The organism is Pseudomonas sp. PI1, from assembly GCF_000812405.1.
Taxonomy (GTDB): domain Bacteria; phylum Pseudomonadota; class Gammaproteobacteria; order Pseudomonadales; family Pseudomonadaceae; genus Pseudomonas; species Pseudomonas citronellolis.
On the sequence record NZ_JWMC01000013.1, the window covers coordinates 115,344 to 158,394 of the forward strand.

The 43,051-nt window shown below is 69.9% G+C and carries 43 protein-coding genes (1 of these 43 running past the window's edge); 28 read left to right on the forward strand and 15 right to left on the reverse strand.

What is annotated here, in order from left to right:
- The 15 genes from flhA to RN02_RS05915 all read left to right on the forward strand — a co-directional run.
- Positions 1-1,780: the 3' portion of a flagellar biosynthesis protein FlhA gene (flhA, locus tag RN02_RS05845; protein WP_009621090.1), read on the forward strand. Its footprint begins 344 nt before the window's first position; the window shows 1,780 of its 2,124 coding nt (coding positions 345-2,124); the start codon falls outside the window, past its left edge; its stop codon occupies positions 1,778-1,780.
- Between the two features lie 11 nt (positions 1,781-1,791).
- Positions 1,792-3,108 carry a flagellar biosynthesis protein FlhF gene (gene flhF / locus RN02_RS05850; RefSeq protein WP_043313561.1) on the forward strand — a complete coding sequence of 439 codons (1,317 nt, stop codon included), beginning with the start codon at positions 1,792-1,794 and terminating at the stop codon, positions 3,106-3,108.
- Between the two features lie 127 nt (positions 3,109-3,235).
- Complete coding sequence (fleN, locus tag RN02_RS05855; protein ID WP_370311049.1) at positions 3,236-4,087, forward strand: flagellar synthesis regulator FleN; 852 nt, start codon at positions 3,236-3,238, stop codon at positions 4,085-4,087.
- Positions 4,084-4,827 (forward strand): RNA polymerase sigma factor FliA, encoded by a 744-nt coding sequence (gene fliA, locus RN02_RS05860; RefSeq protein ID WP_043267440.1) that lies wholly within the window; start codon positions 4,084-4,086, stop codon positions 4,825-4,827. Before fleN ends, fliA begins: the two co-directional genes overlap by 4 nt.
- Before the next feature lie 225 nt (positions 4,828-5,052).
- Positions 5,053-5,427, forward strand: coding sequence for a chemotaxis response regulator CheY (locus RN02_RS05865; protein WP_009621098.1), 375 nt, complete (start codon positions 5,053-5,055; stop codon positions 5,425-5,427).
- Positions 5,428-5,446: 19 nt separating this feature from the next.
- The gene (locus RN02_RS05870) at positions 5,447-6,235 is read left to right on the forward strand and encodes a protein phosphatase CheZ (RefSeq protein ID WP_043313563.1); all 789 of its coding nucleotides are present in this window, start codon (positions 5,447-5,449) and stop codon (positions 6,233-6,235) included.
- A gap of 30 nt (positions 6,236-6,265) precedes the next feature.
- A complete protein-coding gene (locus RN02_RS05875; RefSeq protein WP_043313564.1) occupies positions 6,266-8,539 on the forward strand; it encodes a chemotaxis protein CheA in 2,274 nt (757 codons plus the stop codon).
- Positions 8,540-8,591: 52 nt separating this feature from the next.
- A complete protein-coding gene (locus tag RN02_RS05880) occupies positions 8,592-9,686 on the forward strand; it encodes a protein-glutamate methylesterase/protein-glutamine glutaminase (protein WP_043313566.1) in 1,095 nt (364 codons plus the stop codon).
- On the forward strand, positions 9,686-10,426 hold the full coding sequence (locus RN02_RS05885) for a flagellar motor protein (RefSeq protein ID WP_043313568.1): 741 nt from the start codon (positions 9,686-9,688) through the stop codon (positions 10,424-10,426). Before RN02_RS05880 ends, RN02_RS05885 begins: the two co-directional genes overlap by 1 nt.
- 13 nt (positions 10,427-10,439) lie before the next feature.
- A complete protein-coding gene (motD, locus tag RN02_RS05890) occupies positions 10,440-11,324 on the forward strand; it encodes a flagellar motor protein MotD (protein WP_043313572.1) in 885 nt (294 codons plus the stop codon).
- 46 nt (positions 11,325-11,370) lie between these two features.
- Positions 11,371-12,159 (forward strand): ParA family protein, encoded by a 789-nt coding sequence (locus RN02_RS05895; RefSeq protein WP_043313574.1) that lies wholly within the window; start codon positions 11,371-11,373, stop codon positions 12,157-12,159.
- An 83-nt stretch (positions 12,160-12,242) separates the two neighbouring features.
- Positions 12,243-13,106, forward strand: a complete 864-nt coding sequence (locus RN02_RS05900) for a CheW domain-containing protein (RefSeq protein WP_043313575.1) — start codon at positions 12,243-12,245, stop codon at positions 13,104-13,106.
- Between the two features lie 74 nt (positions 13,107-13,180).
- Positions 13,181-13,660, forward strand: coding sequence for a chemotaxis protein CheW (locus RN02_RS05905; RefSeq protein ID WP_009621111.1), 480 nt, complete (start codon positions 13,181-13,183; stop codon positions 13,658-13,660).
- Position 13,661: 1 nt separating this feature from the next.
- Entirely contained in the window at positions 13,662-14,072 is a 411-nt protein-coding gene (locus tag RN02_RS05910; protein ID WP_009621113.1) for a DUF2802 domain-containing protein, read from the forward strand.
- 77 nt (positions 14,073-14,149) lie between these two features.
- Positions 14,150-14,680, forward strand: a complete 531-nt coding sequence (locus RN02_RS05915) for a hypothetical protein (RefSeq protein WP_051878429.1) — start codon at positions 14,150-14,152, stop codon at positions 14,678-14,680.
- A gap of 69 nt (positions 14,681-14,749) precedes the next feature.
- Here RN02_RS05915 and RN02_RS05920 read toward each other — a convergent pair whose 3' ends face one another.
- Both RN02_RS05920 and fliK read right to left on the reverse strand, forming a co-directional pair.
- Positions 14,750-15,064 (reverse strand): EscU/YscU/HrcU family type III secretion system export apparatus switch protein, encoded by a 315-nt coding sequence (locus tag RN02_RS05920; RefSeq protein WP_009621117.1) that lies wholly within the window; start codon positions 15,062-15,064, stop codon positions 14,750-14,752.
- On the reverse strand, positions 15,061-16,641 hold the full coding sequence (gene fliK / locus RN02_RS05925; RefSeq protein WP_043313578.1) for a flagellar hook-length control protein FliK: 1,581 nt from the start codon (positions 16,639-16,641) through the stop codon (positions 15,061-15,063). The genes RN02_RS05920 and fliK overlap by 4 nt, the downstream gene beginning before the upstream one ends.
- 176 nt (positions 16,642-16,817) lie before the next feature.
- On the opposite strand from fliK, the gene ccmA reads away from it, so the two are divergent.
- From ccmA to RN02_RS05975, 10 genes are all read left to right on the forward strand, one after another.
- Positions 16,818-17,489 carry a cytochrome c biogenesis heme-transporting ATPase CcmA gene (gene ccmA, locus RN02_RS05930; protein ID WP_009621121.1) on the forward strand — a complete coding sequence of 224 codons (672 nt, stop codon included), beginning with the start codon at positions 16,818-16,820 and terminating at the stop codon, positions 17,487-17,489.
- Positions 17,486-18,157 carry a heme exporter protein CcmB gene (gene ccmB, locus RN02_RS05935; RefSeq protein WP_009621123.1) on the forward strand — a complete coding sequence of 224 codons (672 nt, stop codon included), beginning with the start codon at positions 17,486-17,488 and terminating at the stop codon, positions 18,155-18,157. Before ccmA ends, ccmB begins: the two co-directional genes overlap by 4 nt.
- Positions 18,158-18,221: 64 nt before the next feature.
- Positions 18,222-18,968, forward strand: a complete 747-nt coding sequence (locus RN02_RS05940; RefSeq protein ID WP_099049042.1) for a heme ABC transporter permease — start codon at positions 18,222-18,224, stop codon at positions 18,966-18,968.
- Positions 18,965-19,141 carry a heme exporter protein CcmD gene (ccmD, locus tag RN02_RS05945; protein WP_009621127.1) on the forward strand — a complete coding sequence of 59 codons (177 nt, stop codon included), beginning with the start codon at positions 18,965-18,967 and terminating at the stop codon, positions 19,139-19,141. The genes RN02_RS05940 and ccmD overlap by 4 nt, the downstream gene beginning before the upstream one ends.
- Positions 19,138-19,620: a cytochrome c maturation protein CcmE gene (gene ccmE, locus RN02_RS05950; protein WP_043313581.1), complete on the forward strand. Its 483-nt coding sequence runs from the start codon at positions 19,138-19,140 to the stop codon at positions 19,618-19,620. The genes ccmD and ccmE overlap by 4 nt, the downstream gene beginning before the upstream one ends.
- Before the next feature lie 2 nt (positions 19,621-19,622).
- The gene (locus RN02_RS05955; RefSeq protein WP_009621131.1) at positions 19,623-21,599 is read left to right on the forward strand and encodes a heme lyase CcmF/NrfE family subunit; all 1,977 of its coding nucleotides are present in this window, start codon (positions 19,623-19,625) and stop codon (positions 21,597-21,599) included.
- Between the two features lie 2 nt (positions 21,600-21,601).
- A complete protein-coding gene (dsbE, locus tag RN02_RS05960; RefSeq protein ID WP_009621133.1) occupies positions 21,602-22,144 on the forward strand; it encodes a thiol:disulfide interchange protein DsbE in 543 nt (180 codons plus the stop codon).
- Positions 22,141-22,608 (forward strand): cytochrome c-type biogenesis protein, encoded by a 468-nt coding sequence (locus tag RN02_RS05965; protein ID WP_043313582.1) that lies wholly within the window; start codon positions 22,141-22,143, stop codon positions 22,606-22,608. The genes dsbE and RN02_RS05965 overlap by 4 nt, the downstream gene beginning before the upstream one ends.
- Positions 22,605-23,813, forward strand: a complete 1,209-nt coding sequence (gene ccmI / locus RN02_RS05970) for a c-type cytochrome biogenesis protein CcmI (protein ID WP_043313583.1) — start codon at positions 22,605-22,607, stop codon at positions 23,811-23,813. Before RN02_RS05965 ends, ccmI begins: the two co-directional genes overlap by 4 nt.
- A gap of 25 nt (positions 23,814-23,838) precedes the next feature.
- A complete protein-coding gene (locus RN02_RS05975) occupies positions 23,839-24,261 on the forward strand; it encodes a hypothetical protein (RefSeq protein ID WP_043313584.1) in 423 nt (140 codons plus the stop codon).
- 538 nt (positions 24,262-24,799) lie between these two features.
- On the opposite strand, the gene RN02_RS05980 is transcribed toward RN02_RS05975, so the two are convergent.
- Positions 24,800-25,999: a GGDEF domain-containing protein gene (locus RN02_RS05980; RefSeq protein WP_043313585.1), complete on the reverse strand. Its 1,200-nt coding sequence runs from the start codon at positions 25,997-25,999 to the stop codon at positions 24,800-24,802.
- Positions 26,000-26,161: 162 nt separating this feature from the next.
- On the opposite strand from RN02_RS05980, the gene RN02_RS05985 reads away from it, so the two are divergent.
- Together RN02_RS05985 and RN02_RS05990 are read left to right on the forward strand one after the other, a co-directional pair.
- Positions 26,162-26,875 carry a lipoate--protein ligase family protein gene (locus tag RN02_RS05985; RefSeq protein ID WP_043313587.1) on the forward strand — a complete coding sequence of 238 codons (714 nt, stop codon included), beginning with the start codon at positions 26,162-26,164 and terminating at the stop codon, positions 26,873-26,875.
- A 68-nt stretch (positions 26,876-26,943) separates the two neighbouring features.
- Positions 26,944-28,758, forward strand: coding sequence for a monovalent cation:proton antiporter-2 (CPA2) family protein (locus RN02_RS05990; RefSeq protein WP_043313588.1), 1,815 nt, complete (start codon positions 26,944-26,946; stop codon positions 28,756-28,758).
- Between the two features lie 34 nt (positions 28,759-28,792).
- Here RN02_RS05990 and RN02_RS05995 read toward each other — a convergent pair whose 3' ends face one another.
- From RN02_RS05995 to RN02_RS06025, 7 genes are read right to left on the reverse strand one after another with little or no spacing between them, the layout of a single operon-like run.
- Complete coding sequence (locus RN02_RS05995) at positions 28,793-28,990, reverse strand: hypothetical protein (protein WP_043313589.1); 198 nt, start codon at positions 28,988-28,990, stop codon at positions 28,793-28,795.
- 47 nt (positions 28,991-29,037) lie between these two features.
- Positions 29,038-30,672, reverse strand: a complete 1,635-nt coding sequence (locus tag RN02_RS06000) for a BatD family protein (protein ID WP_043313591.1) — start codon at positions 30,670-30,672, stop codon at positions 29,038-29,040.
- On the reverse strand, positions 30,669-32,426 hold the full coding sequence (locus RN02_RS06005; RefSeq protein WP_442965423.1) for a VWA domain-containing protein: 1,758 nt from the start codon (positions 32,424-32,426) through the stop codon (positions 30,669-30,671). Before RN02_RS06005 ends, RN02_RS06000 begins: the two co-directional genes overlap by 4 nt.
- Positions 32,411-33,421, reverse strand: coding sequence for a vWA domain-containing protein (locus tag RN02_RS06010; protein ID WP_043313593.1), 1,011 nt, complete (start codon positions 33,419-33,421; stop codon positions 32,411-32,413). Before RN02_RS06010 ends, RN02_RS06005 begins: the two co-directional genes overlap by 16 nt.
- Positions 33,414-33,911 (reverse strand): DUF4381 domain-containing protein, encoded by a 498-nt coding sequence (locus RN02_RS06015; RefSeq protein WP_043313594.1) that lies wholly within the window; start codon positions 33,909-33,911, stop codon positions 33,414-33,416. Before RN02_RS06015 ends, RN02_RS06010 begins: the two co-directional genes overlap by 8 nt.
- Positions 33,908-34,867, reverse strand: a complete 960-nt coding sequence (locus RN02_RS06020) for a DUF58 domain-containing protein (RefSeq protein WP_009621154.1) — start codon at positions 34,865-34,867, stop codon at positions 33,908-33,910. Before RN02_RS06020 ends, RN02_RS06015 begins: the two co-directional genes overlap by 4 nt.
- Positions 34,867-35,826, reverse strand: a complete 960-nt coding sequence (locus tag RN02_RS06025; RefSeq protein WP_009621155.1) for an AAA family ATPase — start codon at positions 35,824-35,826, stop codon at positions 34,867-34,869. Before RN02_RS06025 ends, RN02_RS06020 begins: the two co-directional genes overlap by 1 nt.
- A gap of 215 nt (positions 35,827-36,041) precedes the next feature.
- On the opposite strand from RN02_RS06025, the gene RN02_RS06030 reads away from it, so the two are divergent.
- Positions 36,042-37,937 carry a filamentous hemagglutinin N-terminal domain-containing protein gene (locus RN02_RS06030; protein WP_082033723.1) on the forward strand — a complete coding sequence of 632 codons (1,896 nt, stop codon included), beginning with the start codon at positions 36,042-36,044 and terminating at the stop codon, positions 37,935-37,937.
- A 290-nt stretch (positions 37,938-38,227) separates the two neighbouring features.
- Here the strand turns inward: RN02_RS06030 and RN02_RS06035 are convergent, their stop codons facing one another.
- Genes RN02_RS06035 through RN02_RS06055 form a run of 5 tightly spaced genes read right to left on the reverse strand, consistent with a single transcriptional unit; the run spans position 38,228 to position 42,850 of the window.
- Positions 38,228-39,106: a DUF1353 domain-containing protein gene (locus tag RN02_RS06035; RefSeq protein ID WP_043313597.1), complete on the reverse strand. Its 879-nt coding sequence runs from the start codon at positions 39,104-39,106 to the stop codon at positions 38,228-38,230.
- Between the two features lie 52 nt (positions 39,107-39,158).
- Positions 39,159-40,085: a biotin-dependent carboxyltransferase family protein gene (locus RN02_RS06040; RefSeq protein ID WP_043313598.1), complete on the reverse strand. Its 927-nt coding sequence runs from the start codon at positions 40,083-40,085 to the stop codon at positions 39,159-39,161.
- Positions 40,082-40,795: a 5-oxoprolinase subunit B family protein gene (locus RN02_RS06045; RefSeq protein ID WP_043313600.1), complete on the reverse strand. Its 714-nt coding sequence runs from the start codon at positions 40,793-40,795 to the stop codon at positions 40,082-40,084. Before RN02_RS06045 ends, RN02_RS06040 begins: the two co-directional genes overlap by 4 nt.
- On the reverse strand, positions 40,792-41,544 hold the full coding sequence (locus RN02_RS06050; RefSeq protein WP_043267388.1) for a 5-oxoprolinase subunit PxpA: 753 nt from the start codon (positions 41,542-41,544) through the stop codon (positions 40,792-40,794). Before RN02_RS06050 ends, RN02_RS06045 begins: the two co-directional genes overlap by 4 nt.
- Positions 41,545-41,569: 25 nt before the next feature.
- Positions 41,570-42,850, reverse strand: a complete 1,281-nt coding sequence (locus RN02_RS06055) for an MFS transporter (RefSeq protein WP_052267652.1) — start codon at positions 42,848-42,850, stop codon at positions 41,570-41,572.
- Positions 42,851-43,051: the final 201 nt, after the last annotated feature.

The following is a 43,051-nucleotide window of genomic DNA, read 5'->3' on the forward strand; positions in this document are numbered from 1 at the left end:
CGAAGTGGTGATCGGCGGCAACTACGTGGTCGGCATCGTGGTCTTCGCCATCCTCATGATCATCAACTTCGTGGTGGTCACCAAGGGCGCCGGGCGGATCTCCGAGGTGAGCGCACGTTTCACCCTCGACGCCATGCCCGGCAAGCAGATGGCCATCGACGCCGACCTCAACGCCGGCCTCATCGAGCAGGCCGAGGCCAAGAAGCGCCGCGCCGAGGTGGCCCAGGAAGCCGACTTCTACGGCTCCATGGACGGTGCCTCGAAATTCGTCCGCGGCGACGCCGTCGCCGGCCTGCTGATCCTCTTCATCAACCTGATCGGCGGCGTCGCCATCGGCGTGATCCAGCACTCCATGTCGTTCGGCGACGCCGGCAAGGTCTACGCCCTGCTGACCATCGGCGACGGCCTGGTGGCGCAGCTGCCGTCGCTGCTGCTGTCCACCGCCGCGGCGATCATGGTGACCCGCGTGTCTTCCTCCGAGGACATGGGCCAGCAGGTCAACCGGCAGATGTTCGCCTCGCCCAAGGCGCTGGCCATCTCCGCCGCCATCCTCATCGCCATGGGCCTGGTCCCGGGCATGCCGCACGTGTCCTTCATCGGCCTCGGCGCCGTGGCCGCCGGCGGCGCCTGGATGATCGTCCAGCGCCAGCGCAAGGCGGCCCAGGCCGAGGTCCAGGAAGCCCAGCGCCAGCAGGAACTGCTGCCGGCCCAGCGCAGCCAGGAAACCAAGGAGCTGGGCTGGGACGACGTGACCCCGGTGGACATGGTCGGCCTGGAGGTCGGCTACCGGCTGATCCCGCTGGTGGACCGCAACCAGGGCGGCCAGCTGCTGGCGCGGATCAAGGGCGTGCGCAAGAAGCTGTCCCAGGACATGGGCTTCCTGATGCCTTCGGTGCATATCCGCGACAACCTCGACCTGCTGCCCAACGCCTATCGTTTGACGCTCATGGGCGTCAGCGTGGCGGAAGCGGAGATCTACCCGGACCGCGAGCTGGCGATCAACCCCGGCCAGGTGTTCGGCACCCTCAACGGCATCGCCGGCAAGGACCCGGCCTTCGGCCTGGAAGCGGTGTGGATCGAGCCCGGCCAGCGCGACCAGGCGCAGTCCCTGGGCTACACCGTGGTGGACGCCAGCACCGTGGTCGCCACCCACCTCAACCAGGTGCTGCACAAGCACGCCCACGAGCTGCTCGGCCACGAGGAAGTCCAGCAACTGCTGCAACTGCTGGCCAAGACCTCGCCGAAGCTGGCGGAAGAACTGGTTCCGGGGCTGATTTCCCTGTCCACCCTGCTCAAGGTCCTGCAGAACCTGCTGCAGGAGCAGGTGCCGGTGCGCGACATCCGCACCATTGCCGAGGCCATCGCCAACGTTGCCGCCAAGAGTCAAGATCCCGCCGCCATGGTGGCAGCGGTGCGGGTGGCGCTGAGCCGCGCAATCGTCCAAGGCATTGTGGGACTAGAGCCGGAGCTGCCCGTGATCACCCTGGAGCCCAGGTTGGAACAGATCTTGCTGAACAGTATGCAGAAGGCCGGGCAAGGTTCGGAAGACGGCATTCTGCTGGAGCCGGGCATGGCGGAAAAACTGCAACGCTCGCTGGTCGAGACCGCGCAGCGCCAGGAAATGCTCGGCAAGCCGGCGATCCTGCTGGTGGCCGGGCCGATCCGCGCGATGATGTCGCGTTTCGCGCGGATGGCGGTGCCGAGCATGAGCGTGCTGGCCTACCAGGAAATTCCGGATAACAAGCAAGTCACCATCGTCGCCACCGTTGGACAGAACTGAAGGACAGCGCCATGCAGGTTAAACGCTTCTTCGCCGCCGATATGCGTCAGGCCATGAAACTGGTCCGTGACGAGCTGGGCGCGGATGCCGCCATCATCGGCAACCGCCGGGTCGCCGGCGGTGTCGAGCTGACCGCGGCGCTGGACTATCAACCGCCGGCAGCGGCCAGCAAGCCGAACCCGGCGCTGGAGGCCGAGCTGCGCCAGACCCAGGCGCGCATCGCCCAGGCCCGCGCCGAGCTGGACAGTCCGGTGCGCGCCGCCGCCACCGCGCGCAAGGACCGTCAATTGTACGGCGCCGAGCCAGCCAAACGCCCAAGCCTGGCCGAGGCCATGGCCGCCCCGGCGCCCGCCGCCGCGCCCGCCGCCGCGCCGGCCGCCGTCAGCCAGCAGGCGCTGGACGCCATGCGCTTCGAACTCAACGGCCTGCGCGAACTGCTCGAAGTGCAGCTGGGCTCCATCGCCTGGAGCCAGCTGCAGCACCAGCGTCCGAAGCAGGCCGGCCTGTGGCGCCGCCTGCAGCGCATGGGCCTGCCGGCGGACCTGAGCCGCCAGCTGCTCGAACGCGTGGCCTCCATCGCCGAGCCCAAGCAGGCCTGGCGCATGCTCCTGGCCCACCTGGCGCGCGCCATCCGCACCCCCGACGAAGACCTGCTGGAGCAGGGCGGGGTGATCGCCCTGGTCGGCCCGGCCGGCATGGGCAAGACCACCACCCTGGCCAAGCTGGCGGCGCGCTACGTCCTCAAGTACGGTGCGCACAACCTGGCGCTGGTCAGCATGGACAGCTTCCGCCTGGGCGCCCAGGAGCAGATCAAGTCCCTGGGCCGCATCCTCAACGTGCCGGTGAGCCTGGTCGACCCCGGCCAGTCGCTGCTGCAGGCCATGGCGCCGCTGGCGGGCAAGCGCCTGGTGCTGATCGACACCGCCGGCCTGCCGGCCAGCGACCCGGCGCTGCGCATGCAGCTGGAAGCCCTGGCGGCGCAGAGCCTGAACGTGAAGAATTACCTGGTGCTGGCCGCGACCAGCCAGAGCCAGGTGCTCAAGGCTGCCTTGCACGCCTATCGCAGCTGCGGCCTGGCCGGCTGCATACTGACCAAGCTGGACGAGGCGGGCAGCCTGGGCGAGGCCCTGGCGCTGGCGATAGCACAACGCTTGCCGGTTGCCTATCTGGCGGACGGGCCGCGAATTCCGGATGATCTGCAGGTGGCGCGCGCGCACCAGTTGGTCAGCCGCGCGGTCAGCCTGCAGGCTCCGGAGGAGCCGTGCGAAGACACCATGGCCGGCATGTTCGCCGGCCTCTATCAGCAGCCGGCGCGACACGTCGGCTGACGGATTCCAGGGGCGCCCCCGCACGTGGGGGCGCCAGGCGGATACGGATGCTCGAGCAGATCCGTAAGCGCTGGTTGCGGGAGAGCACCGCGACCGGCAGACCCAGGCGCCAGCCGCGCCGGGGACGATGAAGAGACAAGGTAAGACTATGGGTATGCATCCCGTTCAGGTAATCGCGGTCACCGGTGGCAAGGGTGGCGTCGGCAAGACCAACGTCTCGGTGAACCTGGCGATGGCGCTGGCCGACCTCGGCCGCCGCGTCATGCTGCTGGACGCCGACCTCGGCCTGGCCAACGTCGACGTGCTGCTGGGGCTTTCGCCCAAGCGCACCCTGGCCGACGTCATCGAAGGCGAATGCGACCTGCGTGACGTGATCCTCCAGGGCCCCGGCGGCATCCGCATCGTCCCGGCGGCTTCGGGCACGCAGAGCATGGTGCAGCTCTCGCCCATGCAGCACGCCGGGCTGATCCAGGCCTTCAGCGACATCAGCGAGAACATCGACGTGCTGCTGGTGGACACTGCCGCCGGCATCGGCGATTCGGTGGTCAGCTTCGTCCGCGCGGCCCAGGAAGTGCTTCTGGTCGTCTGCGATGAACCGACCTCGATCACCGATGCCTATGCGCTGATCAAGCTGCTCAACCGCGACTACGGCATGACGCGCTTCCGCGTGCTGGCGAACATGGCGCACAGCCCGCAGGAAGGGCGCAACCTGTTCGCCAAGCTGACCAAGGTCACCGACCGCTTCCTCGACGTGGCGCTGCAGTACGTCGGCGCCATCCCCTACGACGAGTCGGTGCGCAAGGCCGTGCAGAAGCAGCGCTCGGTCTATGAAGCCTTCCCGCGCAGCAAGGCCTCGCTGGCCTTCCGCGCCATCGCCCAGAAAGTCGACAGCTGGCCGCTGCCGGCCAACCCGCGCGGGCACCTGGAGTTCTTCGTGGAGCGCCTGGTGCAGCATCCCACCACGGGTTCGACCGTATGATGAGCGGCTCCGGAGCGCTTATGTACAGCAAGACGCAGGCGCGCAATGCCCAGGAAGAACTGATCCAGCGCTATGCGCCGCTGGTCAAGCGGATCGCCTACCACCTGCTGGGCCGGCTGCCGGCCAGCGTGCAGGTGGAAGACCTGATGCAGGCCGGGATGATCGGCCTGCTCGAGGCGGCGAAGAAGTACGACCAGGGCAAGGGCGCCAGCTTCGAGACGTATGCCGGCATCCGCATCCGCGGGGCCATGCTCGACGAGGTGCGCAAGGGCGACTGGGCGCCGCGTTCGGTGCACCGCAACACCCGCATGGTCAGCGACGCCATCCGCACCATCGAGGCGCGGACCGGACGCGATGCTAAAGATCAGGAGGTCGCTGCCGAACTCAATATGAGTCTCGACGATTACTACGCGATCCTGAGCGACACCCAGGGCAGCCGCCTGTACAGCTTCGACGACCTGCTGCAGGAAGGCGCCCAGGGCCCGGCGGAAGACACCACGCACCTGGACAACGAGCCCTCCCACGGCCTGGAGGACGAGCGTTTCCAGCAGGCGCTGGCCGACGCCATCACCAAGCTGCCCGAACGCGAGCGCCTGGTGCTGGCGCTGTACTACGACGAGGAGCTGAACCTCAAGGAGATCGGCGAGGTGCTCGGGGTCAGCGAGTCGCGCGTCAGCCAGTTGCACAGCCAGTGCGCCGCGCGCCTGCGGGCCCGGCTTTCGGAGTGGCGGGCGCACTGAGCGACCGGTGGGCGCAAGGAAGTAACGGATTTCTCCGGCGGGGCGTATAGAATCCCGTCGGTTCGACACTGCTGGCCCTTTGCTATGAGGGCGGCGAAAAGGGCGGGGCACCCCGCCACCGACAAGCAACACGGCAGGCGCCGCCAAGGGCGCCCGCCCAAGGGTATTCAAGGCGCGCCCGCCACGGCGCGCCGGGACTGGACGGAGGCAGGTTTGGACAAGAACATGAAAATTCTCATCGTGGACGACTTTTCCACGATGAGGCGCATCATCAAGAACCTCCTGCGTGACCTGGGGTTCACCAACACCGCGGAAGCCGATGACGGCACCACCGCGCTGCCCATGCTGCACAGCGGCAACTTCGACTTCCTCGTCACCGACTGGAACATGCCCGGCATGACCGGCATCGACCTGTTGCGCGCGGTGCGCGCCGACGAGCGCCTGAAGCACCTGCCGGTGCTGATGGTCACCGCCGAGGCCAAGCGCGACCAGATCATCGAAGCGGCCCAGGCCGGGGTCAACGGCTACGTGGTCAAGCCTTTCACCGCCCAGGTGCTGAAAGAGAAGATCGAGAAGATATTCGAGCGGGTCGGCGGCTGAAGCCGACCAAGAGGGCGTCATGGATCTCGTCAACGAATCCAAGGGGGGCGACTTCGAGTCGACCCTGAAGAAACACGCGCGCGAATTGGTCGAGAGCCTGGAGCGCGGCGAAGTGCAGCAGGCCGTGCAGCTCATCCAGGAGCTCAACGAAGCCCGCGACCGCGGCCTCTACCAGGAGGTCGGCAAGCTCACCCGCGAGCTGCACAACGCCATCGTCAATTTCCAGATCGACCCGCGCTCGCGCCACGCCGAGGAAATGTCGCAGATCGCCGACGCCACCGACCGCCTGTCGTACGTGGTGCAGATGACCGAGAAAGCGGCCAACCGCACCATGGACCTGGTGGAAGAGTGCACGCCGCTGGTCGGCCACATCGAGGGCGAGGCCAAGGAGCTGCAGGAACAGTGGTCGCGCTTCATGCGCCGCGAGCTGGGCCCGGAGGCCTTCCGCGAGCTGGCCAAGCGCGTCGAGGCCTTCCTCTACAGCAGCGCCCAGGACAGCCGCAAGCTCTCCGCGCACCTGAACGACATCCTCCTGGCGCAGGACTTCCAGGACCTCACCGGGCAGGTGATCAAGCGCGTCACCAAGCTGGTCACCGAGGTGGAGAGCAACCTGGTCAAGCTGGTCTGGATGGCTGGGCAGGTGGATCGCTACGCCGGCATCGAGCACGACCACGAGGGCCTGCGCACGGCGGTGGAAAAAGAAAGATCGTCCAAGGGTGAAGGTCCGCAGGTTGCTGCCGATAAGAGAGTGGACGTCGTATCCGGTCAGGACGATGTCGATGACCTGTTGTCCAGCCTTGGTTTTTGAGGTGTGTGAACACACCGTGGGGAGCACCGAATGAGCTTCGACGCCGATGATGAGATCCTCCAGGACTTTCTGGTGGAGGCCGGCGAGATTCTCGAGCAACTGTCCGAGCAACTCGTCGAGCTGGAAAGCCGGCCCGACGACATGGACCTGCTCAATGCCATCTTCCGTGGTTTCCACACCGTCAAGGGCGGCGCCGGCTTCCTCCAGCTGAACGCCCTGGTGGAGTGCTGCCACATCGCGGAGAACGTCTTCGACATCCTGCGCAAGGGCGAACGCCGCGTCACTTCCGAGCTGATGGACGTGGTCCTGCAGGCGCTGGACACGGTCAACGTCATGTTCGCCCAGGTCCGCGACCAGGAAGAGCCGACCCCGGCCACCCCGGAGCTGCTCGCCGCGCTGGCGCGCCTGGCCGAGCCGGGCGACGACGACGCCGTCGAAGCCGCGCCCCAGGAACAGGAAGAAGCCGCCGCGCCGCAGCCCGCCGCCGAGCCGGCCGCCTATGGCGACATCACCGACGCCGAGTTCGAGCAGCTGCTCGACGCCCTGCAGCCGGGCAGCCAGGCTGCGCCGGCCGAACAGCCGCCGCAGGCTGAAGCGCCACAGGCCGAGGCTGCCGGCGCCAGCGACGAGATCACCGACGACGAATTCGAGGCCCTGCTCGACCAGTTGCATGGCAAGGGCCAGTTCAGCGGCGCCAGCAGCCAGCCGGAAGAGCCGGCCGCCGCCGCGCCCGCTCCAGCCGAAACGCCGGCCGCTGGCGACGAGATCACCGACGACGAATTCGAAGCGCTGCTCGACCAGCTGCACGGCAAGGGCAAGTTCGGCGGTGCGACGGAAGAACCCGCCGCGTCGGTCGCCTCCGCTGCGCCGGCCGAAGCCGAGGCGCCCGCCGCTGGCGGCGACAACATCACCGACGACGAATTCGAGGCGCTGCTCGACCAGTTGCACGGCAAAGGCAAGTTCAGTGCCGACGCCGCTGCCACGCCGGCCCCGCAAGCCGCCCCCGCGCCGGCCAAGGCCGTCGAGCCGGCTGCCGTGGCCAAGCCCAAGCCCGCGCCCAAGCCGGCCGCCAAGCCCGCGGAGACCCCGCGCCCGGCCGCGGCGCCCGCGCCGGCCCACGAAAAGAGCGCCAGCGAGGCGGAAACCACGGTGCGCGTGGACACCGCGCGCCTGGACGAGATCATGAACATGGTCGGCGAACTGGTGCTGGTGCGTAACCGCCTGGTGCGCCTGGGCAGCAACAGCGGCGACGAAGCCATGGCCAAGGCCGTGGCCAACCTCGACGTGGTCACCGCCGACCTGCAGATGTCGGTGATGAAGACGCGCATGCAGCCGATCAAGAAGGTCTTCGGACGCTTCCCGCGGCTGGTGCGCGACCTGGCGCGCAACCTGAAGAAAGAGATCAACCTGGAGCTGGTGGGCGAGGAGACCGACCTGGACAAGAACCTGGTCGAGGCCCTGGCCGACCCGCTGGTGCACCTGGTGCGCAACGCCGTGGACCACGGCATCGAGTCGCCCGAGGAGCGCGAGGCCGCCGGCAAGGCGCGTGGCGGCCGGGTGGTGCTGTCCGCCGAGCAGGAGGGCGACCACATCCTGCTGTCGATCTCCGACGACGGCAAGGGCATGGACCCGGACATCCTCCGCGCCAAGGCGGTGGAGAAGGGCCTGCTGGACAAGGACGCCGCCGAGCGCCTGAGCGAGTCCGACTGCTACAACCTGATCTTCGCCCCGGGCTTCTCGACCAAGACCGAGATTTCCGACGTGTCCGGCCGCGGCGTCGGCATGGACGTGGTGAAGACCAAGATTTCCCAGCTCAATGGCATCATCAACATCTACTCGGCCAAGGGCCAGGGCTCGAAGATCGTCATCAAGGTGCCGCTGACCCTGGCGATCATGCCGACGCTGATGGTGATGCTGGGCGACCAGGCCTTCGCCTTCCCGCTGGTCAACGTCAACGAGATCTTCCACCTCGACCTGTCGCGCACCAACGTGGTCGACGGCCAGGAGGTGGTGATCGTCCGCGACAAGGCCCTGCCGCTGTTCTACCTCAAGCGCTGGCTGGTGCCGGGCGCCGAGTGCGACGAATCCAGCGAGGGCCACGTGGTGATCATCTCGGTGGGCACCCAGCGCATCGGCTTCGTGGTCGACCAGTTGGTGGGCCAGGAAGAAGTGGTGATCAAGCCCCTGGGCAAGATGCTCCAGGGCACCCCCGGCATGGCCGGGGCGACCATCACCGGCGACGGGCGCATCGCGTTGATCCTCGATGTGCCGAGCATGCTCAAGCGCTACGCGCGGCGTATCTGATCCGGCGCGCGGGGACGCCCGCGCGCCCGCAAGGCTTTAATCAGGAGTGTTTATGGCTGTCAAAGTCCTGGTAGTGGACGATTCGGGATTCTTCCGCCGCCGCGTCTCGGAGATTCTTTCCGCCGACCCGCAGATCCAGGTGGTCGGCACGGCCACCAACGGCCGCGAGGCGATCGAGCAGGCGCTGGCGCTCAAGCCCGACGTCATCACCATGGACTACGAGATGCCGCTGATGGACGGCATCACCGCGGTGCGCAACATCATGCAGCGCTGCCCGACGCCGGTCCTGATGTTCTCCTCGCTGACCCACGAAGGCGCCCGCGTCACCCTAGACGCCCTGGACGCCGGCGCGGTGGACTACCTGCCGAAGAACTTCGAGGACATCTCGCGCACTCCCGAGAAGGTGCGCCAGCTGCTCTGCGAGAAGGTCCACAGCATCGCCCGCGCCAACCGCCGCTATGCCTCGGTCCTGAGCGCGCCGAGCAGCAGCGCCAGCGCCCCGGCGCCGGCCAGCAGCGCGCCGCGCGCCTCCACACAGCCGGCGCCTGCCTCGACCCCGGCGGCCTCCGCGGCGCCAAAGCGTAAGCCCTACCGGCTGGTCGCCATCGGTACTTCCACCGGTGGGCCGGTAGCCTTGCAGCGGGTGCTGACCCAGCTGCCGGCCAACTTCCCCGCGCCGCTGGTGCTCATCCAGCACATGCCGGCGGCCTTCACCAAGGCCTTCGCCGAGCGTCTGGACAAGCTCTGCAAGATCAGCGTCAAGGAAGCCGAGGACGGCGACCACCTGCGCCCCGGCCTGGCCCTGCTGGCGCCCGGCGGCAAGCAGATGATGATCGACTCGCGCGGAGTGGTGCGCATCCTCCCCGGCGACGAGCGCCTGAACTACAAGCCCTGCGTCGACGTCACCTTCGGCTCGGCGTCCAAGGCCTACGGCGACAAGGTCCTGGCGGTGGTGCTCACCGGCATGGGCGCCGACGGCCGCGAGGGCGCGCGCATGCTCAAGCAGAGCGGCAGCCAGGTGTGGGCCCAGGACGAGGCCAGCTGCGTGATCTACGGCATGCCCATGGCCATCGCCAAGGCCGGCCTGGCCGACGCCGTGTACAGCCTCGACGACATCGGCCGGCACCTCTCCGAGGCCTGTGGCTGATGGATGTGCTGAGCCTGGTCGGCCTGATCCTCGCGCTGGTCGCCATCATCGGCGGCAACTTCCTCGAGGGCGGGCACATCAGCGCCCTGGCCAACGGCCCGGCGGCGCTCATCGTGGTCGGCGGCACCCTGGCCGCGGCCCTGGTGCAGACCCCGGTGCTGGTGCTCAAGCGCGCCCTGAGCCTGCTGCGCTGGATAGTGCTGCCGCCGAAGGTCGACCTGCCCGGCGGCATCAACCGCGTGGTGGGCTGGAGCATGACCGCGCGCAAGGAAGGCCTGCTGGGCCTGGAGACCATCGCCGACGCCGAGCCCGACCCCTACGCCCGCAAGGGCCTGCAGCTGCTGGTGGACGGCGTGGAGCCGGAGGCCATCCGCAGCATCCTCGAAGTCGACCTGTTCAACCAGGAAGGCCGCGACCTGCAGGCCGCCAAGGTGTTCGAGGCCATGGGCGGCTATGCGCCGACCATCGGCATCATCGGCGCGGTCATGGGCCTGATCCACGTGATGGGCAACCTGGCCGACCCCAGCCAGCTGGGCAACGGCATCGCCGTGGCCTTCGTCGCCACCATCTACGGCGTGGGCATGGCCAACCTGCTGCTGCTGCCGGTGGGCAACAAGCTCAAGAGCCTGGTGCTGCGCCAGTCCAGCTACCGCGAGATGCTGATGGAAGGCCTGCTGTCCATCGCCGAAGGCGAGAACCCGCGCTCCATCGAACTGAAGCTGCAAGGCTTCGTCGGCTGAGGGGCGCTGCGCCATGGCCCGTCGACCGCCCCGCGAGGAGCACGAGAATCACGAGCGCTGGCTGGTGTCCTACGCGGACTTCATCACCCTGCTGTTCGCCTTCTTCGTGGTCATGTACTCCATCTCCTCGATCAACGAGGGCAAGTACAAGATCCTCTCCGAGACGCTGACCGGCGTGTTCAACCAGCCGGACCGTTCGATCAAGCCGATCCCGGTGGGCGACGACCGCCCGCGCACCACCCAGCAGCCCAACGACGCCATGCAGCAGGGCGGCGAGGACAACGTCGACGGCGACCCGCTGACGCAGATCGCCGACGCCGTGCGCGAGCAGTTCGGCGACCTGATCGGCAGCGACCAGCTGAGCGTGCGCGGCAACGAACTGTGGATCGAGATCACCCTCAACTCCAGCCTGCTGTTCCCCAGCGGCGACGCCATGCCGGCGGACGCCGCCTTCGGCATCGTCGAGAAGGTCGCCAGGATTCTGGCGCCCTACCAGAACCCCATCCACGTCGAGGGTTTCACCGACAACGTGCCCATTCACAACGCCCAGTATCCCACCAACTGGGAGTTGTCCACGGCGCGGGCAGCGAGCATAGTCCGCCTGCTGGCCCAGGACGGCGTCGCCCCCTCGCGCCTGGCCGCGGTGGGCTACGGCGAGTTCCAGCCGGTGGCGGACAACGCCAGCGCCGAGGGCCGCGCGCGCAACCGCCGGGTGGTGCTGGTGATCTCCCGCAACCTGGAAGTGCGCCGCAGCGTCAGCGGCGTGGGCAGCGCCAAGGCGCAGCCCGACGGCGCCCTGCGCCAGGCTGGCACGCAACCTGCACCGGTGGCTGCCAGTGGTGCGCCCGCGGCCGGCGGCGTCAATTCCCCGCCGCCGGCGCCGGCGCCTGGAAGCTGAGAAAGATGAAGTACATGAACCGAGCATACGGACCGGGGAGAGCAGCATGAAAGTCTGGGCGGTAGCCAACCAGAAGGGCGGCGTCGGCAAGACCACCTCGTCCATCGCCCTGGCCGGCCTGCTGGCCGACGCCGGCAAGCGCGTGGTGGTGGTCGACCTCGACCCCCACGGCTCCATGACCAGCTACTTCGGGCACGATCCGGACACCCTGGAGCACAGCGTCTTCGACCTGTTCCAGCACCAGGGCGCGGTGCCCGAGGGCCTGCCGCGGCAACTGCTGCTGCCCACCAGCCACGAGAAGATCGCCCTGCTGCCGTCGAGCACCGCCCTGGCCACCCTGGAACGCCAGTCGCCCGGGCAGAACGGCCTGGGCCTGGTGATCTCCAAGGCCCTGGCGCAGCTGTGGCAGGACTTCGACCACGCCATCATCGACAGCCCGCCGCTGCTGGGCGTGCTGATGGTCAACGCCATGGCCGCCAGCCAGCACCTGGTGATCCCGGTGCAGACCGAGTTCCTCGCCCTGAAGGGCCTGGAGCGCATGGTCAATACCCTCAACATGGTCAACCGCTCGCGGCGCCAGGCGCTGCCCTTCAGCATAGTGCCGACGCTGTTCGACCGCCGCACCCAGGCCTCCATCGGCGCCCTGCGCATGCTGCGCGACACCTACCCGCAGACCCTCTGGCCGGCGTTCATCCCGATCGACACCCGCCTGCGCGACGCCAGCCGCCACGGCGTGGTGCCGTCGCGCCACGACGCCAACAGCCGCGGGGTGATCGCCTACCGCGCGCTGCTCAAGCACCTGCTCGGCCAGGTGCCGGCGAGCCAGGTGGCCTGAGCGATGTTTTTCCGACGGCTGCCTTCAAGTCCGGGCCCGGTCCAGCCGATAGACTGGGTGAACCCTTTGCGCGGATTTTCTGCATGAGCCGCTCCGCTACCGCCACACGCCCCCAGCTCGCGCTGCAGTCCTACCTGGACGCGCTGCTGCAGGAGGCCACATTCGACGATTTCGAGGTCGAGGCGCCGGCCCCCGCGCCGGCCGCCCCGGTCCTGGCCGCCGTGCCGGCGCCGGTCGCCGAGCCCGTCAGCAGCGTCAGCCTCGACGAGTTCGAGGCCGCGGTGCTCGAGGAACAGGTGCGCGATGCCCACCGCGTCACCCGCGCCGCTGTCCCGCTGCCGCTGGCCGAGGCGCCGTTGCCCGTCGCGCCGGTGGTCGAAGCCGCGCCGCCGGTGGAGGCTGCCGACGAGGTGATCGACCTGCACCGCCCGGGCAGCGCGCAGATGCCCCCGGCGCCGCTGGCGCTGCTCGACGACGGCCGCCCGGAGTGGGCCGCCGAGCCCTTCGAGTGCCTGCTGTTCGACGTCGCCGGGCTGACCCTGGCGGTGCCGCTGGTGTGCCTGGGCTCGATCTACCCGCTGGCCGGCAAGGAACTGACGCCGCTGTTCGGCCAGCCGGACTGGTTCCTCGGCATCCTGCCCAGCCAGTCGGGCAACCTGAAGGTGCTGGACACCGCGCGCTGGGTGATGCCCGAGCGCTACCGCGACGACTACCGCGAGGGCCTGCAGTACGTGATCTCCGTGCAGGGCTACGAGTGGGGCCTGGCGGTGCACCAGGTCAGCCGCTCGGTGCGCCTGGACCCGTCCGAGGTGAAATGGCGCAGCCAGCGCCAGCAACGCCCGTGGCTGGCCGGCACGGTGATCGAACAGATGTGCGCGCTGCTCGACGTCTCGGCCCTGGCCGGGCTGATCGACAGCGGCGCGCTCCGCAGCCAGGCCCGTCACTGACGGGCCGGCAACGCAATTGAACGACAACCGCCGCGCTACCCTTCAAGCGTGGCCGAACACGAGAGGCTAGGGATATGAACAAGACGTCTGCGCAAGGTGCCGAGGATCCGATCCTGCAGTGGGTCACCTTCCGTCTGGACAACGAGACCTACGGCATCAACGTGATGCAGGTCCAGGAAGTGCTGCGCTACACCGAGATCGCCCCGGTGCCGGGCGCGCCCAGCTACGTGCTGGGGATCATCAACCTGCGCGGCAACGTGGTCACCGTCATCGACACCCGCCAGCGCTTCGGCCTGGCCCCGGCGCCGGTCTCGGACAACACCCGCATCGTCATCATCGAGGCGGACAAGCAGGTGGTGGGCATCCTGGTCGACAGCGTCGCCGAGGTGGTCTACCTGCGCCAGTCGGAGATCGAGACCGCGCCCAACGTCGGCAACGACGAGTCGGCCAAGTTCATCCAGGGCGTGTGCAACAAGAACGGCGAGCTGCTGATCCTGGTCGAGCTGGACAAGATGATGACCGAGGAAGAGTGGTCGGAGCTGGAGAGCATCTGAGGTGCTCGAGCTCGTCATCCTGCTCGCCGTCGCCTGCCTTGGGCTGGGCGGCTTCTGCGCCTGGCTGCTGCAGGGGCAGCGCCGCCAGGCCGCGCAACTGGCCGAGCAGGCTACGCGCCAGGCCGCCCTGGAACAGCGCCTGAAGGAGCTGGCCAAGCGCAGCGAGGCCTACCAGCGCGTCAACGTGCGCATGGGCGAGGAGCTGGGCGAGCTGCGCAAGCAACTGGCCAACCTGCCCGAGCGCCTGGCGCGCCTGGAGCAGCGCGACCCCACCAGCCTGTCCTTCAGCCAGGCCGCGCGCCTGGCCGGGATGGGCGCCTCGGCCGCCGACCTGGCCCAGGCCTGCGGGCTGTCCCAGGCCGAGGCGGAGCTGATCACCCGCCTGCACAGCGGCCACAAGCCCGAGGAATGATGCCGGGCGGCCGCTCGGTATACCCTTAGGTGCTTTTCGGATTTGTCCGATCTCTTTCCTCAGAAGCTGTCTTTACAGTGGCTGCTGTCGCCATCTTCGAGGAAATCGCCATGTTGCCGCTGTCGCGCCGCACCCTGGTGTTCTGCCCGCATCCCGGCTGTCTGCAGCAGTACGGCATCCTGCTGAACCGCCTGGAAGTCTTCCACCTGAGCCTGTGCGTGAGCCTGGCCGAGGTGGACCAGGCGCTGTCCGGCGGGCAGCACTACAACCTGTTCATCTACGACAAGTTCAGCCTTTGCGAGGACGACCTCGCGACCCTGCTGCACCTGAGCCGCAACCCGCAGATCCAGCAGTTCCTGCTGGTCGGCAGCTTCAGCGACACGCAGCGCCGCGAACTGCTGGACTGGGCCTGGAACCAGCACGTGCCGCTGCTGCAGGTGCTGGAACGGCCCTTCAGCCTCGGCCAGCTGCGCGCGGTGGTCGCCAGCCTCGTCGACTATTCCGAAGCCGACCAGGGAAGCTTCCCGGGTGCCCATCCGCTGGTTCCCAGCGAAGCCCCGTCGCTGAAGCCGGTCCACGGCATGCCGGAGTGGCCGGCGCGCGGATAGGGCTGGCGTTCGCCAAGCCATGCCATCGATAGCGAAGGCACTTCACCCCGAAGTGCCTTCGTTGTTTCTCTAGGGCCGCAACATCAAGGCCTTCGCGGCGTCCTGCGGCGCTCGCGGCGGCGGGCTCTTGCCCTTGAGGTACCAGGCGAAGGCGATGATCTCCGCCAGGGTGCGGTACAGCGGCTCGGGGATGGCGTCGCCCAGTTCCAGGCGGGCCAGCAGGCGCACCAGTTCTCCGTTCTCGTAGATCGGCACCTCGTGTTCGCGGGCGATGGCGAGGATGGCTTCGGCCAGTTCGGCGTCGCCCTTGGCGCTCAGCGTCGGGGTGTTCTGCCCGTCGTAGTTGAGGGCGATGGCCTGGCGCGGCGCAGTCTGTTTCTTCATGCCTTTTCGTCCACCCAGCGTTGTTCCAGTGCGGTGCGTGCGCCTTGTGGCGCGCGGCCTTTGTTGCAGCACAGTTCACGCACGGTGAAGCCGGCGTCCTGCAGGCGCTGGCGCAGGTAGCCGAGTTCGCTTTCCATCAGGCTCGCGGTGCTTTCGCGTTCGGCCCAGAACTGGCTGCTCAGGCCCAGCGGCGCCAGGGTGGCCTGGACCTGCAGCGGCCCCAGCGGGTCGAGGTCGAAGGCCAGGTCGATGCGCCACAGGCTTTCCCGCGGCTGTTCCGGGTCGTTGGATTCGCGCCGGTCCTCGTGCTGGATGCGCACCTGCAGCGGCACCAGCGAATCCTCGGTGCGCATGGGCACCTCCATCTGCCAGGTGTGCAGTTGGCCGCCGCCACGCAGCGGCTCGCTCTGCACCAGGCTGCTCAGCTGGTGCGTCTGCAGCCGCGCGACGGCGGCCGCGGCCAGTTTCAGCAGGGACTCCAGGTCGTTTTCGTCTTCCAGCTTCTGCAGCATGCGCGAGGGCAGCGGGAAATCCGCCTGCTGCAGGCGCGGGCTGCCGTTCTGGTTGAGCGCGCCCAGGGCGTTGCGCACGAACGCCGGCAGGCTGCTGGCCAGGTTGGCGGCGGCGTTGTTGGCGAGGTTCGCCAGCAGGCCCGGTGTGGCGTTGCCCTGTTCGGCGGGCAGGAGCTGGCCGAGCAGGCGCAGCAGGTTGGCCTTGAAGTCGCCCGGCAGCGGCGGCAGGCCCTGCAGCAGGCGCGCTTCGAGGAAGCCGCCGCTCTGTTGCAGGGCCTGGGCCAGGCCCTTGGCGTCGCTCAGCTGGCGCACGTCGGGCAGGCCGGCGAGCAGGCGCTCGACGGCGCCGCGCAGGGTCTCGGGCAACTGGTTGCCGGCCTTCAGCGCCAGCAGGTTGTCGAGCAGGCCCTCGGTCGAGGCCTGGCGGGCCTGCTGGGTGCCCAGCTGGCTGGTCAGTTCGAGGCGGTCGAGGCGCCCGGCCAGGGGCAGGAAGAGCAGGGCGCGGCTGTCCTGGACCTGGGCGCTGAGCAGGCTGCCGGCCTTCAGCGGGCGCGCCGAGTCGATGTCCAGCAGGCGGCCGGCCAGGGGGCCGCCGAGCAGGCTGAGCAGCACCCGGTAGCTGGCCGGCTGCGCAGGCGTGCCGCCCTGGGGCGTGCTGGACAGCACCTTGCCTTGCAGCAGGCTGCCCACCGGCAGTTGTTCCAGGTCGAGGCTGTCCAGCGGCGGCAGGTCGCCCAGCGCCTGCTGGGCGCTGGAGAGCAGGGTGGCGGCCAGGCTGGTGGCGCTCAGGGCGGAAATGTTCAGGGTGCTGCCCTGGGGCAGGGCCTGCGGGCTCTCGGCGGTGACCAGCGTCTGCTGGCCGCCGGCCAGGGTCAGGCGCAGCAGCAACTGGAAGTTGTAGGCCGCCTGCTTCACGCCCAGCACCTCGGCCTGGGCGCTCTGTCCGGGCGGCAGCAAGTCGCCCAGGCTGCGGGCGAGCGTGAGCGACAGCTGCGCGGCGTTCTGCACGGAGCGGCTGGCCGTGGCCATGGGGAGCGGGCGGGAAGCGCCAATCTCGCTCGGCATCTGCGTCCTTCAGGGCTTGCGGCGCATCGTCGCGGGGGCGGCGAATGCCTGAAAAGCCTTAACAAGCTGTCGAAATTGCCGGCGCCGGGGCCGGAAACAGGCGTGTATAATGCGCCGCCCGTGGCCACTATAGCGGCCTGCGCTGCACCGACTTTAGCCTGATTTCGATTTTCCCGATGGGTGCCGATGCCTTGACCAGCCCGCTTCTCGAAACCGTGGCGCTCGCCTGCGAGCGGGACTGGCGCATGCTCTTCGAGCGCCTGGACCTGCGCCTGGCCGCCGGCGAGATGCTGCAGGTGGTCGGCCCCAACGGCAGCGGCAAGACCAGCCTGCTGCGCCTGCTCTGCGGGCTGATGCAGCCCACCGCCGGGCAGGTGCGCCTGAACGGCCGGCCGCTGGAGGAACAGCGCGGCGAACTGGCGCGCAACCTGCTGTGGATCGGCCACGCCGCCGGCATCAAGGGCCTGCTCAGCGCCGAGGAGAACCTCGCCTGGCTCTGCGCCTTGCACCAGCCGGCGGACAAGACGGCGATCTGGCGCGCCCTGGAGGCGGTCGGCCTGCGCGGTTTCGAGGACGTGCCCTGCCACACCCTGTCCGCCGGCCAGCAGCGCCGCGTCGCCCTGGCGCGCCTGTACCTGGAGGCGCCGCCGCTGTGGATCCTCGACGAACCCTTCACCGCCCTCGACAAGCAGGGCGTCGCCCAGCTCGAAGAGCACCTGGCGCGGCACTGCGAGGACGGCGGCCTGGTGGTGCTCACCACCCACCACACGCTGAGCCGCATGCCCAGCGGCTATCGCGACCTGGACCTCGGCCAGCACGCCCGCGAAACGGCCGGGGAGGGCGCATGAGCAACGTCTTCGGCCTGCTCCTGGCCCGCGAGGCGCGCCTGCAGTTCCGCCGCCCGGCGGAGCTGGCCAACCCGCTGGTGTTCTTCGCCATCGTCATCGCCCTGTTCCCCCTGGCCGTCGGCCCGGAAACCCGGATGCTGCAGGACCTCTCGCCCGGCCTGGTGTGGGTGGCGGCGCTGCTGGCGGTGCTGCTGTCGCTGGACGGCCTGTTCCGCAGCGATTTCGAGGACGGCTCCCTGGAACAGTGGGTCCTTTCGCCGCACCCCCTGCCTCTTCTGGTACTGGCCAAGGTGCTGGCACACTGGCTGGTTTCGGGGCTGGCCCTGGTCCTGCTGTCGCCGCTGCTGGCCCTGATGCTGGGTTTGCCGGTACGCTGCCTGCCGGTGCTGCTGCTGTCGCTGTTGCTCGGCACCCCGGTGCTGAGCCTGCTCGGCGCGGTCGGCGCGGCGCTGACCGTGGGGCTCAAGCGCGGAGGGCTGCTGCTGGCGCTGCTGATCCTGCCGCTGTACATCCCCGTACTGATTCTCGGCAGCGGTGCCCTCCAGGCCTCGCTGCAGGGGCTGCCGACCGCCGGGCACCTGCTCTGGTTGGCCAGCCTGACGGCGTTAGCATTGACGCTGACGCCCTTCGCCATCGCTGCCGGCCTGAAGATCAGCGTGGGCGAATGACGCCTGCCGGTGCCGCAGGAGCGGCGCCGGCACTAGAAAAAAGTGCCCTGACACACAGAGCCTGATGATGAACTGGACTTGGTTTCACAAGCTTGGGTCGCCCAAGTGGTTCTACGAGATCAGCGGACGCTGGCTGCCCTGGTTCGCCGTCGCCGCGGCGTTGCTGATGGCCGTCGGCCTCGTCTGGGGCCTGGCCTTCGCGCCGCCGGACTACCAGCAGGGCGACAGCTTCCGCATCATCTATATCCACGTGCCGGCGGCCTTCCTGGCGCAGTCCTGCTACGTGATGCTGGCGGTGGCCGGCGCCATCGGCCTGATCTGGAAGATGAAGATCGCCGACGTCGCCGTGCAGTGCGCCGCGCCCATCGGCGCCTGGATGACCTTCGTCGCCCTGGTCACCGGGGCCATCTGGGGCAAGCCGACCTGGGGCGCCTGGTGGGTGTGGGACGCGCGCCTGACCTCGATGCTGATCCTGCTGTTCCTCTATTTCGGCGTCATCGCCCTCGGCCAGGCCATCGGCAACCGCGACAGCGCGGCCAAGGCCAGCGCGGTGCTGGCCATCGTCGGGGTGGTCAACATCCCGATCATCAAGTTCTCCGTGGAGTGGTGGAACACCCTGCACCAGCCGGCCACCTTCACCCTCACCGAGAAGCCGCCGATGCCGCCGGAGATGTGGATTCCGCTGCTGCTGATGGTGCTCGGCTTCTACTGCTTCTTCGCCGCCGTGCTGCTGATGCGCATGCGCCTGGAAGTGCTCAAGCGCGAAGCCCGCGCGTCCTGGGTCAAGGCTGAGGTGGAGCGCGCGCTATGAGTTTCCATTCCTTCGGCGAATTCCTCGCCATGGGCCACCACGGCCCCTACGTGTGGTCGGCCTACGCCATCAGCCTGGTGGTGCTGGCGATCAACGTGGCCGCGCCCATCCTGGCGCGCAAGCGTTACCTGCAAGAAGAGGCGCGCCGTCTGCGCCGGGAGGCCAGCAAGTGAATCCGGTCCGCAAGAAGCGTCTGTATATCGTTCTCGCCATCGTCGCCGGCGTCGGCGTCGCGGTGGCCCTGGCGCTGTCGGCGCTGCAGCAGAACATCAACCTGTTCTACACGCCGACGCAGATCGCCAACGGCGAAGCGCCGCACGACACACGCATCCGCGCCGGCGGCATGGTGGAGAAGGGCTCGCTGAAACGTTCGGCCGACTCCCTGGACGTGGAATTCGTGGTCACCGACTTCGCCAAGGAAGTCACGGTGAAGTACCGCGGCATCCTCCCGGACCTGTTCCGCGAAGGGCAGGGCATCGTCGCCCTCGGCAAGCTCGACCAGAACGGCGTGCTGACCGCCGACGAGGTGCTGGCCAAGCACGACGAGAAATACATGCCGCCGGAAGTCACCAAGGCGCTGAAGGACAGCGGCAAGCTCGGTGAATACCAGCAGGGCGGCCAGCCCGGCGCCGCGGCCCAGGGGAGCAACTGACGATGATCCCGGAACTCGGCCACCTGTCGTTGATCCTGGCGCTGTGCATGGCGCTGGTGATGTCCTTCTTCCCGCTGGTCGGCGCCTGGCGCGGCGATCGCCAGTGGATGAGCCTGGCGCGCCCGGCGGCCTGGGGGCAGTTCGCCTTCCTGGTGTTCGCCTTCGCCTGCCTGGCCTGGGCCTTTCTGCATGACGACTTCTCCGTGGCCTACGTGGCCAGCAACTCCAACAGCGCGCTGCCCTGGTACTACAAGTTCAGCGCCGTGTGGGGCGCCCACGAGGGCTCGCTGCTGCTCTGGGCGCTGATCCTCGGCGGCTGGACCTTCGCCGTGTCGATCTTCTCCCGCGAGTTGCCCGAGCCGATGCTGGCGCGGGTGCTGGCGGTGATGGGGATGATCAGCACCGGCTTCCTGCTGTTCCTGATCATCACCTCCAACCCTTTCAGCCGCCTGCTGCCGCAGGCGCCGGCCGACGGCAACGACCTCAACCCGCTGCTGCAGGACCCGGGCCTGATCATCCACCCGCCGATGCTCTACATGGGCTACGTCGGCTTCTCGGTGGCCTTCGCCTTCGCCATTGCCGCGCTGCTCGGCGGCCGCCTCGACGCGGCCTGGGCGCGCTGGTCGCGGCCCTGGACCCTGGTGGCCTGGACCTTCCTCGGCATCGGCATCGTGCTCGGCTCCTGGTGGGCCTACTACGAGCTGGGCTGGGGCGGCTGGTGGTTCTGGGACCCGGTGGAGAACGCCTCCTTCATGCCCTGGCTGGTGGGCACCGCGCTGATCCACTCGCTGGCGGTGACCGAGAAGCGCGGGGTGTTCAAGAGCTGGACGGTGCTGCTGGCCATCGCCGCCTTCTCCCTCAGCCTGCTGGGCACCTTCCTGGTCCGCTCCGGGGTGCTGACCTCGGTGCACGCCTTCGCCTCCGACCCGGAGCGCGGGGTGTTCATCCTGGCCTTCCTGCTGGTGGTGGTCGGCGGCTCGCTGACGCTGTTCGCCCTGCGCGCGCCGGTGGTCAAGAGCCAGGTCGGCTTCGCCCTGTGGTCGCGCGAGACCCTGCTGCTGCTGAACAACGTGGTGCTGGTGGTGACCGCCGCGATGATCCTGCTCGGCACCCTCTACCCGCTGGTGCTCGACGCTATCAGCGGCGCCAAGCTGTCGGTCGGCCCGCCGTACTTCAACGCGCTATTCGTGCCGCTGATGACGGGGATGATGCTGGCCCTGACCGTGGGCGTGCTGGTGCGCTGGAAAGACACCCCGACGCAGTGGCTGCTGCGCATGCTGACGCCGGTGCTGATCGGCGCCGTGGTGCTCGGCGGCGTCGCCACCTTCCTCTACGGCGACCTGCACTGGCCGGTGCTGGCGGTGTTCCTGCTGGCCTTCTGGGTGATCCTCGGCGGGGTGCGCGACTTCCTCGACAAGGTCCGCCACAAGGGCCTGGTGGCCGGCGCCGCGAGCCTCAACCGCAGCTACTGGGGCATGCAGGTGGCGCACCTGGGCATCGCCGTGTGCGCCATCGGCATCGTCCTCACCAGCCAGTTCAGCGCCCAGCGCGACCTGCGCATGGCCCCGGGCGAGAGCGTGGAGCTGGGCGGCTACCAGTTCGCCTTCGAAGGCACCAGGCACTTCGAAGGCCCCAACTTCACCTCCGACAAGGGCACCATCCGCGTCACCCGCAAGGGTAGCGAAGTGGCCGTGCTGCACCCGGAGAAGCGCCTGTACAGCGTGCAGCGCTCGATGATGACCGAGGCCGGCATCCATGGCAGCCTGACCCGCGACCTCTACGTCGCCCTGGGCGAGCCGCTGGATAACGGCGCCTGGGCCGTGCGCCTGCACATCAAGCCGTTCGTCCGCTTCATCTGGCTGGGCGGCCTGCTCACCGCCCTGGGCGGTGTGCTGGCGGCGTGCGACCGGCGCTACCGGCTGAAAGTGAAAACCAAGGTGCGCGAGGCGCTGGGCCTCGCCGCCGGACAGGGAGCCTGAGTGTGAAGCGTGCGATCCTGCTGTTGCCGCTGGCGATCTTCCTGGTCGTCGCGGTATTCCTGTTCCGCGGCCTGTGGCTCGACCCCAGCGAGCTGCCCTCGGCGCTGATCGACAAGCCGTTCCCGGCCTTCGCCCTGCCCGGCGTGCTGGAGCCGGGCAAGACCTACACCCAGGCCGACCTCAAGGGCCGCCCGGCGCTGGTCAACGTCTGGGGCACCTGGTGCCCGACCTGCCGTTTCGAGCACCCGGTGCTGGCCAAGCTGGCCGAGCAGGGCGTGGTGATCGTCGGCATCAACTACAAGGACGACAACGCCGCCGCGCAGAAGTGGCTGCAGGACCTGCATGACCCCTACGTGCTGAACATCGCCGATGCCCAGGGCACCCTGGGCCTGGACCTGGGCGTGTACGGCGCGCCGGAGACCTACGTGATCGACAAGGACGGCATCATCCGCCACAAGCTGGTCGGCGCCGTCGACGAGAAGGTCTGGCGCGAGCAGCTGGCGCCGATCTACCAGCGCCTGGTGGACGAGGCGGGGGGCAAATGAAGCGATTCCTCGCCGCGGCCCTGCTGGGCCTGAGCCTCGCCGGCGTGGCCCACGCCGCCATCGACACCTACGAATTCCCCAACGAGGCCGAGCGCCAGCGCTTCCGCAGCCTGACCACCGAGCTGCGCTGCCCGAAGTGCCAGAACCAGGACATCGCCGACTCCAACGCGCCCATCGCCGCCGACCTGCGCAAGCAGATCTACGAGCAACTGCAGCAGGGCAAGAGCGACGAGCAGATCGTCGACTACATGGTCGACCGCTACGGCGACTTCGTGCGCTACAAGCCGCCGGTCAACGCCCGCACCTGGCTGCTCTGGTTCGGCCCGGCGGCCCTGCTGGGCCTGGGGGTGCTGGTGGTGGGCGTGCTGGTGGCGCGCCGCCGCAGCGCCGCCGGTCCGTCCGCCAGCCTGTCCGCCGAGGAACAGGCCCGCCTGAATCAATTGCTGGATAACCAAGACAAATGATCGACTTCTGGCTCGCCGCCGGCCTGCTTGCGCTGGTGGCCATGGCTTTCCTGCTGATTCCTCTGCTGCGTGGCCGCCGCGCCCAGGCCGAGGAAGACCGCACCGCCCTCAACGTCGCCCTGTACCAGGAACGCCTCGCCGAGCTGGACGCCCAGCACGCCGCCGGCACCCTGGACGACGCCCAGCTGCAGGCCGGGCGCGCCGAGGCCGCCCGCGAACTGCTGGCCGACACCGAAGGCGAGGGCGAGCGCCGCTCGCGCCTGGGCCGCGCCGCGCCGCTGCTGGCGGCCGTGCTGCTGCCGTTGCTGGGCCTGGGCCTGTACCTGCACTGGGGCGCCAGCGAGAAGCTGGCGCTGTCCCGCGAGTTAGCCGAGCCGCCGCACTCCATGGCGGAGATGACCGAGCGCCTGGAGAAGGCCGTGCAGGCCCAGCCGGATTCCGCCGAGGGCTGGTACTTCCTTGGCCGCACCTACATGACCCAGGAGCGCTTCGAGGATGCCGCCAAGGCCTTCGAGCGCGCCGCCAACCTCTCCGGGCGCCAGTCCGAGGTGCTCGGCCAGTGGGCCCAGGCGCTGTACTTCGCCAACGGCAAGAAGATGGCCGGCGCCGCCCAGGCCCTGGCTGACGAGGCGCTCAAGCAGAACCCGGAGGAAGTCACCACCCTCGGCCTGATGGGCATCGCCGCCTTCGAAGACCAGCGCTACGCCGATGCCGTGGACTACTGGCAACGCCTGGTCGCCGCGCTGCCGGCCGACGATCCGTCGCGCGCGGCCATCCAGAGCGGCATCGAGCGCGCCCGCCAGCATCTGGTCGAGCGCGGCGAGAAGCTGCCGGAAGCGCCGGCCGCGGCAGCCACCGCCGGCGTGACGCTGAAGGTGCGGGTGGACCTCAGCGACGCGGTGAAGGGCCAGGTCAAGCCGGACGACAGCGTGTTCGTCTTCGCCCGCGCGGTGAACGGCCCGCCGATGCCGCTGGCGGTCAAGCGCCTGAAGGTGGCCGACCTGCCGGACGAGGTGTCGCTCAGCGATGCCGACGCCATGATGCCGCAACTGAAGCTGTCGGCCTTCCCGCAGGTGGAGCTGGTGGCGCGGGTGTCGCGCGCCGGCAATGCCATCAGCGGCGAATGGATCGGACGCAGCCAGCCGTTGTCTACTGCCGGCGCGGGCGATCAGGCGGTGACCATCGACAGCCCGGACCAGCATTGACCGAACCCTTCCTGGAGGTGCGCCCGTGAAAGGCCGAATCCTCGCCCTCGCGGCCCTGCTCGCCCTGGCCGGTTGCGCCGGCCAGCAGCCCCACACGCAAGCCCCGGCGCCGGCCCCGCAACCCGGCGCCAGCGGCCAGCCGCCGGCGGCCCTGCCGTCGAACAAGCCGGCGCCGCGCACGGCCATCACGCCGAACCCGCAGAACCCTTCGAACAAGCCCCGCAGCACCCACACCCAGTTCGCCCCGCCGCCGGGCGGCAAGGGCCGCTGGGACCCGAACCTGGGCGTCTACGTGATCCAGGGGCAGAAGGACCTGTACTACCGCCAGCGCACCTACTACCACTGGGACGGCGCCTGGTACTGGGGCGTAAGCCCGCAGGGCCCCTGGACCGCCACCGATGCCAACGGCGTGCCGCCGGGGTTGAGCCGCCGCTACGCGCAGCCCTGAGGCGTAGGAGCGAGCTTGCTCGCGAATGGTGCTTCCCGGTAGCTGCGGTGTTTGGGTTGACTCCGCCCCCTCACCCCAGCCCTCTCCCAGAGGGAGAGGGGGCAGTCCCGAGCGAGCGGCGAGGCCGGAGTCATCCTGAAACGCCTACGCGGCTACCCGCCGCCGAGGCCGGCGAATCCAATCGCGGACGGAGTCCGCTCCTACATGGCAGGTAGGCACATCGTCGTAGGATGGTGTTGAGCGAAGCGATACCCATCACCACGGCCTCCCTGGAACCGTAGGGCGCATAACCGTTCGCGGTTATCCGCCGTTGGCTGGAACACCGGTGCCACCGATATCGGCGGATAACGCCGTAGGCGTTATGCGCCCTACGGGCTGGCAGTCACGACAGGGTATGAGGATGGCGCCTGACTTCCAGGCCGCTCAGGACAGCTCCCTCTCCCTTCAGGGAGAGGGTTGGGGAGAGGGCGCTCTTGAACCCAACATCTATAGCGCCGGGAAACCCCATTCGCGAGCAAGCTCGCTCCTACACAAAAGCTCACTCCAACGTCCCATGGGGCGCTGCATCCATCACCTCCACCCGGTTGCGCCCGCTGGCCTTGGCCCGGTACAGGGCCTGGTCGGCCGTGCTGTAGAGCCTTTCGTAGGTGCTCGACACGCCGCTGGCCAGGCCGGCGATGCCGAAGCTGGCGGTGAGGTAGAGCAGGCCGTCCTTCATCGGCAGCGGGGTGTCTTCCAGCAGCTTGCGCAGCTTCTCGGCGATCACCCGGGCCTGGGGCGCGGCGGTGTCCGGCAGCAGCAGGAGGAACTCCTCGCCGCCCAGGCGCGCCACGCTGTCGCTGCTGCGGGTGTGCTTGCGCAGCAGGGTGGCGGTGTGGCGGATCACCTCGTCGCCCAGCGGGTGGCCGTAGCGGTCGTTGATGAACTTGAAGTGGTCCAGGTCGATCATCAGCAGGCTCACCGGCATCGGCTGGCGGTCGCAGCGCGCCAGTTCCTGCTTCACCAACTGGTCGAACTGGCGGCGGTTGAACAGCCCGGTCAGCGGGTCGTGGCCGGCCAGGTATTCCAGCTGCAGGTTCTTCTCTTCCAGCTCCTTGCGCTGCCGGCGCAGGTGCTGGCGCTGGCGCAGGTTGCGCAGGTGGCCGAACCAGAGGATCTGCGACAGCAGCAGGCCGATGCCGCAGATGGTCAGGCCGCCCATCTGGTTGGACAGGCGCAACTGCGGGTCCGGCTGGGCCACTTCCATGGCCAGTTCGAAGGCGATGAACAGCGCGACGTAGAGCAGCGTGGCGAACACCGGGCGTAGCAGCAGAATCAGCGCCGTGGCCACCGCGCCCATGAGGAAGGGCGTGATGCTGCTGGTCACCTCCTGGTCGAAGCAGGTGATGACCAGGCCGAAGCCCAGCAGCACGCTGGCGCCCAGCAGCGCCAGCAGCTCGCAGTACCATGGCGGCGGCGCCTGCGGGCGCTGGCGGGCCTGCCAGGCGAGCAGGCCGAGGCCGAGCAGCAGCACGGCCACCACCGCGTGGGTGAGGATGATGTGCTGGCGCCAGCCGTCGAATTCCGGAAGGCTGCCCTGCAGGTTGAGCCAGAACACCAGGATGTGCACCAGGCCGAAGGGCACGGCCAGCAGCGCCAGCCAGGCCAGGCGCCTGAGGTTCTCCGTGGCCACCGGTCGCGCCAGGGAGCGGGCGAGCCGGAATTGCTGGCGAAGGCGTTGCGGGAACGGCTGGGACACGGGGCTCGTCCTGTGCGCGATGGCATCCGGCTATGAGCATAGCCATATGCCGCCAGGCTGTCCCGCCGCCTGCCGGGGGAGCGCGGCTTTTCGCTTGCAGCCTGGCCTGGCGGCTGGGCATAGTCCGCTACCTGTCAGGCAGCACGGCGAAAGGAGTAGGACATGGGCGAACGGGTACTGCGGTTTTCCGCACAGGACGGCCTGGATGCCGAACGCACCGCCCTGGACCAGGTGTTCAGCGGCCAGGCCGACAGCCGCCTGCTGTTCTGGCGCCCGCTGCAGCAGGCGCTGGTGATGCCGCGCCGGCTCAGCCGCCTGGCCGGTTTCGCCGAGGCCGAGGCGCGCTGCGCCGAACTCGGCTGGCCGATCGCCCTGCGCGACACCGGCGGCGAACCGGTGCCGCAGTCGCCGGCGGTGCTCAACGTCGCCCTGTGCTACGCGGTGCCCGATGGCGACAACGAGCAGACGCGCATCGACACCGCCTACCTGCGCCTGTGCCAGCCGCTCTGCGACTGGCTCGCGGCCATGGGCCTGGACGCCGGCGTGGGCGAGGTCGACGGCGCCTTCTGCGACGGCCGCTACAACGTCAACATCGGCGGCCGCAAGCTGGTCGGCACCGCCCAGCGCTGGCGCCGCCGGCAGAGCGACGGGCGCTACGTGGTGCTGGCCCACGGCGCCATCCTCATGGAGAACCAGCGCTCGGCCATGGCCGAGGTGGTCAACGCCTTCTACCGCGCCGTCGAGTTGCCGGCCGACATCCGTGGCACCAGCCACGTCGCGCTGGACGAACGGCACGCGCAGCCCTGGCAGCAGGTCGAAGCGCTCGCCGGGCAGTTCCAGCGCCACCTGATCGACCAGGGCCTGCCGCCGGTCTGATCGACACCCTTTCCGTTCCACCCGCCCGGCCGCGCGCCGGGCCTCATCCTGCCAAGGAGCGTTCCGGCATGGAGCATGGTTCCAACTATCTGCAATCGACGGTGGTCTTCCTCATCGCCACCGTCTTCATGGTGCCGCTGGCCAAGCGCCTGCAACTGGGCGCGGTGCTCGGCTACCTGCTGGCCGGGGTGCTGATCGGGCCTTCGGTGCTGCGCCTGATCGACGATCCGGAAAGCGTCGCCAGCCTGTCCGAGCTGGGCGTGGTGCTGCTGCTGTTCATCATCGGCCTGGAACTGTCGCCCAAGCGCCTGTGGGTGATGCGCAAGGCGGTGTTCGGCATCGGCCTGGCCCAGGTGCTGCTCACCGCGCTGGTGATCGGCGTGCTGGCGCACCTGGCCTTCGAGCTGCCGCTGAACACCTCGGTGGTGCTCGGCGGCGGTCTGGCGCTGTCGTCCACCGCCTTCGGCCTGCAGATCCTCGCCGAGCGCAAGGAGCTGGCCAGCCCCCACGGCCGCCTGGCCTTCGCCATCCTGCTGTTCCAGGACATCGCCGCCATCCCGCTGATCGCCGCCGTGTCGCTGCTCGGCGCGCGGGCCGACGAGGCCGCGCCGGGCGGCGATTGGCGCCACTTCCTCGAAGTGGTGGGGAGCATCGCCGTGGTGGTGGTCGGCGGGCGCTACCTGTTGCGCCCGGTGTTCCGCACGGTGGCGCGCACCGGCATGGCCGACCTGTCCACCGCCACCGCGCTGCTGGTGGTCGTCGGCACTGCCTGGCTGATGGAGCTGGCCGGGGTGTCCATGGGCCTGGGCGCCTTCCTCGCCGGCCTGCTGCTGGCCGACTCGGAGTACCGCCACGAGCTGGAATCGCAGATCGAGCCGTTCAAGGGCCTGCTGCTGGGGCTGTTCTTCATCAGCGTGGGGATGAGCGCCGACCTCGGCCTGCTGCTGCATTCGCCGCTGCTGGTGCTGGGCCTGACGCTGCTGCTGATCGGCCTGAAGCTGCCGCTGCTGTACCTGCTCGGGCGCCTCACCGGCGGCCTCGACGGCCATTCGGCGCTGCGCCTGGGCATCGTCCTGGCGGCCGGCGGCGAGTTCGCCTTCGTGGTGTTCAAGCTGGCCCGCGCCGAAGGGCTGCTGGACGCCAACCTGCACAGCCTGCTGGTGCTGTGCATCACCCTGTCGATGGCGGTGACGCCGCTGCTGGTGCTGCTGGCCGCGCGCCTGGTGCAGCCCAAGCCGGAGCCGGTGCGCGAGGCGCCGGAGGAATACAAGCGCATCGAGGGCGATGCGCCGCGGGTGGTGATCGCCGGCATGGGCCGCATGGGCCAGGTGGTCGCGCGGATCATGCGCGCCCAGCGCGTGCCCTTCATCGCCCTGGACACCTCGGTGGACACCATCGAGCTGAGCCGCAGCTACGGCAGCATCCCGATCTTCTACGGCGACCCGCTGCGCCCGGAAATCCTCCGCGCGGCCCAGGTGGACAAGGCCGAGTTCTTCGTCGTCGCCACCGACGACCCGCAGACCAACATCGATACCGCGCGCCTGGTGCGCAAGCTCTATCCGCACGTGAAGATCATCGCCCGGGCGCGCAACCGCCAGCACGTCTACCACCTGCTCGACGCCGGGGCCAGCCCGGTGCGCGAGCTGTTCCACTCCAGCCTGGAGATGAGCCGGCGGGTGCTGGTGGAAATGGGCCTTTCCGAGGAGCAGGCGCTGGCGCGCATCCGCCGCTTCCGCCGCCACGACGAGGAAGTGCTGATGGCCCAGTACAAGGTCTACGACGACGCCGCGGCGGTGATCCAGACCGCCCGCGAGGCGCGCCAGGAACTGGAGACGCTGTTCGAGGCCGACCAGTTGGAAGACCGCGGCGTCGGCAAGCCCTGAGCGGGTTGGGCGCTACGGATGGACCGGCCGCGCTTTAGCCGCGCATGCGGCGGCGCGGCGGTTCGTCGATGCGGATGGGCTCGCCGGGCGAGCGCAGGTCGGCGTGGGCCAGGCGCGAACCGCCGGGGCCGTCCAGCGGCTGCTGCGGCGGGGCCGCGGGGTCGGCCTGGGCGCCTCGGGCCAGCAGGCCGCAGAGCGGCAGGGTGGCGAGCCGGCACGGGCGTTCGGCCATGGGTCTGCCTCTTGCCAGGGAGTTTTCCTCAGCCTGGCCGGCATGGCTCAGCGCGGGTAGAGCGGTGGCAGGCTGTTGCCCTCGGCCGTCGCCGCGCTGCCGCCTTCCGCGGCGGGCAGGGTGCGGATCGCCCGCCAGAGGTCCTCGCCTTCCCAGTTGTGGCCGCCCTCGCTGTCGCTGTAGAGCGCGCCGTTGAGGCCGTCCATGGCGTCGGACAGCGGCACGAAGCGCGCCGCCATGTCGGCCAGGGTTTCCGGCTGCTGGCGCGCCCAGGCGTCGAGGGCCTGGCGGGTGGCGTGGGGGTCGTTGGCCTGGCAGCAGCGGCGCAGTTCGTCGAGCAGGGTGCGGGCGCTGGGCGCGTTGGCCGCGGCGCGGACGATGGCCGGCTGGCGCCGGGCGCGCCACCAGAGACCGAAGCCGAGCAGGCTGGTCAGGGCCAGCAGCAGGGTCGCCAGTTGCCACGGCCAGAGGCGCTGGCCGTCGCTGCTCACGGCGCCTTCCAGGGGCGCCGGGGGCGGGGCCGCCAGCTGCGGGTTGGCGCCGACGTCCAGGCTGCGGCCGGGCAGGGTGGTGTGCTCCAGGCGGTCTTCCTGGGTGTTCCACCAGGTGATCTCGATGTCCGGCAGGCTCAGCTGGCCGGCCTGCTCCGGGATCAGGGCCTGGCGCTCCTCGCGGCTGCCGATCACTCCCTGGTCGCCCTGTTCCTCGGCCAGCTGCGGCTGGTCGGGGTAGTGCCGCAGCCCGGCCGGCAGGGCCTGGGGCAGCGGCGGCAGCTGGGCGCTGGAGAGGCCTTCCACGCGCAGCATCAGGTTGCGCGTCAGGGCTTCGCCGGCCTTCGCCTGCTCCGGCTGCGGCGCCCAGCTTTCGCTGAGGCTGACGGCGCGGGCCGGCAGCCAGGGCGCGTCGGCCGGGTAGTCGGCGGGCTTGGGCTTCACTTCCAGGGGAATCTCCGGCGAACTCACCCGCAGGCGCTTGCCAGGCAGCACGCCGAAGGTGTCGCCGGGGTTGTTGCGCGCCACCCGGGTGGCGCTGAAGTTCAGCGCCGGGATGGTCAGCTCGCCGCTGTGCTGCGGGAAGATCGCGAAGCGCACCTCGATGACGCCGTGGCGCACGCCGTTGATTTCCTTCTCGTAGGTGCGCGGCTGGCCGAGCTGCTCGACCTTGGCGTCGTCGATCTGCAGCGGGCTGAGGCTGCTGTCGTCGTACAGCGACACCGAGTGGTAGATGCGCAGGGTGAGGATGGCCTGGGCCTGCACGTAGACCGACTCGTGGTCGAGGCTGGCGTCGATGAACACTGGCGAGAGTTTCTGCTGCTCGTCCGCGTCCTCGGCCTTGAGCACTTGCAGGCCGATCGGCTGGGTCTGGCTGTTGCCCATGCGCAGCGCCGGTATCTGCAGGGCGCCGCTGCGGGTGGGGCGCAGGGTGATGATCCAGCGCGTGGTGGCCTGGGCCTGGCCGTCGAGGGTGGTCAGGCGGTTGACCTGGCGGGTGCCGAGGATTTCGAAGGCGTCGCCCAGGGGCGTGAGGTCCGGCTTGCCGAACTGCGTGGGGTCGTCGGACTCCAGCGTCAGGTCCAGGCTCTCGCCCTCGGTCAGGCGCGCGCGGTCGACGCTGGCGGTGAAGCTGGCCTGCGCCTGGAATGCGAGCAGGCTGAGCAGGATCAGGCAGATCATCCGTTTCATGGCAGGTTTTCCTGGCGCTGCTGCTGTTGGTACCAGAATTTGCGGCGCAGCAGTTCGGAGGGTTCGTCGGGAATCTGCCGCAGCCACTGTTCCAGGGCCTGGCGGCTTTCGTCGCTGAGCTTCCCTTCGTCCGCCGTGGGGGCGGGGAGTTCCGTCGAATCGGCGGGCGGCTCGTCGTCCGGGCCGGCGGCCTGCAGGCGCTCGGCGCTGGCCTGCTGGCGGTTCTGCAGGGCCGCCGAGGGGCGCGTGGGCCGTTCTTCCAGGTTCTGCTGCTCCGAAGGCTTGGCCGCTGCCGTCGGCGCCGGCTCGGTTTCGCCGCTGCGGCTGGCCTGGGAGGCATTGGGGCGCTGCTGGGCGGCGTCCTGCTCGCGCTGGCGCAGCAGGTCCTCCAGCAGCGCCTTGTTGCGCTGGGCCTGTTGCAGGCCGGGCTGCAGTTCCAGCGCCCGCTCGTAGGCGTCGATGGCGGCCTCGTACTGCTCGGCGCGGGCCAGGGCGTTGCCGCGGTTGTAGTGGTCGGCGGCGCTGTCGCCCAGGGCGAAGGCGTGGGCCGCGCCGTCGTAGTCGCCGGCCTGGTAGAGGGCCAGGCCGCGCCAGCGGAAGTCGGCAAAATGCCGGGCGGCGTCGGCCGGGCGCTGCTCGGCGAGCAGGCGCTGGCCCTGCTGGTCGGGGCGCAGCCAGAGGTCGGCGAACTCGAAGGCCATGGCCGGTTGCGGCGCGCCCAGCCACAGCGGCAGCAATAATGGCAGGCTGAACAGCCAGCCGCGGCGGCCGGCGCAGGCGGCCAGCAAGAGCAGCGGCAGGAGCAGCCAGTAGCCCTGGTCGGCCCAGCGCTGCAGGCGCAGCACGGCGTCGTTGCCGGCGGCTTCCAGGCCGCGGTTGGCGTCCAGCAGGCCGAGGGCCCTGAGGTCGCGGTCGCTGGCGCCCAGGCGCTGGTAGCTGGCGTCGAGGCTGGCGGCGAACTGGCGCAGCCCGGCCTCGTCGAGGCGCGGCAGGAGGATGCCGCCCTGGTCGTCCTTCAGGTAGGTGCCGTCTTCCTGCGGGATGGGCGCGCCGCCGGCAGTGCCCACGGCGAGGATGGCGAAGTCCCGGCCGTGGCCATGCAGGGCCTGGCGGATGCCCTGCCGTTCGCTTTCCTCCAGCCCGCCGGTGAGCAGCAGCAGGCGCCCGTTGCCCTGGGCGCCCTGGTCGAGCAGGCGGCGCGCCTGCTGTACGGCGAGGTCGGCGCGCTGCCCCGGCTCGGGCATGATCGACGGCTTGAGCGCATCGAGCAGGTTGCGCGCGGTGAACAGGTCGTTGGACAGCGGCACCAGGGTGTGGGCGCTGCCGGCGTAGACGACGATGGCGGTCTGCGCGTCGGGGCGCGCGCGCAGCAGGTCGAGGAGCTTGCGCCGGGCCTGTTCCAGGCGGCTGGGCGGCAGGTCGCCGGCGAGCATCCGCGGCGTCAGTTCGAGGATCACCACCAGCGGGTCGCTGCGCTGCATGGCCGGCTGCTCGACGCGCTCCCAGCTCGGCCCGAGCAGCGCCAGCACCGCCAGCAGCCAGGCCAGGCCCAGGTACAGCCAGGGGCGGCGGTCCGGGCGGCCGCTGCCGCCCTGCAGCAGCCAGGGGTGGAAGGCCGCCGGCAGCAGCAGTTGCCAGCGCCCGGCGCGGCGCTGGCGGTGCAACAGCTTCCACAGCAGCCAGGCGAGCAGCGGCAACAGCAGCAGCCAGCCGGGGTAGAGCAGGTGCGGCCAGAGGCTCATGGACGCCTCCACGGCCAGCGCCAGTGCTGCGCCGGCCAGAGTTCCGCGGCCACCAGCAGCAGGCTCAGCAGCAGCGCGGCGGCCAGCGGCCAGTGGTAGAGCGCCAGGGCCGGGCGCGCCTGGGTGGGCTTCTGCGTCACCGGTTCGAGGCTGTCCAGGGTGCTGGAGACGGCCTCCAGCTCGGCGCCGTTGCGGGCGCGGAAGTATTCGCCGCCGGTGAGGCCGGCGATCGCCTTCAGGGTGGCTTCGTCCAGGTCCAGGCCGGGGTTGAGGCCGAGCATGCCGAGCACGCCGCCGGGCTGCGGATCGGCGCCGATGCCGATGGTGTAGATCTTCACGCTCTCCTCGGCAGCCAGGCGCGCGGCGGTCAGCGGCGGGATCTCGCCGGCGGTGTTGGCGCCGTCGGTGATCAGCACCAGCACGCGGCTTTGCGCCGGGCGCTGGCGCAGGCGCTTGACGGCAAGGCCGATGGCGTCGCCCAGGGCGGTGTCCTTGCCGGCGATGCCGATCAGCGCCTCGTCCAGCCAGACGCGCACGGTGTGGCGGTCGAAGGTCAGCGGCGCCTGCAGGTAGGCCTTGCTGCCGAACAGGATGAGGCCGACGCGGTCGCCGCGGCGCGCCTCGATGAAGTCGCCGAAGAGCTTCTGCACCAGGTTCAGGCGGCTGATCTCGCTGCCCTGCCAGGTGAGGTCGGCGGTGTCCATGGAGCCGGAGACGTCCACCGCCAGCAGCAGGTCGCGGCCGCTGGCGGGGATCGGCAGCGGCTCGCCGACCCACTGCGGGCGCGCCGCCGCCAGCAGCAACAGCAGCCAGAGCAGCACGAAGGGCGCCTGCAGGCGCCAGGCCGGCAGTTGCGCGCGGGCGCGGCGGCCGGCCAGGCCTTCGAGTTCGGCGAGGAAGCTGACCTTCAGCGCTGCCTCGCCGCTGTCGGCCGGCGGCAGCAGCACGCGCAGCAGCCAGGGCAGCGGGGCGAGCAGAAAGACCCAGGGCCAGGCGAACTCAAACATGCTTGCGCACCCAGGTTTCCACGGCGGCGGCGAGGCCGTCGATGGCCTTGTCGTCGAGCTTGCATTCGGCGCGGTAGCCGCCTTCCACGAGGATCATCCAGCGTGTCAGGCCGGCGGCCGGGCAGCGGTTGTCGAGGAACGCCAGCCAGGCGCGGCCGCTCAGAGTGTGGCAGCTGTCGTCCGGCCAGCGCGCCCGCGACAGGCGCTTGAGCAGGGCGTTCTGCGCCTGCAGCCAGGGGCCGGCGGGGGCGCCGCCGTAGGGCCGCGGCAGGCGCGCCAGTTCTTCCAGGGCGGCGACGCGGATGGGCTCCAGCGGCGCTTCCGCCGGAACTGGCGCGCGGCGGCGCGGCAGCAGGCGGTGGCGCCAGCGCCACAGCGCCCAGGCCAGCGGCGGCAGCAGCGCGGCCAGCAGCCACCAGCCCGGCGCCGGCGGCCACCAGGGCACGGCGGCGGGCTGGATCAGCGGTTCCAGGGCGTCGAGGGGATTCACGGGCGTTTCCCCGCGGCGGGCTGTTCGAGTTGGTCGAGCAGTTGCTCGACCAGGTCCAGCTGGGTGCTCAGCGGCAGCAGTGGCACGCCCAGGCGCTGGCTGACCCGCGCCCAGCGCTCGCGGCGCGCCTCGCCCAGGGCGCGGTAGGCCAGGCGCTGTTCGTCGACGTGGGTGTCCACTTCGAGCAGGGCCTGGCCTTCGGCGAAGCGCATCAGCCCGGCGGCCGGCAGGGCGTGGTCGAGCGGGTCGGACACCGGCAGCAGGACCAGGTCGGTGTGCCGCGCCAGCAGGCCCAGCTGCTGCTCGGCCAGGTCGCCCTGGGGCGAGTGGGCGAGGGCGCGTTCGTCGCAGACGATCATCACCAGGCTGCCCGGCCGCAGCACCTCGCGGGCGCGGCGCAGGGCCAGGCCGAAGTTGTCGCCGGAGGACGCCGCGGCGCCGTCGGTGAGCAGCGCGTGGTTGGCGCGGACGATCAGGTTGAGCAACTGCAGCTGGCTCTGCTTGCTGCGCCGCGGCTTGATCTCGTGGGTGTCGTGGTCGCTCAGCACCAGGCCGCCGATGCGGTCGTTGTGGGCCAGCGCGGCCCAGCCGAGCAGGGCCGCGGCGCGCGCGGCCAGCACCGACTTCAGGCACAGGCCGGAGCCGAAGAAGGTCCGCCGGCTCTGCTCGACGAGGACGAACACCGGGCGCTCGCGCTCCTCGTGGAACAGCTTGGTGTGCGGCTCCTGGGAGCGCGCGGTGACGCGCCAGTCGATGGTGCGCACGTCGTCGCCGGGCTGGTACACGCGCACCTGGTCGAAGTCCACGCCGCGCCCGCGCAGGCGCGAGTGGTGCAGGCCGATCAGCGGGCTGCGCCGGGCCGGGGTGGAGAACAGCTGCACCTCGCGCAGGCGATGGCGCATGTCGATCAGCTCTTGCAGGCTGACCGTCACGCCGTTGCTGGCGGTGTCCGGCATCAGGCCACGGCGACCACGTCGAGGATGCGCTGGACCACGCGGTCCTGGTCGATCCCCGCGGCTTCCGCCTCGAAGGAGAGGATCAGGCGGTGGCGCAGCACGTCGAACAGCACCGCCTGGATGTCCTCGGGGCTGACGAAGTCGCGCCCGGCCAGCCAGGCGTGGGCGCGGGCGCAGCGGTCCAGGGCGATGGAGCCGCGCGGGCTGGCGCCGTAGGCGATCCACTCGGCCAGCTCGGCGTCGAATTTGGCTGCGGTGCGGGTGGCCATGACCAGCTGCACCAGGTATTCCTCCACCGCGTCGGCCATGTACAGGCCGAGGATTTCCTTGCGCGCGGCGAAGATCGATTCCTGGGTCACCTGGCGCTCCGGCCGCGTCTCGCCGTTGAGCGCCTCGCCACGGGCCTGCTGGAGGATGCGGCGCTCCACCGAGGCTTCCGGGTAGCCGATCTTCACGTGCATCAGGAAGCGGTCGAGCTGGGCCTCGGGCAGCGGGTAGGTGCCTTCCTGCTCGATGGGGTTCTGGGTGGCCATCACCAGGAACAGCGGCGGCAGGTCGTAGGTGCTGCGGCCGATGCTGACCTGGCGCTCGGCCATGGCTTCCAGCAGCGCCGACTGCACCTTGGCCGGGGCGCGGTTGATCTCGTCGGCCAGCACCAGGTGGTGGAAGATCGGCCCCTGCTGGAAGCAGAAGGTGCCGTTTTCCGGGCGATAGATCTCGGTGCCGGTGATGTCCGCCGGGAGCAGGTCGGGGGTGAACTGGATGCGATGGAACTCGGCCTCCAGGCCTTCGGCGAGGTCCTTGATGGCCTTGGTCTTGGCCAGCCCGGGCGCGCCTTCCACCAGCAGGTGGCCGTCGGCGAGCAGGGCGATGAGCAGGCGCTCGACGAGCTTTTCCTGGCCGAGGATCTGGCTGGAGAGGAAATGTCGCAACGCGAGGAGCGACTCACGGTGTTCCATCGAATGCGGGTTCCTGGAATGGGGAAGGCGGCGTGCCGGGGCCGCCGGGGGCATTACTTTACTGCATCGGCGCAGGCGCGTGCAGGGTGGCGTGGCGCTGCCGCGCGGCTCCCTGGTTCCACGGGCCGACGAGGAGGCTTCCCACGGCACAAGGACGCGTTTCCGAAGCGCACTGCCACTAATTTGGGAAGCTCCTCATGGACAACGTGGAGTAGATGGACATGGAACGCAATGCTCTGCATTTCCCGGCCGTCCTGGCCGGCCTGCTGTTCTTCGCTCACCCGCACGCCGCGGCCGCGCCGCTGAGCCTGGCCCCCGGTTCCGGCAACGCCGGCCTGGGTTCCGCCGGCAACGGCGTGCCCGTCGTCAACATCGCCACCCCCAACGCCAATGGCCTGTCGCACAACAAGTTCGGCCAGTTCAACGTCGGCCGCGAAGGCCTGATCCTCAACAACTCGCCGGGCGGGGCGCAGTCGCAGCTGGGCGGCGCCATCGCCGGCAACCCCAACCTGGGCAAGGGCGCGGCGCGCAAGATCCTCGGCGAGGTCACCGGCGGCAGCCCCTCGCAGTTGCTGGGCGCCATCGAGGTCGCCGGGCCGGGCGCGTACTTCATCCTCGCCAACCCCCACGGGGTGACCTGCAACGGCTGCGGCTTCATCAACATGCCGCGGGCCACCCTGACCACCGGCAAGCCGATATTCGACGGCGAGCGCCTGGCGGGCTACGACGTCGACGGCGGGCACATCGGCATCGAAGGCGCCGGGCTCGACGCCCGCCAGGTGGGGCGCTTCGAGCTGATCACCTGCAGCGCCACGCTCAATGCCGCGCTGCATGCGCAGCAGCTCGACGTGGTGGCCGGGCGCAACCGCGTGGACGGCGAAAGCCTGGCGGCCAGCGCCAAGGCCGACGATGGCCGCCCGCGGCCGCGCCTGGCCATCGACAGCTCGGCGCTGGGCGGCATGTACGCCAACGCCATCCGCCTGGTCGGCACCGAGCAGGGCGTGGGCGTGAAGCTGGCCGGGGAACTGGCCGCCAGCGCCGGCGACATCCGCATCGACGCCAACGGCCGCCTGGAGCTGGCGCGCCTGCAGAGCGCCGGCGGCGTGCGCCTGAAGGCCGGGGACATGCACCTGAGCGGGCCGGTCAGCGCAGGGGGCGACACCGAGCTGTGGGCTTCCGGGAGCCTGACCAACCAGGGCCGGCTGGACAGCGCCGGCGGCCTGTTCATGCGCCTGGGCGGTGGCCTGGTCAACCGGGGCGGCGAGCTGCGCGCCCAGAGCATGGACCTGAGCCTGGCCGGGGCGCTGGACAACAGCCGGGGGCTGATCGAAAGCCGCGGCGGCCTGCGCCTGCACGCCGCGTCCCTGAGCAACGGCCAGGGACGCATCCGCGCCCGTGGCTGGGAGGGCGGCACCGACATTGGCATCGGCGGTGTGCTGGACAACCGCAACGGCAGCCTGGAGACCTACGCCCGCGACCTCAAGCTGCGCAGCGGCAGCCTGCTCAACGACAACGGCTGGGTCTGGCACGGCGGCAACGGCCGCTTCGGCATCGACCTGGCGCAGCTGGGCCTGGCCGGCGGCCGCTTCGTCACCCGTTCCGTGCTGCACATCAAGCGCGACCACTGGCTCAACAACAGCAGCCTGCAGGCCCGCGAGCTGATCCTGGAGGTGGGTGAGCTGGAGCAGGGCGCCAGCGGGCGCCTGAACGGCACCCTCGGTGTGCGCGGCAGCGGCCACGACTGGCGCAATGCCGGGTTGATCGCCAGCGAGTCCGGGCTGTCGCTGGAGCTGAGCGGGCGCTACAGCGGCAGCGGCCGGTTGCTCAGCCAGGATGGCCTGAGGCTCAGTGCCGACTCTCTGGAGCTGGAGCGCGGTGGCAGCCTGATCAGTGGGATGTATGCCCAGCTCGATATCCGCAACGCGTTCGTCAACCACGGCACTCTCCTGGCCTATGACGAGATCTGGCTGAATGCCGGGCGGTTGGTCAACTACGGGGTGCTGGGCAGCGGCTCCGAGTTGTACCTGGACGTGGGTAGCCTGGAGGATGAAGGGAACATGTTCAGCAATGGCGATGTGGAGTCGCATATTCCCTGGAAGTGGACGCTCTAGATCGGGGCTCCGAGCCTGATGCCGTTTCTCTGCCCGGGAGAAGCGGCCCCGTAGGATGGGTTGAGCGAAGCGATACCCATCACCCTGGCCCGATGGGTATCGCAAGCTCAACCCATCCTACGAAAAGCACCTCGGCGCGGCCTGCAAGACAGCTGCAGGGAAGCACGGGCGTAGGAGCGGACTCCGTCCGCGATTGGATTCACCGGCCACACCGGACGCTCCGGTGGCACGAACGGCCCCCTCTCCCGCTGTGGGAGAGGGTTGGGGTGAGGCCCCCCGGAAAGGGACGCTTAGCCCTTGCCCGAATGAACCGCATCAGGCACCCCGAACCGGGCCTCCCCCACTGGCCCGGCGGCTGCGCCGGGGATCGGCGTCAGGCAGCGCAGCGGGCTGTTGCCGTTGCGCACCTGGCGCATCTTCGGCGCGCCGCCGAGCACCACCGCCAGGTAATAGACCCAGGCCAGCGGGCGGGGCATGCCGGCATTGCGCAGCATCCGCAGGAACAGGCGGTCGGCGCTGGCCTTGCCTAGCGGCGAGACGTTGAGGAACTGGTAGAGCGCGTCGTGCACCAGGCTGGCATGGTGCGCCACCGGCCAGAATACTTGCCTGCGGCGGATTTCGCCGTCGCGGATGCAGGCCACGTCTTCCAGGTGCTCCCACCAGTCCGGGGTGCCGAAGATCGCCAGCCAGTAGAAGGGCACCTTCGGCGAACAGCCATCCCAGGCGTAGGTGCGCGGCCGGTCGAAGTGGTAACGCACCTCGCCGCGGGCCAGGTCGACCTCGCTGTGCCCGGGGTTGACGATGATGCGCCCGTCGTGGATCACCAGCCATTCGCTATAGAAGAAGCGGCCGCGGGCCTCTTCGCAGAACACCGTCAGCGGGAAGTCGATGTAGTTGACCCAGGGGCCGGGCCTGTCGCGGCTGCAGAAGCCCCAGCGCTCCACCGAGGCTGCCCGCGCGGCACGCACACGCCGCAGGCGTTCGCGGCGGCCGACCAGTTGCGGCAGCAGCACGCCCAGGTACACCGGCAAGGCGCCGGCCAGCAGGTATTGCAGCAACAGCGGCTGCAGCAGCCAGGCCAGGCCCAGCAGGAGCAGGCCCAGGGCGGTGACCAGCAGGTTGGCGAGGTGGCGCAGCAGCGGGCGCTGCAACGGGGGAACGGCTTGCATGGCATCCTCCGTGATGTCGAGGATGCCATTGTGCCATTATCGTTGGCCGGCTTCAGTCGACCTGTCGCCATTGCGCCAGCAGTTGCCGGTGCGCCGCCAGCGCCGCGGGCTGCACGCTGGGCCGCAGGCGCAGCTCGGCGCCCGGCAGGCATTGCGCCAGGCGCGCCAGGGCCCTGGGGCTGAGGGCGCCCAGGCGCGGGTAGCCGCCGATGGTCTGGCGGTCGTTGAGCAGCACGATCGGCTGGCCGTCCGGCGGCACCTGCACGGCGCCCAGGGGGATGCCCTCGGAGATCATTGGCCAGCCCAGGTACTGCAGCGCCGGGCCGAGCAGGCGCATGCCCATGCGGTCGGCGCGCTGGTCGAGGGTCCAGGTGGCGTCGAAGGCGTCGAACAGGCTCTGCCCGGCGAAGTCGCCGGCCTGGGCGCCGAGCACCAGTTCCAGCTCCGCCGGGCCGTCGTAGCGCGGTTGCTGGTGGGCCTGCATATGGCGCTGCGGGGGTGTTCCGCCGGCGGCGCGCAGTTCGTCGCCGGCCATCAGCGGCTTGCCCTGGCCGTCGAGGCCGCCGAGCCCTTCGCGGACGACGGTGGCGCAGCTGCCCAGCACCGCTTCGCCGAGGAAACCGCCGGGCGCCGCCAGGTAGGCGCGGGCACCGCTGCGCGGCTGGATGAAGGCCAGGCGTTGCCCGCTGCGCAGTTCGAAGGCCTGCCAGGGCGCCAGCGGTTGGCCGTCGACTTCTGCCGCCAGGTCCGCGCCGGCCAGGGCCAGGCGCACGTCGGCATGGGCGCGCAGGGTCACGCCGCCCAGGGGAATCTCCAGCACCGCCGCGTCCAGGCGGTTGCCCAGTAGCCAGTTGGCCCAGGCCTGGGCTTCCCAGTCCAGGGCGCCGCCCTGGGTCACGCCCAGATGGCGCACGCCGAAGCGGCCGCCGTCCTGCAGCTGGGCCAGCGGGGTGCTCTTTTCCACGTGGAGGATTTTCATGCCTGGCCCTCCTCGGCGGGCATGGGCGTGTCGTCGCCGCCCAGGCGGATGAATTCGGCGTGGTCGATGGCCTCGAAGCGCACCCGGTCGCCGGGTTGCAGCAGGCTGTAGCCGTCGCGCCCGCGGTCGAACAGGCGCGCCGGGGTGCGCCCCAGCAGGTTCCAGCCGCCAGGGGAGGCCAGCGGGTAGGCGGCGGTCTGGCGCTCGGCGATGCCGACGCTGCTGGCGGCGACGCGCTGCCGCGGGGTGGCCAGGCGCGGGGTGGCCAGGGCCGGCTCGACCAGGCCCATGAAGGCGAAGCCCGGAGCGAAGCCGAGGGCGAACACCTGGTAGGCGCGGCCGCTGTGGCGGCGGATCACCTCGGCCACGGCCAACCCGGTGTGCCGCGCCAGGCGCGCCAGGTCGGGGCCGACGCTGGGGTCGTACCACACCGGCAGCACCTGCTCGCGGCTGTTCTCCCCGGCCAGCGGCCGCAGGCCGTCGAGGGCGGCGAACAGGCGCTCGCGGATCGCCAGCGGCTCCAGCCGCAGCGGGTCGAAGCGCAGCATCAGGGTGGTATAGGAAGGCACCAGCTCCAGCAACTCGTCGCCGAAGACTGCGCGCAGGCGCTGCGCGGCGGCCAGCAGCCAGGGCATGTTGGCTTCGTCGATGGCGTCGAACAGGCGCAGCATGTAGCTGTCCAGGGCGACCACTTCCAGGCGCGGCCTCATGCCGGCACCAGGGCGCCGAGGGCGGCGCGCAGCTGGCGCACGGCTTCCACCGAGCCGGGGTTGTCGCCGTGCACGCAGATGCTGTCGGCGCGCAGGCGCAGCGCGCTGCCGTCGCTGGCGCCGAGCGCCTCGCCGCGGGCCAGGGTCAGCGCCTGGGCGATCACCTGGCGGCTGTCGTGGTGTACCGCGCCGGGCAACTGGCGCGAGACCAGGTGGCCTTCGGCGGTGTAGGCGCGGTCGGCGAAGGTCTCGAACCACAGGCGCAGGCCGAACTCGGCGGCCATGGCCAGGGCGCCGTGGTTATCGCGGGTGGACAGCAGCATCAGCGGCAGCCCGCGGTCGTAGGCCGCGACCGCGCGCATCACCGCGCGCAGTTGCTCGGGCTTGCGCATCATGTCGTTGTACAGCGCGCCGTGCGGCTTGACGTAGCTCACCCGGGCGCCCTGGGCGCGGCAGATGCCGTCGAGGGCACCGATCTGGTAGTGCAGCATGTCCTCGATCTCCTGCGCGCTGCATTCCAGCGAGCGACGGCCGAAGCCGAGCAGGTCGGGGTAGCCGGGGTGGGCGCCGATGCGCACGTCGTGCTCCAGCGCCAGGGCCACGGTGCGGCGCATGCTGCCGGGGTCGCCGGCGTGGTAGCCGCAGGCGATGTTGGCGCAGTCGATGTACGGCATGACCTCGGCGTCCAGGCCCATTTTCCAGGCGCCGAAGCTTTCGCCGATGTCGCAGTTGAGCAGGGGGAGGTGCATGGTCGTCCTCGTAGGTCGCTGCGGCTCAGGGTTCCAGCTGCTTGCCGCGGGTTTCCGGCAGGCTCAGGGCGGCGAGGATGACCACGCCGTAGGACACCGCGGCGAAGCCGCCGATGCCCAGGCCCAGCGGCACGTGCTGGCTGATCATGCCGATGAGCATGGGGAAGAGCGCGGCGATGGCGCGCCCGGCGTTGTAGCAGAAGCCCTGGCCCGAGCCGCGGATGCGGGTGGGGAAGAGTTCGGTGAGGAAGGCGCCCATGCCGCTGAAGATGCCCGAGGCGAAGAAGCCCAGGGGGAAGCCCAGCCAGAGCATGGCCGCGTTGGCGATCGGCAGCTGGGTGTAGAGCAGCACCACGATGAAGGAGCCGACCGCGAACAGGATGAAGTTCTTCTTGCGCCCCAGCAGGTCGGTGAGGAAGGCGCTGACCACATAGCCGACGTAGGAGCCGAGGATGACCATGGCCAGGTAGCCGCCGGTGCCGAGCACGCTGAGGTGGCGCTCGGTCTTCAGGTAGGTCGGCAGCCAGGAGGTGATGGCGTAGTAGCCGCCCAGGGCGCCGGTGGTGAGCAGCGAGGCGCGCAGGGTGATGCTGAGCATGCCGGGGGCGAAGATTTCGTGGAAGCTGGTCTTTTCGTCGCTTTCCAGGGCCTTGGCGCGCTGGTAGACCTCCGGCTCCTTGACCAGGCGCCGGACGAACAGCACGAACAGCGCCGGCAGCAGGCCGAGGAGGAACAGCGCGCGCCAGGCGTACTCGGGCGGCAGCACGCTGAACAGCAGGGCGTAGAGCAGGGCGGTGACGCCCCAGCCCAGCGCCCAGCCGGACTGCACCAGGCCCACCGCCTTGCCGCGGTCGCGGGCGCGGATCACCTCGCCGATCAGCACCGCGCCGGCGGTCCACTCGCCGCCGAAGCCGAAGCCCATCAGGGTGCGCGCGATCAGCAACTGCTCGTAGTTCTGCGCCAGCCCGCAAAGGAAGGTGAAGAAGGCGAACCACAGCACCGTCAACTGCAGGGTGAGGACGCGGCCGATGCGGTCGGAGAGAATGCCGGCAACCCAGCCGCCGGCGGCGGAGGCCAGCAGGGTGAGGGTGTGGATCAGGCCCGCCTCGCCGGTGCCGATGCCCCACAGGGCGATCAGCGTGGGAATGACGAAGCTGAGCATCTGGGTATCCATGCCGTCCAGGCCGTAGCCGATCTTGCAGCTCCAGAAGGTCCGTCGTTCCTGCTTGTCCAGGTCACGGTACCAGCCGAAATAGCTGCCGCTGCTCACGTCGAGGGGGACGGCCGGGCTCGCCTGCTTTTCCATGGGGGATCTCCGCTCTTGCGTTCTTGGAATTGTTCTAGCGGCCGGTACCACATCTCGCCGTCGCCTGGGCCGGGATTCTTCGAGGCGCGGGGGCATGCGTCCAACTAATTTATGCGGTCGCCGGTGACAAGAATTTCCGATACCCGCCCCTGGCGCGGCATTCGCGGCGCCGGCGGGGCGGGGGTATGCTTGCGCGTCCCC

What these genes read in the sequence shown, in the direction of transcription:
- RN02_RS06025 (WP_009621155.1), bottom strand. Translation starts at nt 35,826, where the DNA reads ATGGAACACCGTGAGTCGCTCCTCGCGTTGCGACATTTCCTCTCCAGC.
- RN02_RS05895 (WP_043313574.1), top strand. Translation starts at nt 11,371, where the DNA reads ATGAAAGTCTGGGCGGTAGCCAACCAGAAGGGCGGCGTCGGCAAGACC.
- RN02_RS05880 (WP_043313566.1), top strand. Translation starts at nt 8,592, where the DNA reads ATGGCTGTCAAAGTCCTGGTAGTGGACGATTCGGGATTCTTCCGCCGC.
- RN02_RS06020 (WP_009621154.1), bottom strand. Translation starts at nt 34,867, where the DNA reads ATGCCGGACACCGCCAGCAACGGCGTGACGGTCAGCCTGCAAGAGCTG.
- fliA (WP_043267440.1), top strand. Translation starts at nt 4,084, where the DNA reads ATGATGAGCGGCTCCGGAGCGCTTATGTACAGCAAGACGCAGGCGCGC.
- fleN (WP_370311049.1), top strand. Translation starts at nt 3,236, where the DNA reads ATGAAGAGACAAGGTAAGACTATGGGTATGCATCCCGTTCAGGTAATC.
- RN02_RS06040 (WP_043313598.1), bottom strand. Translation starts at nt 40,085, where the DNA reads ATGAAAATCCTCCACGTGGAAAAGAGCACCCCGCTGGCCCAGCTGCAG.
- RN02_RS05875 (WP_043313564.1), top strand. Translation starts at nt 6,266, where the DNA reads ATGAGCTTCGACGCCGATGATGAGATCCTCCAGGACTTTCTGGTGGAG.
- RN02_RS05870 (WP_043313563.1), top strand. Translation starts at nt 5,447, where the DNA reads ATGGATCTCGTCAACGAATCCAAGGGGGGCGACTTCGAGTCGACCCTG.
- motD (WP_043313572.1), top strand. Translation starts at nt 10,440, where the DNA reads ATGGCCCGTCGACCGCCCCGCGAGGAGCACGAGAATCACGAGCGCTGG.
- fliK (WP_043313578.1), bottom strand. Translation starts at nt 16,641, where the DNA reads ATGCCGAGCGAGATTGGCGCTTCCCGCCCGCTCCCCATGGCCACGGCC.
- RN02_RS05955 (WP_009621131.1), top strand. Translation starts at nt 19,623, where the DNA reads ATGATCCCGGAACTCGGCCACCTGTCGTTGATCCTGGCGCTGTGCATG.
- RN02_RS06045 (WP_043313600.1), bottom strand. Translation starts at nt 40,795, where the DNA reads ATGAGGCCGCGCCTGGAAGTGGTCGCCCTGGACAGCTACATGCTGCGC.
- RN02_RS05865 (WP_009621098.1), top strand. Translation starts at nt 5,053, where the DNA reads ATGAAAATTCTCATCGTGGACGACTTTTCCACGATGAGGCGCATCATC.
- RN02_RS05940 (WP_099049042.1), top strand. Translation starts at nt 18,222, where the DNA reads ATGATGAACTGGACTTGGTTTCACAAGCTTGGGTCGCCCAAGTGGTTC.
- RN02_RS05905 (WP_009621111.1), top strand. Translation starts at nt 13,181, where the DNA reads ATGAACAAGACGTCTGCGCAAGGTGCCGAGGATCCGATCCTGCAGTGG.
- flhF (WP_043313561.1), top strand. Translation starts at nt 1,792, where the DNA reads ATGCAGGTTAAACGCTTCTTCGCCGCCGATATGCGTCAGGCCATGAAA.
- RN02_RS05995 (WP_043313589.1), bottom strand. Translation starts at nt 28,990, where the DNA reads ATGGCCGAACGCCCGTGCCGGCTCGCCACCCTGCCGCTCTGCGGCCTG.
- RN02_RS06000 (WP_043313591.1), bottom strand. Translation starts at nt 30,672, where the DNA reads ATGAAACGGATGATCTGCCTGATCCTGCTCAGCCTGCTCGCATTCCAG.
- RN02_RS06050 (WP_043267388.1), bottom strand. Translation starts at nt 41,544, where the DNA reads ATGCACCTCCCCCTGCTCAACTGCGACATCGGCGAAAGCTTCGGCGCC.
- RN02_RS05985 (WP_043313587.1), top strand. Translation starts at nt 26,162, where the DNA reads ATGGGCGAACGGGTACTGCGGTTTTCCGCACAGGACGGCCTGGATGCC.
- ccmB (WP_009621123.1), top strand. Translation starts at nt 17,486, where the DNA reads ATGAGCAACGTCTTCGGCCTGCTCCTGGCCCGCGAGGCGCGCCTGCAG.
- RN02_RS05900 (WP_043313575.1), top strand. Translation starts at nt 12,243, where the DNA reads ATGAGCCGCTCCGCTACCGCCACACGCCCCCAGCTCGCGCTGCAGTCC.
- RN02_RS05920 (WP_009621117.1), bottom strand. Translation starts at nt 15,064, where the DNA reads ATGAAGAAACAGACTGCGCCGCGCCAGGCCATCGCCCTCAACTACGAC.
- RN02_RS05885 (WP_043313568.1), top strand. Translation starts at nt 9,686, where the DNA reads ATGGATGTGCTGAGCCTGGTCGGCCTGATCCTCGCGCTGGTCGCCATC.
- RN02_RS05990 (WP_043313588.1), top strand. Translation starts at nt 26,944, where the DNA reads ATGGAGCATGGTTCCAACTATCTGCAATCGACGGTGGTCTTCCTCATC.
- ccmI (WP_043313583.1), top strand. Translation starts at nt 22,605, where the DNA reads ATGATCGACTTCTGGCTCGCCGCCGGCCTGCTTGCGCTGGTGGCCATG.
- RN02_RS06030 (WP_082033723.1), top strand. Translation starts at nt 36,042, where the DNA reads ATGGACATGGAACGCAATGCTCTGCATTTCCCGGCCGTCCTGGCCGGC.
- RN02_RS06010 (WP_043313593.1), bottom strand. Translation starts at nt 33,421, where the DNA reads ATGTTTGAGTTCGCCTGGCCCTGGGTCTTTCTGCTCGCCCCGCTGCCC.
- RN02_RS06035 (WP_043313597.1), bottom strand. Translation starts at nt 39,106, where the DNA reads ATGCAAGCCGTTCCCCCGTTGCAGCGCCCGCTGCTGCGCCACCTCGCC.
- RN02_RS06055 (WP_052267652.1), bottom strand. Translation starts at nt 42,850, where the DNA reads ATGGAAAAGCAGGCGAGCCCGGCCGTCCCCCTCGACGTGAGCAGCGGC.
- ccmD (WP_009621127.1), top strand. Translation starts at nt 18,965, where the DNA reads ATGAGTTTCCATTCCTTCGGCGAATTCCTCGCCATGGGCCACCACGGC.
- ccmA (WP_009621121.1), top strand. Translation starts at nt 16,818, where the DNA reads ATGGGTGCCGATGCCTTGACCAGCCCGCTTCTCGAAACCGTGGCGCTC.
- RN02_RS05965 (WP_043313582.1), top strand. Translation starts at nt 22,141, where the DNA reads ATGAAGCGATTCCTCGCCGCGGCCCTGCTGGGCCTGAGCCTCGCCGGC.